The 57,671-nt window shown below is 44.4% G+C and carries 55 protein-coding genes, 2 riboswitches and 1 other annotated feature (2 of these 58 running past the window's edge); of the genes, 3 read left to right on the forward strand and 52 right to left on the reverse strand.

What is annotated here, in order from left to right; genetic code table 11:
* The 48 genes from cysP to ACY3LV_RS08640 form a co-directional block, all read right to left on the reverse strand.
* Positions 1-340, reverse strand: the start of a protein-coding gene (cysP, locus tag ACY3LV_RS08405) for a sulfate permease (protein ID WP_087992111.1). Its footprint begins 725 nt before the window's first position; the window shows 340 of its 1,065 coding nt (coding positions 1-340); it begins with the start codon at positions 338-340; its stop codon lies off the left edge, out of view.
* An 11-nt stretch (positions 341-351) separates the two neighbouring features.
* The gene (locus ACY3LV_RS08410) at positions 352-1,053 is read right to left on the reverse strand and encodes a phosphoadenylyl-sulfate reductase (RefSeq protein ID WP_464863624.1); all 702 of its coding nucleotides are present in this window, start codon (positions 1,051-1,053) and stop codon (positions 352-354) included.
* 154 nt (positions 1,054-1,207) lie between these two features.
* A riboswitch (SAM riboswitch) is annotated at positions 1,208-1,313 on the reverse strand.
* 144 nt (positions 1,314-1,457) lie between these two features.
* Positions 1,458-2,090 carry an orotate phosphoribosyltransferase gene (gene pyrE, locus ACY3LV_RS08415; protein ID WP_289628027.1) on the reverse strand — a complete coding sequence of 211 codons (633 nt, stop codon included), beginning with the start codon at positions 2,088-2,090 and terminating at the stop codon, positions 1,458-1,460.
* Positions 2,087-2,806 carry an orotidine-5'-phosphate decarboxylase gene (gene pyrF, locus ACY3LV_RS08420; RefSeq protein WP_148961868.1) on the reverse strand — a complete coding sequence of 240 codons (720 nt, stop codon included), beginning with the start codon at positions 2,804-2,806 and terminating at the stop codon, positions 2,087-2,089. Before pyrF ends, pyrE begins: the two co-directional genes overlap by 4 nt.
* Positions 2,775-3,710: a dihydroorotate dehydrogenase gene (locus ACY3LV_RS08425; RefSeq protein ID WP_464863625.1), complete on the reverse strand. Its 936-nt coding sequence runs from the start codon at positions 3,708-3,710 to the stop codon at positions 2,775-2,777. Before ACY3LV_RS08425 ends, pyrF begins: the two co-directional genes overlap by 32 nt.
* Positions 3,710-4,480, reverse strand: coding sequence for a dihydroorotate oxidase B electron transfer subunit (pyrK, locus tag ACY3LV_RS08430; protein ID WP_087992116.1), 771 nt, complete (start codon positions 4,478-4,480; stop codon positions 3,710-3,712). Before pyrK ends, ACY3LV_RS08425 begins: the two co-directional genes overlap by 1 nt.
* Entirely contained in the window at positions 4,477-7,692 is a 3,216-nt protein-coding gene (gene carB / locus ACY3LV_RS08435) for a carbamoyl-phosphate synthase (glutamine-hydrolyzing) large subunit (RefSeq protein ID WP_464863626.1), read from the reverse strand. The genes pyrK and carB overlap by 4 nt, the downstream gene beginning before the upstream one ends.
* Positions 7,677-8,771 (reverse strand): carbamoyl phosphate synthase small subunit, encoded by a 1,095-nt coding sequence (locus tag ACY3LV_RS08440; protein WP_148961870.1) that lies wholly within the window; start codon positions 8,769-8,771, stop codon positions 7,677-7,679. Before ACY3LV_RS08440 ends, carB begins: the two co-directional genes overlap by 16 nt.
* Positions 8,768-10,054: a dihydroorotase gene (locus ACY3LV_RS08445; RefSeq protein WP_148961871.1), complete on the reverse strand. Its 1,287-nt coding sequence runs from the start codon at positions 10,052-10,054 to the stop codon at positions 8,768-8,770. Before ACY3LV_RS08445 ends, ACY3LV_RS08440 begins: the two co-directional genes overlap by 4 nt.
* Positions 10,038-10,952 carry an aspartate carbamoyltransferase catalytic subunit gene (locus tag ACY3LV_RS08450; protein ID WP_464863627.1) on the reverse strand — a complete coding sequence of 305 codons (915 nt, stop codon included), beginning with the start codon at positions 10,950-10,952 and terminating at the stop codon, positions 10,038-10,040. Before ACY3LV_RS08450 ends, ACY3LV_RS08445 begins: the two co-directional genes overlap by 17 nt.
* Before the next feature lie 143 nt (positions 10,953-11,095).
* The gene (gene pyrP / locus ACY3LV_RS08455; RefSeq protein WP_333517634.1) at positions 11,096-12,403 is read right to left on the reverse strand and encodes a uracil permease PyrP; all 1,308 of its coding nucleotides are present in this window, start codon (positions 12,401-12,403) and stop codon (positions 11,096-11,098) included.
* A gap of 179 nt (positions 12,404-12,582) precedes the next feature.
* Positions 12,583-13,128, reverse strand: a complete 546-nt coding sequence (pyrR, locus tag ACY3LV_RS08460; protein ID WP_087992122.1) for a bifunctional pyrimidine operon transcriptional regulator/uracil phosphoribosyltransferase — start codon at positions 13,126-13,128, stop codon at positions 12,583-12,585.
* 183 nt (positions 13,129-13,311) lie between these two features.
* Positions 13,312-14,223 carry an RluA family pseudouridine synthase gene (locus ACY3LV_RS08465; RefSeq protein WP_333560460.1) on the reverse strand — a complete coding sequence of 304 codons (912 nt, stop codon included), beginning with the start codon at positions 14,221-14,223 and terminating at the stop codon, positions 13,312-13,314.
* A gap of 1 nt (position 14,224) precedes the next feature.
* The gene (lspA, locus tag ACY3LV_RS08470; protein ID WP_087992124.1) at positions 14,225-14,689 is read right to left on the reverse strand and encodes a signal peptidase II; all 465 of its coding nucleotides are present in this window, start codon (positions 14,687-14,689) and stop codon (positions 14,225-14,227) included.
* A 102-nt stretch (positions 14,690-14,791) separates the two neighbouring features.
* A complete protein-coding gene (locus tag ACY3LV_RS08475) occupies positions 14,792-15,166 on the reverse strand; it encodes a TraR/DksA family transcriptional regulator (protein WP_148961875.1) in 375 nt (124 codons plus the stop codon).
* Positions 15,167-15,310: 144 nt separating this feature from the next.
* Positions 15,311-18,076 (reverse strand): isoleucine--tRNA ligase, encoded by a 2,766-nt coding sequence (gene ileS, locus ACY3LV_RS08480; protein WP_464863628.1) that lies wholly within the window; start codon positions 18,074-18,076, stop codon positions 15,311-15,313.
* A 52-nt stretch (positions 18,077-18,128) separates the two neighbouring features.
* Positions 18,129-18,355, reverse strand: a binding site (T-box leader).
* 62 nt (positions 18,356-18,417) lie between these two features.
* Positions 18,418-18,912 carry a septum site-determining protein DivIVA gene (divIVA, locus tag ACY3LV_RS08485; protein WP_003221468.1) on the reverse strand — a complete coding sequence of 165 codons (495 nt, stop codon included), beginning with the start codon at positions 18,910-18,912 and terminating at the stop codon, positions 18,418-18,420.
* A 93-nt stretch (positions 18,913-19,005) separates the two neighbouring features.
* Positions 19,006-19,779 (reverse strand): RNA-binding protein, encoded by a 774-nt coding sequence (locus ACY3LV_RS08490; protein ID WP_333560462.1) that lies wholly within the window; start codon positions 19,777-19,779, stop codon positions 19,006-19,008.
* A gap of 61 nt (positions 19,780-19,840) precedes the next feature.
* Complete coding sequence (locus ACY3LV_RS08495) at positions 19,841-20,113, reverse strand: YggT family protein (RefSeq protein ID WP_087992128.1); 273 nt, start codon at positions 20,111-20,113, stop codon at positions 19,841-19,843.
* 6 nt (positions 20,114-20,119) lie between these two features.
* Positions 20,120-20,578 (reverse strand): cell division protein SepF, encoded by a 459-nt coding sequence (sepF, locus tag ACY3LV_RS08500; protein ID WP_148961878.1) that lies wholly within the window; start codon positions 20,576-20,578, stop codon positions 20,120-20,122.
* A complete protein-coding gene (locus ACY3LV_RS08505; protein ID WP_148961879.1) occupies positions 20,575-21,267 on the reverse strand; it encodes a YggS family pyridoxal phosphate-dependent enzyme in 693 nt (230 codons plus the stop codon). The genes sepF and ACY3LV_RS08505 overlap by 4 nt, the downstream gene beginning before the upstream one ends.
* Before the next feature lie 6 nt (positions 21,268-21,273).
* Entirely contained in the window at positions 21,274-22,110 is an 837-nt protein-coding gene (gene pgeF, locus ACY3LV_RS08510) for a peptidoglycan editing factor PgeF (RefSeq protein ID WP_464863629.1), read from the reverse strand.
* Positions 22,111-22,272: 162 nt separating this feature from the next.
* Positions 22,273-22,518 (reverse strand): YlmC/YmxH family sporulation protein, encoded by a 246-nt coding sequence (locus ACY3LV_RS08515; protein WP_003232153.1) that lies wholly within the window; start codon positions 22,516-22,518, stop codon positions 22,273-22,275.
* Between the two features lie 82 nt (positions 22,519-22,600).
* Positions 22,601-23,881 carry an acetylornithine deacetylase gene (locus tag ACY3LV_RS08520; RefSeq protein ID WP_333560464.1) on the reverse strand — a complete coding sequence of 427 codons (1,281 nt, stop codon included), beginning with the start codon at positions 23,879-23,881 and terminating at the stop codon, positions 22,601-22,603.
* An 86-nt stretch (positions 23,882-23,967) separates the two neighbouring features.
* Positions 23,968-24,069, reverse strand: a riboswitch (TPP riboswitch).
* 13 nt (positions 24,070-24,082) lie between these two features.
* The gene (locus ACY3LV_RS08525; RefSeq protein WP_333560465.1) at positions 24,083-24,877 is read right to left on the reverse strand and encodes an ABC transporter ATP-binding protein; all 795 of its coding nucleotides are present in this window, start codon (positions 24,875-24,877) and stop codon (positions 24,083-24,085) included.
* 144 nt (positions 24,878-25,021) lie between these two features.
* Positions 25,022-25,804, reverse strand: coding sequence for an RNA polymerase sporulation sigma factor SigG (gene sigG / locus ACY3LV_RS08530; protein ID WP_003221449.1), 783 nt, complete (start codon positions 25,802-25,804; stop codon positions 25,022-25,024).
* Between the two features lie 139 nt (positions 25,805-25,943).
* A complete protein-coding gene (sigE, locus tag ACY3LV_RS08535; RefSeq protein ID WP_003221446.1) occupies positions 25,944-26,663 on the reverse strand; it encodes an RNA polymerase sporulation sigma factor SigE in 720 nt (239 codons plus the stop codon).
* A gap of 62 nt (positions 26,664-26,725) precedes the next feature.
* Complete coding sequence (spoIIGA, locus tag ACY3LV_RS08540; RefSeq protein ID WP_333560691.1) at positions 26,726-27,655, reverse strand: sigma-E processing peptidase SpoIIGA; 930 nt, start codon at positions 27,653-27,655, stop codon at positions 26,726-26,728.
* A gap of 193 nt (positions 27,656-27,848) precedes the next feature.
* Positions 27,849-32,150: a S8 family serine peptidase gene (locus tag ACY3LV_RS08545; RefSeq protein ID WP_333560466.1), complete on the reverse strand. Its 4,302-nt coding sequence runs from the start codon at positions 32,148-32,150 to the stop codon at positions 27,849-27,851.
* Between the two features lie 300 nt (positions 32,151-32,450).
* A complete protein-coding gene (ftsZ, locus tag ACY3LV_RS08550) occupies positions 32,451-33,602 on the reverse strand; it encodes a cell division protein FtsZ (protein WP_148961884.1) in 1,152 nt (383 codons plus the stop codon).
* Between the two features lie 35 nt (positions 33,603-33,637).
* Positions 33,638-34,960 (reverse strand): cell division protein FtsA, encoded by a 1,323-nt coding sequence (gene ftsA, locus ACY3LV_RS08555; RefSeq protein WP_087992135.1) that lies wholly within the window; start codon positions 34,958-34,960, stop codon positions 33,638-33,640.
* 174 nt (positions 34,961-35,134) lie between these two features.
* Positions 35,135-35,500, reverse strand: coding sequence for a small basic family protein (locus ACY3LV_RS08560; RefSeq protein ID WP_087992136.1), 366 nt, complete (start codon positions 35,498-35,500; stop codon positions 35,135-35,137).
* 17 nt (positions 35,501-35,517) lie between these two features.
* Entirely contained in the window at positions 35,518-36,225 is a 708-nt protein-coding gene (locus ACY3LV_RS08565) for a DUF881 domain-containing protein (RefSeq protein WP_333560467.1), read from the reverse strand.
* Between the two features lie 22 nt (positions 36,226-36,247).
* Complete coding sequence (locus ACY3LV_RS08570) at positions 36,248-36,943, reverse strand: DUF881 domain-containing protein (protein WP_148961886.1); 696 nt, start codon at positions 36,941-36,943, stop codon at positions 36,248-36,250.
* On the reverse strand, positions 36,940-37,731 hold the full coding sequence (divIB, locus tag ACY3LV_RS08575; protein WP_333560468.1) for a cell division protein DivIB: 792 nt from the start codon (positions 37,729-37,731) through the stop codon (positions 36,940-36,942). Before divIB ends, ACY3LV_RS08570 begins: the two co-directional genes overlap by 4 nt.
* Before the next feature lie 129 nt (positions 37,732-37,860).
* Complete coding sequence (murB, locus tag ACY3LV_RS08580) at positions 37,861-38,772, reverse strand: UDP-N-acetylmuramate dehydrogenase (RefSeq protein ID WP_333560469.1); 912 nt, start codon at positions 38,770-38,772, stop codon at positions 37,861-37,863.
* Positions 38,773-38,803: 31 nt separating this feature from the next.
* On the reverse strand, positions 38,804-39,895 hold the full coding sequence (gene murG / locus ACY3LV_RS08585) for an undecaprenyldiphospho-muramoylpentapeptide beta-N-acetylglucosaminyltransferase (protein ID WP_087992141.1): 1,092 nt from the start codon (positions 39,893-39,895) through the stop codon (positions 38,804-38,806).
* A gap of 120 nt (positions 39,896-40,015) precedes the next feature.
* On the reverse strand, positions 40,016-41,116 hold the full coding sequence (gene spoVE, locus ACY3LV_RS08590; protein ID WP_014663887.1) for a stage V sporulation protein E: 1,101 nt from the start codon (positions 41,114-41,116) through the stop codon (positions 40,016-40,018).
* Between the two features lie 60 nt (positions 41,117-41,176).
* Positions 41,177-42,532, reverse strand: coding sequence for a UDP-N-acetylmuramoyl-L-alanine--D-glutamate ligase (gene murD, locus ACY3LV_RS08595; protein WP_333517650.1), 1,356 nt, complete (start codon positions 42,530-42,532; stop codon positions 41,177-41,179).
* Positions 42,533-43,507, reverse strand: a complete 975-nt coding sequence (gene mraY, locus ACY3LV_RS08600) for a phospho-N-acetylmuramoyl-pentapeptide-transferase (RefSeq protein ID WP_087992144.1) — start codon at positions 43,505-43,507, stop codon at positions 42,533-42,535.
* Positions 43,508-43,618: 111 nt separating this feature from the next.
* Entirely contained in the window at positions 43,619-45,103 is a 1,485-nt protein-coding gene (locus ACY3LV_RS08605) for a UDP-N-acetylmuramoyl-L-alanyl-D-glutamate--2,6-diaminopimelate ligase (protein WP_464863630.1), read from the reverse strand.
* Positions 45,104-45,276: 173 nt separating this feature from the next.
* A complete protein-coding gene (locus tag ACY3LV_RS08610) occupies positions 45,277-47,217 on the reverse strand; it encodes a stage V sporulation protein D (protein ID WP_148961891.1) in 1,941 nt (646 codons plus the stop codon).
* Positions 47,218-47,350: 133 nt separating this feature from the next.
* Positions 47,351-49,492 carry a penicillin-binding protein 2B gene (pbpB, locus tag ACY3LV_RS08615; protein WP_464863631.1) on the reverse strand — a complete coding sequence of 714 codons (2,142 nt, stop codon included), beginning with the start codon at positions 49,490-49,492 and terminating at the stop codon, positions 47,351-47,353.
* 5 nt (positions 49,493-49,497) lie between these two features.
* The gene (gene ftsL, locus ACY3LV_RS08620; protein ID WP_148961893.1) at positions 49,498-49,851 is read right to left on the reverse strand and encodes a cell division protein FtsL; all 354 of its coding nucleotides are present in this window, start codon (positions 49,849-49,851) and stop codon (positions 49,498-49,500) included.
* Positions 49,852-49,890: 39 nt separating this feature from the next.
* Entirely contained in the window at positions 49,891-50,826 is a 936-nt protein-coding gene (rsmH, locus tag ACY3LV_RS08625; protein WP_148961894.1) for a 16S rRNA (cytosine(1402)-N(4))-methyltransferase RsmH, read from the reverse strand.
* A gap of 69 nt (positions 50,827-50,895) precedes the next feature.
* The gene (gene mraZ, locus ACY3LV_RS08630) at positions 50,896-51,327 is read right to left on the reverse strand and encodes a division/cell wall cluster transcriptional repressor MraZ (RefSeq protein ID WP_003221402.1); all 432 of its coding nucleotides are present in this window, start codon (positions 51,325-51,327) and stop codon (positions 50,896-50,898) included.
* A gap of 125 nt (positions 51,328-51,452) precedes the next feature.
* Positions 51,453-53,072: a bacillithiol biosynthesis cysteine-adding enzyme BshC gene (bshC, locus tag ACY3LV_RS08635; protein WP_464863632.1), complete on the reverse strand. Its 1,620-nt coding sequence runs from the start codon at positions 53,070-53,072 to the stop codon at positions 51,453-51,455.
* 69 nt (positions 53,073-53,141) lie between these two features.
* A complete protein-coding gene (locus ACY3LV_RS08640; protein ID WP_333560475.1) occupies positions 53,142-54,038 on the reverse strand; it encodes a 2-dehydropantoate 2-reductase in 897 nt (298 codons plus the stop codon).
* Positions 54,039-54,195: 157 nt separating this feature from the next.
* Between ACY3LV_RS08640 and ACY3LV_RS08645 the strand changes: the two genes are divergently transcribed.
* A complete protein-coding gene (locus ACY3LV_RS08645) occupies positions 54,196-54,678 on the forward strand; it encodes an N-acetyltransferase (protein ID WP_087992152.1) in 483 nt (160 codons plus the stop codon).
* 55 nt (positions 54,679-54,733) lie between these two features.
* Here the strand turns inward: ACY3LV_RS08645 and gerR are convergent, their stop codons facing one another.
* The 3 genes from gerR to ACY3LV_RS08660 form a co-directional block, all read right to left on the reverse strand.
* Positions 54,734-55,318: a sporulation specific transcriptional regulator GerR gene (gene gerR / locus ACY3LV_RS08650; RefSeq protein ID WP_087992153.1), complete on the reverse strand. Its 585-nt coding sequence runs from the start codon at positions 55,316-55,318 to the stop codon at positions 54,734-54,736.
* A gap of 145 nt (positions 55,319-55,463) precedes the next feature.
* Positions 55,464-55,643, reverse strand: coding sequence for a 50S ribosomal protein L32 (gene rpmF, locus ACY3LV_RS08655; protein ID WP_003154457.1), 180 nt, complete (start codon positions 55,641-55,643; stop codon positions 55,464-55,466).
* Positions 55,644-55,664: 21 nt separating this feature from the next.
* Positions 55,665-56,183, reverse strand: coding sequence for a YceD family protein (locus ACY3LV_RS08660; RefSeq protein ID WP_333560476.1), 519 nt, complete (start codon positions 56,181-56,183; stop codon positions 55,665-55,667).
* Positions 56,184-56,210: 27 nt separating this feature from the next.
* Between ACY3LV_RS08660 and ACY3LV_RS08665 the strand changes: the two genes are divergently transcribed.
* A complete protein-coding gene (locus tag ACY3LV_RS08665; protein ID WP_148961899.1) occupies positions 56,211-56,396 on the forward strand; it encodes a hypothetical protein in 186 nt (61 codons plus the stop codon).
* Positions 56,393-57,640: a nucleotidyltransferase gene (locus tag ACY3LV_RS08670; RefSeq protein WP_333560478.1), complete on the forward strand. Its 1,248-nt coding sequence runs from the start codon at positions 56,393-56,395 to the stop codon at positions 57,638-57,640. Before ACY3LV_RS08665 ends, ACY3LV_RS08670 begins: the two co-directional genes overlap by 4 nt.
* A 16-nt stretch (positions 57,641-57,656) precedes the next feature.
* Here the strand turns inward: ACY3LV_RS08670 and ddcP are convergent, their stop codons facing one another.
* Positions 57,657-57,671: the 3' end of a protease DdcP gene (gene ddcP, locus ACY3LV_RS08675; RefSeq protein WP_333560479.1), read on the reverse strand. 1,011 nt of this gene lie beyond the right edge of the window; 15 of the gene's 1,026 nt are visible here — the last part of the coding sequence; the start codon falls outside the window, past its right edge; the stop codon is at positions 57,657-57,659.

Genomic DNA, 57,671 nt, shown 5'->3' on the forward strand with positions numbered 1-57,671 from the left:
CTCCCACGCCGACAACAGCACCGACTGTTACTTCACTTGTCGACAAAGGAATGCCGAGCAGATTAGCCGTAAAGAGCGACAGCGCAGCGGCTCCAATAATAATGCAAACAATCGTCAGTGTAATCGTCTGCTCGGGGATAATTCCGGAACTGATGGTTTTTACAACCTCCCCCCCGCCAATGACCGCCCCAGCTAGCACACCGACTGCGCATAGGATCAAAGCGTAGGTTTTCTTTCTGATGGCTCCAGAGCCGTAAGCAACTCCCATCGAAGCTGCAGCGCCGCTTGCACCAATATTCATCGCGAAAAACAAGCTAAATAAAATAGCGGCTAGTTCCATTTTGCAGCTCCTTATTCATGCAGTCCGCATTCTGTTTTCGCCATGCCATTCCATCTGCCTGAGCGTAAATCCTCTGCGGTAAAAGCAGGAGCCGTACAAGGCGCGCAGCCAATACTTGGATAACCTTGGTCATGAAGCGGATTGTAGTCCAGCTCATTCCGGGATGTGTATCTCCAAATGTCTTTCCAAGTCCAATGGATAAGCGGGCATACTTTTACTGATTTGAATTTTTCATCTTTGTTTAAGAAATTCGTATGGGCACGGCTTGGCCCTTGATCGCGGCGCAGACCGGAAAGCCAAGCCGGATGTCCCGAAAGCGCCTCTCTTAAAGGAACGATCTTTCTGAGATAGCAGCATTGATTCGGTTCTCTTTCCCACAGTTTGTCACCATATTCACCGGCTTGCTGTTCAAGGGTAAGGTCTGGTTTTTTCAGGATGATATGAAGACCAGGATAACGCTCTTTCACTCGTTCAATCGTTTCATATGTTTCTTTAAAATGAAGCCCTGTATCAAGAAACACAATCTCTGCGTCTTTTTTCACTTTATAAATTAAGTCAATCAAAACGATTCCTTCAATTCCGAAACTGCATGCATAAACAAGCTGATTGCCGTAATGGCCGTATGCCCACTTTAAAACTGACAGCGCTCCTTTATAAGGATCGTCTTCCGGAAATGTAATCGTTGGTTCTTCCCAATTATCGTACGTTAACATTTCTTCTTTCCTCCTTTCGGAGACAACAGTAGCTTTCTGCTGGTTGTCTTTTACCAATTGTATTGCGCGGCTGCGGTTATCGCAGTCAGCCTTTTTTCCTCTTAAAATAAAAAACTTTCAATCCGGCGGAAAGAAAGACAGGAACAGCATGTAGCCCTTATCTTTCAAAATGGAATTCATTTTGCTGGAAGTAGCACCTTACAAACTGTGCAGGTTGCCGGGCTTCATAGGTCCAGTCCCTCAGCCGCTCTTGATAAGTTTTTAGATTTGTAGTAAATTTTAGCACAATTCTAACATAAGTCAACCCGACTTTTTTTATAGGATTAATAAAAAAACAGGCTGCAAGGCCTGTTTTCAAGTACAGAAAGGCTTTGGAGCCCTTGTACATCACCAAAATTTATTTGTTATTTTTTAAACCAATCTTTTGACTCGGGATTTTGTTTCCACGTTTTCAGCTTTTCTAAATCGTCTGAATGAATATTTCCGTTTTCAAGCGCGACCTGTGTGAGCGTATCATAATCAGTTAAAGAGTAGTATGGCAGTTCTGCCTTCGCAAACGCTTCCTGCGCTTTAGGCAGTCCGTACGTAAAGATTGAGACGACACCAAGCACTTCACAGCCTGCCGCTTGTAAAGCCGCCGCAGCTTCAAGCACACTGCCTCCTGTGGAAATTAAGTCTTCGATCAAAACCGTTTTTTGGCTTTTTTGAACAGTTCCCTCAATCTGATTGCCTTTTCCGTGCGTTTTCGGCTTGCTTCTCACATAACACATCGGAAGATTCAAACGGTCAGCCGCCAGAGCAGCATGAGGAATACCGGCTGTTGCTGTTCCCGCAATCATTTCAGCTTCAGGAAAATGCTCTTCGACAAGCTTGCTGATGCCTGAAGCGACATCATTTCTGACCTCCGGGAATGATAGCGTAAGGCGATTGTCACAGTAGATGGGCGATAAAATGCCGCTAGCCCATGTAAATGGCTCGTTCGGGCGTAAAAATACAGCTTGGATGTTTAATAGATGTTTTGCGATGACTTGTTTCATGATTTGATCCCCTCCCATTCGAGTCTGACAGCTTCATAGGCTTTTACCGGGTCTTTCGCTTTTGTAATCGAGCGTCCCACCACAATCGCTGATGAACCTTTCTCTCTTGCAATTGCAGGTGTCGCTACGCGGATTTGGTCATTCGCAGCGTCCTCTGACAGCCTGATCCCCGGAGTAACAGTCAGAAATGAAGGCGATACCGCTTCGTAAATGGCTTTTGCTTCATGAACAGAGCAGACCACTCCATCCAGCCCGCTTTCTTCCGCCAGTTTGCTGTAGTGGACGACCGTGTCGATCAGAGGTTTTTCGATCAGCAGTTCATCTTTCATGAGTTGTTCAGATGTGCTTGTCAGCTGGGTTACCGCGATAAGGGACGGGCGTTTTTGTCCGGCCGGCGTCCCTTCTTCTAAGCCTTCCAGAGCTGCTTGCATCATTTTTTTGCCTCCTGCCGCATGAACATTGACGAGGTCTACTCCGAGACCGGCAAGGCGCTTCATCGCTTTGTTTACAGTGGTCGGGATGTCATGAAGCTTTAAATCTAAAAACAGCTCGCAATTTCTTTCTTTTAGTTGTTTGACGATAGATGGCCCTTCTTGATAAAAAAGCTCCATCCCAACCTTTACAAATAACGGTCCTTGCTGAAAAGGCGCTAAGAATGCAAGTGTTTCTTCAGCTGTTGCAAAATCAAGCGCGATGATGGGCAGGTTGTTTTTCATGGTTCCAGCTCCTTCCGATGCATTCTTCAATTGATTGATAGCCGTATTGGCGCAAAACAGCTGGGAGCTGGTCTATAATATCTGGGCATGCAAAAGGATTTACAAAGTTTACTGTTCCGACAGCGACCGCGCTTGCTCCCGCAAGAAGAAATTCCAGTGCATCTTCGGCCGTCTGCACGCCTCCCATTCCGATAATCGGGATGTTGACCGCCTGGCTGACTTCATACACCATGCGAATAGCAACCGGCCTCACAGCAGGACCAGAAAGCCCCCCTGTTTTATTCGCTAATATCGGCTTTCCTGATTTTAAATCGAGTCTCATCCCGATTAATGTGTTGATCATCGTAAGACCGTCCGCTCCCGCCTCCTCGATCGCTGATGCAATTTCTGTGATATTTGCCACGTTCGGGGAAAGCTTCACATAAACGGGTACATCTGAAACCTCTTTAACCGCTTTCGTCAAATCAGCAGCCATTTTAGGGTTCGTGCCAAAAGCGATTCCGCCTGTTTTCACATTCGGGCAGGAAATGTTCAATTCAAGTGCATGAACGTTGGGCGCTTTACTGATATGCTCTGCGACTTCTACATAATCCTCGATCTGAGAACCTGCGACATTGGCAATGATCGGTGTTGCAAACTGCTCAAGCCACGGCAGCTCATTTTGCAAGACGCTTTCCAGCCCCGGGTTTTGCAGACCGATCGCATTGAGCATTCCAGCGCCAGTCTCAGCTACTCTAGGCGTCGGGTTCCCGAAGCGAGGCTCCTTCGTCGTAGCTTTGATCATGATGGCTCCGAGACAAGATAAATCATAAAAACGCGCAAACTCTTTTCCAAAACCGAAGCAGCCTGATGCAGGAATGATCGGATTTTTCAAATCTAGTCCAGGCAATTTCACCTCTAGCATTACAGCGCCACCTCCTGAGCTTTAAATACAGGCCCGTCGAGACATACTTTTACGTAGGATGTCTCACTTTCGTTTGTATGGCACACACACGCGAAGCATGCGCCGATTCCGCAGCCCATTCGTTCCTCCATCGACAGGTAAACTTCTTTATGGGCATATTCCTGTTTTAACGCCTTCAGCATCGGTGTCGGCCCGCAGCTGAGAAGGATGTCAAACTCTAGGTTTTTCTGTTTTATCACATCTGTGACAAATCCGGTTTCCCCATAGCTTCCGTCAGCTGTTGCCACATACGTGTCTCCGTACTGCCGGCACGCTTCTTCGTAAAAAACATCCTTTGCCGATTGGAATCCTAAAACGTGTATGACTTTGACCCCTTTTTCGTTCAAGCGTTTCGACAGCTCTTGGAGAGGGGGCACACCAACACCGCCTCCCACCAGCAAAGCCGTCTTTCCGGGTTTGACTTCATTGACAGGAAAGCCATTTCCCAAAGGCCCGAGGACATCCACAAGCTCTCCCTGCTGCTTTAGCGACAAGAGTCTTGTTCCTTCCCCATCTACTCGATAAATGATGGTGACTTCATTTTTTTCAAAGTTGACGTCGGCGATGCTGATTGGTCTCCGCAAAAGAGGCGTAACCGCTTCGCTCACTTTAAGATGAAGGAACTGTCCCGGGGTTGTAAACCCTTGGACAAGCTCCCCTTTCAAAACCATTTGATACACCCGGTCCGCAATTTGCTGGTTAGAACATACTGTCAAATACGCTTTTTTCATATAGTGACTGCCGCCTCCTGATTTGTGTTAACTGCCGGCATTTGATCAGCACGGAAGGTCATGCTTTCCAGCACTCGCAATATCGCTTCTGCCGTATCTAAAGATGTTAAGCAGGCAACACCGTTTTCTACTGATTCACGTCTGATTCTAAATCCGTCTCTTGCCGGCTGCTTTCCTTTTGTCAGCGTATTGATGACAAACTGCGCTTCTCCGTTTCTGATCACGTCAAGCAAGTTCGGGCTGTCCTGGCCGATTTTCCCGACCACCTTCGCAGGAATAGAAGCTTCTTTCAGGTAACCTGCCGTTCCTTCCGTCGCTAAAATGTTGTAGCCGATCGCATGGAACCGCTTAGCGATGGCAAGCCCTTCTTCTTTGTCCTTATCAGCCACTGTTAAAAGCACGGAACCGTAGTTAGGGATTTGGATGCCTGAAGCGATCAAGGCTTTATAGAGCGCCTTTTCAAGGGTTGAATCTTTCCCCATGACCTCACCAGTTGATTTCATTTCAGGCCCTAACGTAATGTCCACTCTTCTCAACTTAGCGAAGGAGAAGACCGGCGCTTTTACAAATACACCCTGCTGTTCAGGCTGAAGGCCCTCTGTATAGCCAAACGCTGCCAGCTTTTGCCCGAGAATGACTTTTGTGGCTAGGTTCGCCATTGGGATACCCGTAATTTTGCTTAAGAACGGTACGGTTCTGCTTGATCTCGGATTCACTTCGAGCACGTACACTTCGCCTTGTGACAGTACGAATTGAATGTTGAGCAAACCGACAATGTTCAGCCCTTTAGCAAGTGCGATCGTATATTGTTCAATTTTTTTCTTAATGTCTTCTGTGAGTGACTGAGGCGGATAAACAGCGATTGAGTCTCCGGAGTGAACGCCCGCCCGTTCAATGTGCTCCATAATTCCCGGGATTACAACTGTTTCACCGTCAGATACTGCATCCACTTCAATTTCTTTCCCTGTTAAATATCTGTCAATTAATACTGGGTGCTGCGGATTGATTTTGACTGCGTTTTTCATGTAATGAAGCAGTTCTTCCTCATGATACACAATCTCCATCGCCCGGCCGCCAAGTACATAGGACGGGCGCACCAGTACCGGATAGCCGATGTCACTCGCGATGCTTACCGCCTGATCAACTGATGTCGCTGTTTTGCCAAGCGGCTGCGGAACACCAAGTGCTCCAAGCGCTTGTTCAAATTTATCCCGGTCTTCCGCACGGTCTAAATCCTCTAATGAAGTCCCAAGGATTTTCACTCCGCGTGCAGAAAGCTCATCAGCTAGGTTAATGGCAGTTTGTCCGCCAAACTGTACGACAACGCCCATTGGCTGTTCGAGGTCAATGATGTGCATCACATCTTCAATCGTAAGCGGCTCAAAGTACAGCTTGTCCGAGATACTGAAATCTGTTGAAACGGTTTCCGGGTTGTTATTGACAATAATGGCTTCGTAGCCTGCCTGTTTGATTGCCCACACAGAATGAACAGTGGCGTAATCGAACTCAACCCCCTGACCGATTCGGATCGGACCGGAACCAAGCACGATCACACTTTTCTTATCCGTAACGACTGACTCATTTTCTTCTTCATATGTGCTGTAGAAGTATGGCGTTTCCGATTCAAACTCCGCCGCGCACGTATCTACCATTTTGAATACGGGCGCAATTGCCGCTTGTTTTCTCAAGCTGTAAAGCTCCGATTCTTTCATTTTCCACTCACGGCTGATGTACTTATCAGAGAATCCGAGTTCTTTTGCCCGTCTCAGCACATCCGTATCGCCCACATTTGCCTTCAGTTCTTTTTCAAACTTTACGATTCCCAAAAGCTTATGCAAGAAGAAGACATCGATAGCGGAAAATTCATGGAGGGCTTCTACCGTGTAGCCTCTTCTATACGCTTCAGCTAAGTAGAATAAGCGTTCATCACCGGCCTTTTTAATTCGTTTTTCAAGAAGCTCATCTGAAATGTCGGCAGCGTCTTTCAATTCCAAGTGATACACATCCGCTTCCAGTGAACGCACAGCCTTCAGTAATGACTCTTCAAGCGTGCGGCCGATCGCCATGACCTCTCCTGTCGCTTTCATTTGCGTGCCGAGCTTTCTGTTTGCTGATTCAAACTTATCAAACGGCCAGCGCGGAATTTTGGATACGACATAGTCAAGAGCTGGTTCAAATGCTGCATATGTTTTTCCTGTCACTGGGTTCATCATTTCATCTAATGAAAGGCCGACTGCAATTTTAGCAGCGAGCTTTGCAATCGGATATCCTGTCGCTTTTGATGCAAGGGCAGATGAACGGCTGACACGCGGGTTTACTTCAATAATGTAGTATTGGAAGCTGTCTGGATCTAAAGCGAGCTGGACGTTACATCCGCCTTCAATTCCAAGCGCGCGGATCAGTTTTAATGATACATTCCGCAAGAGCTGATATTCGCGGTCGCTGAGCGTTTGGCTCGGCGCGACAACAATGCTGTCTCCAGTGTGGATTCCGACTGGATCAATGTTCTCCATATTACAAACGACAATGGCGTGGTCCTGACTGTCTCTCATGACTTCATACTCGATTTCTTTATAGCCGGCGATGCTTTTTTCAAGCAGACATTGGTGCACCGGGCTTAATTTTAAGCCGTTCTCAACAATCTCCTTCAGCTCGGTTTCATTCGAGCAGATGCCTCCCCCTGTTCCGCCTAATGTATATGCCGGGCGGACAATGACAGGGAATCCAATTTGGCTGACGAAGGTTTCTGCTTCTTCCAGGGAGTGGATGATTTCACTTTCAGGCACCGGTTCATTCAGTTCATTCATTAGTGTCCTGAACAAGTCGCGGTCTTCAGCCTGCTGAATCGCAGACAGCTTCGTGCCAAGCACTTCGACGCCGCACTCTTCCAGCACGCCTCTTTCAGAAAGCTCAACGGCAAGATTCAAACCGGTTTGGCCGCCGAGAGTAGGAAGAATGGCATCCGGGCGCTCTTTTCTGATGATTCGCGTCAGGAATTCAGGAGTGAGCGGTTCGATGTAAACCCGGTCAGCCATTTCAGTATCTGTCATGATTGTGGCGGGGTTTGAGTTGACAAGAATGACTTCATAGCCTTCTTCTTTCAAAGCAAGGCAGGCTTGCGTTCCCGCATAATCAAATTCTGCTGCTTGGCCGATGATGATCGGTCCAGACCCGATTACTAAAATTTTGTTAATGTCTACGCGTTTTGGCATACCGCTTCCCCTTCTTTCTCTGTTGTGTCGATCATTTCGATGAATCTGTCAAATAGATGGTTGGCATCCTCAGGACCAGGTGAAGCTTCGGGATGATATTGAACCGTAAATGCCGGCTGTGTTTTATGCTTCAGCCCTTCAATCGTATCGTCGTTAATTGCGATATGTGTCACTTCAAGTTCTGTTTCGCTGATGGATGACACTGTATAGCCATGGTTTTGAGATGTTAAGGCGACTTTTCCGGTTGCCAGCTCTTTTACCGGGTGGTTTGAACCCCTGTGGCCGAATTTCATTTTTTCAGTATTCGCTCCGCACGCCAGCGCGAATAATTGGTGGCCGAGACATATTCCGAATAATGGCACTTTACCAAGAATACCTTTGATCATTTCAATCGCTTCAGGCACATCTTTCGGATCTCCAGGTCCGTTAGAAAGCATGATGCCGTCCGGTTTCAGCTGAAGCACTTCTTCCGCTGTAATGTTGTAAGGTACAACGATGACGTCACATTTCCGTTTGTTCAGCTCTCTTAGAATCCCGTGCTTCATGCCGAAGTCAACCAAGACAATGCGTTTGCCTCTTCCCGGGCTCGGATATGCTGTTTTGGCTGATACTTGAGATACTTGATTTCTCGGCAGTTCAGTTTCATCAAGCCTTTTCAGCACTGCTTCGATATCTTCATCAGGTGAAGCGAATGTTCCTTTTAGCGCGCCTGCCGTGCGGATCATTCTTGTTAGCTTTCTTGTATCAATTCCCTGCAGTCCGGGAATGTTTTTCATTTTTAAATATTCGTCTAAGGTGTATGCTGAACGCCAGTTGGAAGGCAGTTCACATAATTCTTTGACGACCAACCCTTTTACAAAAGGGGTAATGGATTCAAAATCATCACGGTTAATACCGTAATTTCCGATAAGCGGATACGTTAATGTTACGATCTGCCCGCAGTAAGAAGGATCAGATAAAATTTCCTGATAGCCTGTCATCCCAGTGTTAAAAACGACTTCTCCCATGCTGTTTTCTAAGCTTCCGAAGGCTTTTCCCTCGAATACCGCCCCGTTTTCCAGTACTAATCGTCTCTTCATTTGACAAGTCTCCCTTCTTCATAAGCAAGCATCCCCGCCGCAATTGTAGCGACTGGCCAGCCGGTGCAGCTGATGCCGTTGAATGGTGTATTTTTTCCTTTTGACAAAAATGTCTCTTTGTCTATCACTGCTTCTTTTTCCAAATCAATTAACGTAATATCAGCAACTTGCCCCGTTTGTAATATTCCGTATGGGAGACCGAACGCTTCGCATGGTTTAATTGTCATATAGTCAATCAGCTGTTTCAGCGACCAGCTGCCATTTTTGACAAAGTGTGTGTATAGAAGCGGGAACGCTGTTTCTAAGCCGACAATTCCGAATGGCGCAAGCTTCATTTCTGTATTTTTCTCTTCTTCTGTATGCGGCGCATGGTCTGTTGCGATAAAATCAATCGTTCCGTCTAATAGACCTTCGATTAAAGCAGCTCTGTCTTCTGCGCTGCGGAGCGGAGGATTCATTTTATAATTTGTGTCCAGCCCCGGAATGTTCTCATCACAAAGCAGCAAATGGTGTGGTGACACTTCTGCCGTCACTCTGATTCCTGCTTTTTTCGCATCACGTACGACCCTGACAGACTCTTTTGTGCTGATATGGCATACATGGTAATGGCAGCCTGCCGCCTCAGCCAGCAATACATCGCGGGCAATATGAACCGATTCACACACAGAAGGAATGCCGTTGAGCCCGTTTGCTTTTGAGAATGTCCCCTCATGCACACTTCCTCCGTAAATTAAGGAGTTGTCTTCGCAATGTGCAACAATCGCTTTGTCAATTGCGGCTGCCCGCTTCATCGCTTCATACATCATTCCTGCTGTCTGTATACCGACGCCGTCATCTGTAAAAGCAAATGCTCCGGCTTCTTTTAAAGCTTCAAAGTTTGTCATCTCATCACCGATTTGTCTGATCGTAATGGACGCATATGGAAGAACTCTCACGCATGAGGTTTCTTTAATTCTGTTTTGCACCCATTCCATCTGCTCCTTCGTATCAGGAACCGGCCGCGTATTCGGCATTGCCGCCACAGTTGTATAACCGCCGCGCGCCGCTGCTTTTGCGCCGGTTTCAATGGTTTCTTTCTTCTCACCGCCTGGCTCTCTGAAGTGTACGTGGAGATCAACAAACCCAGGTGAAACGAGCAATCCTTTTGCATCAATTACCGTTTCTTTATCCGCTGCATCAAGCTTTCCGATTTCGGAGATGATTTCTCCTGTCACTCGAATATCCGCTTCTGTTTTTTCACCATTTTCGTTAAGTATCCAGCCGTTTTTAATGAGATATGACATACGCTGCTTCTCCTCTTTTCACATTGGTTTGTAAGGCACGCTGTATCACTGCCATTCTGATAAATACACCATTTTGCATTTGCTTGAATATTCTTGATTTATTACTTTCTACTAAGCTGTCATCAATCTCCACTCCTCTGTTTACCGGAGCCGGATGCATAATGATCGCATGCTGCTTCATACGCTCAGCCCGTTCTACTGTCAAGCCGTATTTGTTTAAATAACCTTTCTGGCTGACAGCGGACTGATGTCTTTCATTTTGAATGCGCAGCAGCATCACGACATCGGAAGATTCAACTGCTTCATCCATTGAAGCAAACGTACCGAATGTGTTTTCTTCATCCTGCCATTCCGAAGGACCGGAAAACAGGACGCGGGCACCCAGTCTTGTCAAAACTTCCGCATTTGACCTTGCCACTCTGCTGTGCTTAATATCGCCGTGAATGGAGACGGTAAGCCCTTTGAACGTATTGAACTCTTCATAAATCGTCATGACATCAAGCAGTGATTGTGTCGGATGCTGGCCGCATCCGTCACCCGCATTCAGAATCGGGATATTCACCTGGCTGACAAGCTCTTTATAGTACTCATCCTCACTGTGCCTGATGACGCACACGTCTACACCGATTGATTCGAGCGTCCGGATGGTGTCATATAGGGTTTCGCCTTTTTGCACGCTTGTGCTTGTTCCATCAAGATTCAGGACATTCATGCCCAGCTTTTTTTCCGCGACTTCAAAGCTGAACCGCGTCCTCGTGCTCGGTTCAAAAAACAGGTTCGCTGCAAATTTCCCCGCAAGCCCATTGTCTGTGTTTCCGCTTTTGAGGTCGCGTGCTGTTTGAAGCATATCTTTGATTTCCTCAGTGCTGAGTTCACTCATCGTCGTTAAATGCTTCATGTTTTTTCCCCTCTCATTTCAACTTTAAGGCTGAAAAACCCCGGTCTAAGATAGACTCGGGGTATGGTTAAATAGAGGGCAGCATTGAAGCTTCCTTCTCTTTATAACCCTTCCAAGCCTCTCTGGACTTTCATTAAAAGGTTTTAGATATGATGTTGTTCAGATGTGTCAACCTGCTCTTCCTTCGCCTGCGGAAGAATCAGGTTTAAGATGACACCGACAATTGCGGCAAGCGCCATTCCCGACACTTGGAATCCTCCTTGAGACACTTGGATAAACGCGCCTCCTACACCGATCACAAGGATCACCGATGTGATAATGAGGTTTCTGTTGTTTTCATAATCAATTTTGTTATCAATCAGCATTCTCAGACCGCTCGAAGCGATGATTCCGAACAGCAGGAAGGAGACGCCCCCCATGACCGCTGACGGCACTGAACTGATCAGCGCTGAGATTTTGCCGATAAAACCGAAGCATAAGGCAATCACTGCCGCGCCGCCGATGACAAAGACGCTGAATACTCTTGTGATGGCCAGCACGCCAATGTTTTCCCCGTAAGTCGTTGTCGGCGGACCGCCGATCAGGGAAGCAAGGATTGTCGCCACGCTGTCACCCATAATAGAGCGATGAAGCCCCGGCTTTTTAATGAAATCTTGTCCGACAACTTTGCTCAGCACCATTTGGTGGCCGATATGCTCTGACATTGTCACAAACGCGACGGGAACCATTGCCGCTGCGATGCCAAGTGTGACTGACGGTGAATAGTCTTTGAACGGGATGATAAACTCAGGCACTGCAAACCATTTCGCGTCAAGCACAGGCTGGAAGTTGACAATCCCTTGAGTAAGGGCAAACAAGTATCCGCCGATGATGCCGATCAGAACCGGAATCAGGCTTAAAAATCCTCGTAAGAAAGTCGCGCAAATAATCGTAATCGCCAACGTAACGCCTGCGACACTGAAGTGCTTTAAGCTGTAAACCAATTCACTCGCGTTCGGATCAGCGTACATCGCCATGTTTACCGCAGTGCTGGCCAGTCCGAGCCCAATGACGATAATAACAGGTCCTACGACCACAGGAGGGAGAACCTTCATCAGCCATCCTGTTCCAAGCTGTCTGATCAATAAGGCAATAAGCCCGTACACTAACCCTGCAAGAAACGCTCCGACCATTGCCGCTCCCGGCCCGCCGGTCGCTTTGACCAGTATGATCGGAGAAATAAAGGCGAAGGATGAACCGAGATACGCCGGAATTTGCCCTTTCGTAATAAGCAGATAAGCGAGTGTCCCGATGCCGCTTGTCACCAATGCCACAGCAGGACTCATTCCAACCAGCTTCGGAACCAAAATTGTTGCGCCAAACATGGCAAATAAATGCTGCAGACTGAATGAAACCCACGAGAAAGGTGTCGGGACATCCCTGACTCCTAAATTCACTTTTTTCTTACTCATGATGATTTTCCCCCTGATAGTTGACTTTCATTTTAGGATGACTCAATGACTGTATAAAAAAACCTCTTTGCTATTTTTTACGCAAAGAGGCATACAAAGATCCGCCGTATACTTTCGGGGCTTTGTTGTGCACCTCTTTGCAACCTCTCTGGATTGCCTTTAAAAAGGTGATCTATTATTCATTCATTTTGATAAATGGCCACGAGATCGTTTTGATCTACCTCATGAAGCTGAACCATAACCTTTTCAGCCTTTGATGTCGGGATGTTTTTCCCGATATAATCCGCTCGGATTGGCAGCTCCCGGTGTCCTCTGTCAACAAGCACAGCAAGCTGAATGGAGGAAGGCCTGCCTACATCAACAAGCGCATCCATACCGGCTCTGACCGTTCTTCCGGTGTACAGGACATCGTCAACAAGAATGACTTTTTGATCGTTGATGTCTACCGGAATATCTGCACCTTTCACTAGCGGTTCTTCGTTGCTCGTTTTTTTGGAAAGATCGTCTCTGTAAAGGGTAATATCAATCTCACCGACTGTTACAGGACTTCCTTCAATCTGCTCAATTCGTTCCGCAAGGCGTTTCGCCAAGTAAATCCCTCTTGTCTTAATGCCGACAAGGATGCAGTTATTCATTCCTTTATTGCGTTCGATCATTTCGTGAGCAATTCTGGTCAGCGCCCGTCTGATTGCTTGTTCGTCGAGAATGACAGCTTTTTGATTCAATGTGTGACACCTCACAGTTCATATAGAAGAAAAAACCCCTCCTGCCAGAGCATAGAGGGGTTTTGGGACAAGGTGCGCGCATATACACGCATCCCAGTCTATCCGTTATCCTTCTCAGCCTCTCTGGACTGTTTTAAAGAATCTATTCAGCTTCGTTTATTATTTCAGAAAAGAAATAGTCTGTCAACCATTTCTTCTAAGGTTTTCGATTAATTGTGCCATATCCTCCGGAAGCGGCGCTTCAAATTCGATATATTCGCCAGTGCGGGGATGATCGAAACCTAAAATTCCGGCGTGAAGGGCCTGACCGTTAAAATCGATCGTTTTTCTCGGCCCGTACTTTGGATCGCCCGCCAATGGAAATCCAATATATTTCATATGCACACGAATTTGGTGCGTTCTCCCAGTTTCAAGCTGGCATTCCACCAATGTAAAATCCTGAAAACGCTCAAGCACATGAAAATGGGTGACGGCGTTTTTGCCATCACGCGCCACAGTCATGCTTTGACGGTCTTTCTTGTCCCGTCCGATCGGAGCATCAATTGTGCCGTCATCGTGAGAAATAAGCCCGTGGACAACTGCCGTATATTTGCGTGTGACCGTTTTGTGGACCAATTGATTTACGAGTGACTCATGCGCCATATCATTTTTCGCCACCATTAGTAAGCCGGACGTGTCCTTATCGATTCTATGAACAATTCCCGGACGCATCACGCCATTGATTCCGGAAAGATCCGTGCAATGAGCCATAAGGCCGTTTACAAGTGTGCCCGTAAGATGCCCTGGGGCTGGGTGGACAACCATTCCACGAGGTTTATTGACAACCAGCACATCCTGATCTTCATAGTAAATATCCAAATCCATAGGTTCTGCCAGTACGTCGAGCGCTTCCGGCTCAGGTACAGTGACGGTCACCTGATCACCCGGCTGAATTTTATAATTTGATTTTACGGGGCTTCCGTTCACGACAACTTGTCCGTCTTTCACCCATTGCTGAACCTGGGTTCTCGACCAATCATTCTCAGTCGAGGCCAGAAATTTATCAATCCGCTCACTTTTTTGTTCTTCTGAAGCGGTTATATCAATTTGATTCATGCTATTGCTCCTTTTTCTTTTTCCCGCTGTCCAACATCATTTGTATAAATAAAAGCATGACGCCGACACATAGTGAAGAGTCCGCGATATTAAAAATCGGGTAATTGTAATCCACAATAATGACATGGATAAAATCCACAACTTCCTGTCTGAAAGCCCTGTCGATGAAGTTGCCGATGGCACCGCCGAGCATAAGTCCGAGAGCTACGCCAAGAAGCCTTTGTCCTTTAGTATAACGCTGTATGTAATAAACAATGCCAATAATAACCGCGGTTGTAATGAGGTAGAAAAACCACATCTGACCGGCCAATATCCCCCATGCAGCACCCGTATTGCGATGGGAGGTGATATAGAATACCTGATCAATGACCGGAATACTTTGTCCAAGTTCCATATTCTTAACGACAAGCCATTTTGTCAATTGATCGGCTGCAATAATAAGAAGTGCAATGATATAATACAGCACAAACGTTCCTCCAGTTTACGGTTACTTTAGTCCATTATGCATTTTATCAATAAAAAGCACTGGAGTAAAGAAATATCAGGCATATTAACCGGCCAGACACTGTTATTCATACAGCGCCTGACCATATTCGATATCCGTTGATTTCCATAGCGGAAGCGTTTTCTTTTCAAATTGGACAGAGTAAAGAAAATCGTCTGTAGTGCGGGCAGTCGGCAGCACAGCAAGCTTTGAAATCGGAATGGACGCTCCTGTTTCTTCGCAGTATCCAAATGTGCCGTTTTCGATTTTGGACAATGCGAGGAGAACGTCTTGAAGCTCTTCTTTAATGTGATAGATCAGAGTTGCTTTTTGTTTATGATTGATTGCTGCTTGCGGACTTGTTGAAGCCTGAAAGCAAGAATACTCAAATAATCTCGACTGTAGTTCTTCTTTCATCAGAAGAAGTTCCGTATAAATTGCGGTCAGTTGATCATTCATTCATCACAACTCCTGCTCTTAACGTAGTACCTATATTGTTGCCTGTGAATGATGATCTAAAGCCCATAAGATTTTTCCTGCTGTTCTAATCGATGTCACTCTTGGCACAAAAAAAGCCCGGCTTTTACGCCGGGCTCTTTTCCATTATTTTTGATAGTATTTTTCAACGATTTCAGCGTTTCGCAATGAAAGGGTAGGATAGTTCGGATTTGCACCCACATCTTTTGAAATCACACGAGATCTCTCACACATTTCGCCCTCGGCTTTCTCTACAGCAATTTTGCCTGTCGTAAAGCTTTGCGCATCGTTCGGCGCTTCATTTTCTTCGCTGATTGTCAGTTCAGAAACAATAAACAGCTGAGAAAGATTTTCTTTTATGGAAGCTAAGAGCTCTTTGTTTTCTTTGTTTGGATACAATTTCAAGTTTGCTTCCAATGATTTGCCGATAATTTTTTCGTTCCGCGCGGTTTCTAACGCTTTTAGCACATCGTCACGGAAAGTCAAAAAGCGGTCAAATTTATCTTCTGTCGCTTCGCTGTTTGGAACCGTGATTGTTTCCGGCATATCTGTCAGCTGAACGCTTTGCTCTTCAACGAATGTTAAATGAGACCATAATTCGTCAGCCGTATGAGGAAGGATAGGAGCCGAAAGCTTCACTAATGCAAGCAGCGTCTCATAGAATACTGTCTGCATGCTGCGTCTGTCCGGATGATCCGCATGCTCGATGTACACAATATCTTTTGCGAAATCAAGATAGAATGAGCTTAATTCGATTGTGCAGAAATTATGGATACTGTGATACACAACCGCAAATTCGTACTCGTCATACGCTTTTTTCACTTTGTCAATCAGTTTATTCAGCTTAATCAGCATATACTGATCCACTTCGCGAAGATTTTCGACAGCCACCGCATTCGTTTTTGGATCAAAATCGAATAGGTTTCCGTGAAGAAAACGGAACGTATTCCGGATTTTACGGTATACTTCAGCAACCTGCTTCAAAATGGCGTCAGACACGCGAACATCCGCCTGATAATCAACTGAAGACACCCATAATCTCAAAATATCGGCACCAAGCTGTTTCATGACTTTGGCTGGAACAACGACGTTACCGATTGATTTACTCATCTTACGTCCTTCTCCATCCAGTGCAAACCCATGGCTGAGCACACCTTTATATGGCGCTTTTCCTGTTACGGCTACCGCTGTAGAAAGAGACGAGTTAAACCAGCCGCGATATTGGTCAGATCCTTCTAGATATAAATCAGCCGGGCGAACGAGGTCTTCACGCTCTTCAAGCACCGCTTGATGGGAAGAGCCTGAATCAAACCAAACATCCATGATGTCCTGTTCTTTTGTAAATGTGCCATTCGGGCTGCCAGGATGCGCAAAACCTTCCGGAAGAAGATCCTTCGCTTCTTTTTCAAACCAAATGTTTGATCCGTGCTGCCTGAACAATTCAGAAACATGTTCGATGGTTTCATCTGTAATAATCGGTTCTCCGTTTTCAGCGTAAAATACCGGAATCGGCACACCCCACGCACGCTGTCTGGAAATACACCAGTCTCCGCGGTCACGAACCATGTTGTGCAAACGCTGCTCGCCCCATTCAGGAACCCATTTGGTTTCTTTAACGGCATCCAGCAGGTCTGATCTGAAATCTTTAATTGAAGCAAACCATTGCGCTGTCGCTCTGAAAATAGTTGGTTTTTTTGTTCTCCAATCGTGCGGATAAGAGTGAGTAATAAATTCTAGCTTCACAAGCGCGCCTTTATCATCAAGCTGCTGTGTGATCACTTTGTTCGCATCATCATAGAACATGCCTTCAAAGCCTGGAGCTTCACTTGTCATGACACCTTTTGCATCAACCGGGCATAGCACATCTAAACCGTATTTTTGGCCAATGATAAAATCATCTTCCCCGTGTCCCGGCGCTGTATGAACACAGCCTGTTCCGGCATCAGTTGTCACGTGTTCGCCAAGCATAACGAGAGAGTCTCTGCCATACAGCGGGTGTTCAGCAATAATGTTCTCAAGGTCTTTCCCTTTGATCGTTCTTGTCACTTCATATTGCTCAAACCCGCATGCAGACGCAACATTTTCGACTAAATCACTGGCTACGACAAAGCGGTCTTCACCTACTGCAATCACGCTGTACTCAAGGTCAGGGTGCACTGAAATTCCGAGGTTCGCCGGAATTGTCCAAGGCGTTGTTGTCCAGATAATAATACGCTCGCCGTTTTCAAGAACGCCTTTGCCGTCTTTTACACCAAAAGCCACATAAATAGATGCTGAACGTTTATCTTGATATTCGATCTCTGCTTCAGCCAACGCAGACTCACTTGAAGGTGACCAGTTAACCGGTTTAAGGCCTTTATAAATGTAGCCTCGTTTTGCCATCTCACCAAATACGCGAATTTGCTGCGCTTCGTATTCCGGTTTTAATGTCACATATGGGTTTTCCCAGTCACCGCGGACACCAAGGCGTTTGAACTGCTCACGCTGTCCCTCGATTTGCTTCCAAGCGTACTCTTCGCACAGTTTGCGGAATTCCGCTACTGACATTTCTTTACGGTTGACTTTTTTGTTTTTTGTGAGAGCCGTTTCAATCGGCAACCCGTGTGTATCCCAGCCAGGTACATACGGCGCGTTGAAGCCGCTCATTGATTTATAGCGGACAATGAAGTCCTTCAAAATTTTGTTAAGCGCATGCCCCATATGGATGTCTCCATTTGCATACGGAGGTCCGTCATGTAAAACAAATTTCGGGCGGTCTTTCGTCCGTTCCTGCACAAGATGGTAAATATCCTCTTCTTCCCATTCCTTTTGAATGTCAGGCTCACGGTTTGGCAAATTTCCTCGCATCGGGAAATCTGTTTTCGGCATTAAGAGCGTGTCTTTAAAATCCATTTTCATTCCTCCACTGCATTTTTTCAGAAAATAAAAAAAGCCCTCTCATCCCATAAGGGACGAGAAAGCTTATCTCGCGGTACCACCCTTTTAGAAAAAGCCAGCATACGCTTTTTCCTCTCGAGCATCGTAACGTGATGAACGTCCTAACCTACTGTGAGTTCAGAAAGGAAACTTAAGGGCTGATCTACATGATTCCGGCCATCCCGGACTCTCACCATCTCCGGGTCGCTATGAAGGCCTGAAGGAAACATGACTGTCCCTTTCAACCGTCTTTTCATCTGAATTTATGAACGTATTATATTCGACAAGCTAAGAAAATGTCAAGATGATCAGAAAATTTATTCCTTTTCCTCAAATACTGCGTCGACTTCATACTCAAGCAGATGGTCCCAATCGTCATTTTTCAAAAGATCGAGCTGTGCTTCAATCAGCATTTGGAAACGTGTTCTGAAAACTTTAGACTGTTTTTTCAGCTCTTCAATTTCCATTGCAATTTTTCTTGATTTTGATAAAGATTCGTTGATAATGCGATCAGCATTTTTCTCCGCTTCCCGAACGATCAGCTTTGCTTCTTTTTGAGAATTGCGTTTTACGTCTTCAGCCGCTTCTTGAGCAACTAAAATCGATTTATTCAGCGTTTCTTCAATATTGGCAAAGTGTCCGATTCTTTCATCAAGTTCATTGACTTTCGCTTCAAGCTCAGTTTTCTTACGGAGAACAATTTCGTAATCTTTTCTGACTTGCGCTAGGAATTCATTTACTTCATCTTCATCATATCCGCGAAAACTTTTTGTAAACGTCTTGTTGTGAATATCATTTGGCGTTAATGGCATGATGCCACCTCCATTTTTACATTTCAGTACGGTTATCTAGTTCACATTATAAAACAAATTTCGCACAGATGGAGAAAAAAACTGAAAAACCGACTATTTTTGTCGTTCAAACGTAACTCTCCATTTGTCTTTTTTGGTTTTTCCTTCGATTTTTGTCAAGCTGCACCGGCCAAAGCCTCTGATAGACAGCATGTCCCCTTCTGCCACCATGTATGAAGGATCTTCAACTACCTTCCAGTTCACTTTCACGAGGCCGTTTTTCACAAGCGTCTGTGATTTCTGGCGGGGTTGCCTACTCATAGAGGCGCAGACGGCGTCAAGCCTTAAAGAAGAAACCGTGTCATCTCTTATTTCGACATCAACTGCGGGAATGTTAAGGTCTGACAAGTCAATTTTCTCTAAGTTGACCGCAGCTTTGCCTGCTTGGGTCAGCTGTGCAGCCACAAAATCTGCGGTATCGGCTGAGACAATCAATTGCACTGATGTCTCAGAAAACACGATGTCACCAAACTTTTGCCGCTTTAAGCCTATGCCCATTAATGCACCAAGCAGAGAACGGTGATCTACTGAGACAAATTTTTCAGCATAACGGACGTTAAACGCCTGCAGTTCAAAATCCGACTCTTCCGGCGTGATGTACTCTGGATACAGAATCGCCCGTTTTCGCTCAGCTCTGCCATAGCCGCCGGAAAAAGCAAGCCCGACGTCTGCCTGTCCCGTAACAGCAGAGAGGATGACCTGCTCTCGGGGGTCTAAAAAGTCGGTCAGCTTCATCCTGTACTGTTCCTGGACAATGCTTTTCCATTCGAGCGCCTGATCAATAAAGGCCCGCTCGTCTTTTCTGAAGTGCTGATATATATCGCTCATCGTCTTTCCCTTCTATGTAAAGAGGCTTGGCTGCTGCCAAGCCCCCTATCAAACTGTCACTTTAAAACGCAATCATGCGATAAAGCCCCCACAAGCCGGTTGTCGCAAACCGAAGCACAAGAATAGCCACGATCGGTGAAATATCCAGCATTCCGATTGGCGGGATGATTTTTCTGAATGGTTCGAGATATGGTTCACAAATCGAAGCTAAAAAACGCCCGACAGCTGTTTCCCTCGTACTCGGCACCCATGACATAAAAATATATATGATCAGGGCAAATGAGTATATTGTGATTAATAAGCTTAAAACCGAAAAAACTTGATAAAGGATCATCTGGCTTTACCACCTCTGATGTTCGTCTTCAGATATGAGCTCAGAAATTGTGCCTGATACATCTACGTTATCAGGCGTGCAGAGGAAAATATCCGAGCCGATTCTTTGAATGTCGCCGCCGATGGCATAAACGGTTCCGCTTAAAAAGTCAACAATCCGCTTAGCCTGGTCATGCTGGATCCGCTGAAGATTGACGACAACTGCCCGCCGGTTCTTCAAATGGTCGGCTATTTCCTGTGCCTCCGCATAAACGCGCGGCTCACTCAACACCACTTTAGAGGATTTCTGAACACTTTGCAAGCTCACTACATTCTGTTTGCCCGCAGGTTTATGAGCTGCGTAAGCCGGCTTTTCTTTGTGCTCCTGCTGCTCCTCGTCAGATTCCCGCTCTGTCTCAATATATTCATATTCGTATTCTTCATCTTCCATTGAGAAAAAGTTTTTCAGTTTATTTTTCATACTCATTGCTGTACACCCCCTGTTTCATTTCCGACTAACGATGAGCCGATTCTAATATAAGTAGCCCCTTCTTCAATTGCAATTTCAAAATCATTTGACATGCCCATCGACAGTTCTGTACACGGAGCGTTCGGCTGTTTCAGCTCCTGAACCTGATGACGGAGTTCTCTCAGCGACCGGAAACAGCTTCTGACCTGATCTTGCTCATCAGTCAGTGGAGCCATTGTCATCAGTCCGGCCACAACGATATGTTCGAAACCGGAAAGCTCCTGTATGAATGGTATGACTTCTTCTTTTTTCATGCCGTGTTTAGAAGGCTCAAGAGAGGTATTGACCTGCACAAAGCACTTGACAGTACCTTCAGCCCGTTTTTCAATTTCTTTCGCTAATGAGAGCCGGTCTAAGGAATGGATATAGGAAACCGCATTGACAACGGCTTTTGCTTTTCTTGATTGCAGACTGCCGATAAAATGCCATTCCGGATTCCCTTTTATGATTTCCTGTTTGCGGAGCAGTTCCGCATCCCGATTCTCTCCGAGGCAGGTGATGCCCGCATCCACTGCCTCCTGTGCTCTTTCAGGCGATACATATTTTGTGACTGCAATAACCGTAACTTCATCGGAGCTGCGGCCCGATCTGTTACATGCTTCGTTTATTCGTTCGTTTATATGTCGTAAATGATCAACAACACGCAAGATCTTTTATGCCTCCTTCATTCCGATAAAGGACATCATTCGTCCAGTTTCCCCCTGATCGCGGCGGTGAGAATAGAAAAGTGACGGCTCACTTTCCGTGCATAAACCGCTGACAGAAATCTGTTCAGTTGCCAAACCGCTGTCGATCAGTATGAAGCGGTTCAGCTCTTTCAGATCAAGCTGATATTGTGCCTTTTCCGTCTGATTAACGGCACGTCCTGCCGAAACCGGCAATGCCCGGACAGCATCCATGACACGGTCGTCTACCGTATAGCATGCTCCGCTGATAGACGGTCCAATAACAGCATAAATGTCTGAGAGATTTGACCCTTCCTGCTCGGTCCATTGCTTCACCATTTCTCTGCCAATCTGTTTGACAGTGCCTTTCCACCCGGCATGGGCGACCCCGACAAGCGATTTAACCGGATCATAGAAGAAAAGAGGCACACAATCAGCAAAGCATAATGCCAAAAACACATTCTTTTCATTTGTGTAGAGCCCGTCCGTTGCTTTCAGAGCCGTGTGATACTCACGGGCGCCTTTTCCCCTATCTCTCTGCGTCACTTTTTGAACGCGATTATCGTGTGTCTGATCAGCAAATACCCAAGACTGCAAATCAATATTAAACATATCGGCAATATATTCGCGATTTTTAACTACATCTGCATCTTTGTCATGAACGTGCAATCCTGTATTTAACGATTCAAAAGGCTTTTGGCTGACACCGCCGTTTTTCGTCGTGAACCCGGCAATGACTTCTCTGTTGTTTTGATTCGTTTGTGTCCAGTCTTGTATCATGAGTGTCGAGGGTGTGGTAAGACTGAATGGGTGATATGTATTCATGATGATCCAACCTTTCGACAAACATTTAAAAAAGCGGAATTTCCCACTTATTTTACCACATCTTTCTGCATTCGTTGAGCGCCGATTTGCATATTTCTAAATGAAATGTGCCGGAAGAAACTGGACTTCCGGCATTTTCCAATCAGCAGCAGACAAGCAGGTTTATGCATGCGGTTCACTTAATCGGACCAAGATCACATCTTCCCCGATTTTTACTATATTTCGCCATGGAATGACTAATTCCTCTTCTTTTCCAAAAAATCCGAGAACCTTCCCATTCCCCCCTAATATGATCGCCTGAATTTTACCAGTAGTCACATTGATATCGATATCGCCAATGCTCCCCAGCTTTTTCCCGTTTGAGACATTGACAACATCCTTCACCTGAAATTCTGAAATGCTGATCATTCCATCACGTCCTTTTTCCGTCCTTTTTTCAAGTATATGAATGGGCGGGCTGAACCTTGTCAGCAAGAAGAAATTTTCATGGTTACTGTTCTTTTTTACCGCTGCACCATCTAATGATAAAATCGAGCATGATTTTTGTGTAATCCACCAGCTGCTCAATCGATACCTCCTCGTTCACAGAGTGTGCATTGTGCAGATCGCCAGGACCGTAGATCACGCTTGGAATCCCGGCATTAAACAGCCATCCCCCGTCTGTAACGGATTGAGAAACGTCAATAACCGGATGCTCCCGTTTCACTTCCTCATGAGACGCTGTAAGCGCTAAGACGCCTGGGTGGCTGGGGTCAACTTCCAGTGCCGGAAAAATTTCTCCTTTGTCTTCAATCATAGATGAGCCTCCCCACTTAAAAACAGGGCGGTTTTCCCTAAGCCAAATATCACTGTCGCTCAGCCGGTTGATGTAATCTTCTATTTCCGCTGCCACTTGTTCATGGGTTTCATTCGGGTAAAAATGGACCGTGATCCACAGGCGGCACTCGTCGGCTATAAAAGCCGCATGTCTGCCGCCTTCAATAACAGCCGGATTAATGGTATTTGTGCCGGGTTTAAAGCCGGGATAACTTTTCAAGATGGACCAGTGGCGCTCCAGTTCACCGAGTCCCGCAATGATTTTAGCCATTTTTTCAATTGCACTTGCCCCGAAGGTTCCTCCTCCAGCATGAATCATATTCCGTCTCGTTCCATCATGAAACGTTTGACTGCTTTTGATTTCGATCCAGCCAGTAATGACACCGCCTTGGCCTTGAATATGCATGTCGCTCGTATCGGCGACAATTGCAAAATCAGCGTGGTAGCCTCTCTTACAGCATTCAAGTGTGCCGGCTTCGCCGACTTCCTCCCCGATCACTGATTGCAAAATCAAATCACCTGGAAGTTCAATGCCGGCTTCATGAATCAATTTGACCGCAAACAGCACACACGCCAACCCGCCTTTCATATCTGAAGCGCCTCGTCCGATTAAGAAACCGTTTTTCTCAATTGGGTGAAACGGATTATGCTCCCACCCCTCATCCTCTTTTACCTCTGCCACATCTACATGGCCATTGATGATTAAGCTATGATAACCGGCTGAATCTGTCCCTTTTAGAAGACCCACTACATTTGGATCTCCCGGGTACACGTCCCATTTATCGATCGAGAATCCCATGTCATGTAAAAACCCTGCAATCCATGACTGGACGCCGTCTGTATTCCTTGCAGGCGGAGCAGGTGTCTGATAAGAGATCAGCGTTTTTGCAAGCTCAATCAGGTCCCCCTTTTGATCTTCCGCTTTTTTTAACAGAGAGTCTATTTGTTGATTCAATGTGATCCGCTCCTTTTCTTAAAAATCAAAAAGCCGTTTCATATGTTATGAAACGGCTCAATCAAAACAGACAGAGTCCTATGTACTCCGCTTTTTCACCGCTTCCCTCCGCTGGCATGATCCAGATCAGGTCAAAAGGGTTGAGACAATGTCTCTCTCAGCTTCGAAAAGCACCCCTAGGATGAATCTATGTGTTGTTTGTCAGGCATTCGTGATCGGCTCGGCTCTTGTTAAAAACGGCCGATCCTGATTCCATAATACATGGATTGGCGTATCAAAAAAAGCCGAAAGTATGTGATCAGTAAGCATTTCCTTTATTTCTCCGGATTTAAAGACCTCTCCCTGTTTTAACAAAAGGGCTTTGTTAAAGACCGGCAAAATTTCTTCCGCATGATGAGTCACATAAAGGATCGATGGCGCATTTTCTTTGTTTGCAATGTATGTAATCGTGTCTAACAATTTTTCCCGGGCAATAAAATCCAGCCCTGTGACCGGTTCGTCCAGTATCAGCAGCTCCGGATCCGCCATTAGCGCTCTTGCAATCAAGGCTCTTTGTTTTTCTCCTTGAGAAAGGGTTTCATAACGGCGGTCGGCATATTCAATTGCTCCCAAATCCTCTAACAAACCAATCGCTTTTTCCCTGATTTCCGCACTTGGCGTTTCATACAATCCAATTGAAGCGTAAGCTCCGCTCAAAGCAATTTCAAACGCTGAATCTGCCGGGTGCAATTTTTGCTGAAGAGCCGCTGAGACGAGGCCGATTTTCTGCCTGAGCTTCTCCCCAAGCTCGGTTTTGCCAAATTCATGGCCAAGCACCTGCATCTCGCCTGATGTTGGAAAATAATATGAACAAAGCATATTTAACAGTGCGGTCTTTCCCGCGCCATTCAGTCCGTACAGCACCCAATTTTCCTTTTCTTCCACCCTCCAATGGATATCCCTCAGTATCCACTTTCCATTTCGTTTTAATGAGACATTGTCAAGCTGCAAAATCATCGTGTTCCTCCTCTTTACTGCCTTCTATAATTGTTTAAATTTTCATAAAACTTTGTACGAACTAGGATACCTTATTTTTTCCAAAACGTAAACCGCCCGCAATAGAAAAGCCTTTAAAACAAAAATTGTTTTAAAGGCTTTTCATTATTGATGGATATTCTTATTCATTTGTTTGATAGCCGCTTTTTCAAGCCTGGACACCTGCGCTTGGGAAATCCCGATTTCCTCCGCTACTTCCATTTGTGTTTTCCCTTGGAAGAACCTCTTTCTCAAAATCATTTTTTCCCTATCATTCAGTCTTCTCATGCCCTCTTTTAAAGCCAGCTCTTCAATCCATTGTGAATCTTTATTGCGCTCATCACTAATTTGGTCCATCACATAGATAGGGTCTCCGCCGTCGTTATAGATCGGTTCAAATAGAGAAACCGGATCCTGAATGGCATCAAGCGCAAATACAATTTCTTCATGCGGTACTTCAAGAACTTTTGCGATGTCTTCTGCAGTCGGCTCCTTGCTTGTCTCACTGATTAACCGCTCTCTTACCTGAAGTGCCTTGTAAGCGATGTCCCGGAGTGATCTTGAGACACGAATCGGGTTATTATCGCGTAAATACCTGCGGATCTCTCCGATTATCATAGGTACAGCGTATGTTGAAAACTTAACATTGTGGCTTAGGTCAAAATTATCAATGGATTTCATTAGTCCGATGCAGCCGACCTGAAATAAGTCATCAACATACTCTCCTCTGTTATTAAATCTTTGAATGACACTTAAGACAAGACGCAAGTTCCCGTTTACAAGCTTTTCTCTCGCTGAATCATCGCCTTCATCCTGCAGCTGCCTAAACAGCTTTCTCATCTCTTCATTCTTGAGTACTGGTAATTTGGAGGTATCCACCCCGCAGATTTCGACTTTATTTCTCGACACTTTTTTCCCTCCCTACAGGAGCTGCTGTACAACGTTAAGTATCTCCTTGGGTGGGAAAAATATGCACTGCACTCAGATCGAAAAACAGTCGAATTCAGGAAATCCCTGTAAAATCAAGGGTTCTATACTATAAAAAATTTTACACCATTTTGTTGAATTCTTTTCTCAATCTTTTTATTATTCTTTTCTCCAGACGTGAAATATAAGACTGGGAAATTCCCATCATATCCGCTACATCCTTTTGGGTCTTTTCTTCTTCGCCGACAAGCCCAAACCGCAGCTCCATGATTTGCTTTTCCCTCTCATTAAGCTGTTCAAGCGCTTTTTTCAAAAGCTTTTTATCTACGTTAGCTTCTATGTCTTTTGTGATAATGTCATCGTCCGTGCCGAGCACATCAGAAAGCAAAAGCTCATTGCCGTCCCAATCAATATTAAGCGGCTCATCAAAGGAAACCTCTGACCGGATTTTGTTGTTTCTTCTTAAATACATCAGGATTTCATTTTCTATACAGCGTGAGGCATAGGTCGCCAGCTTGATTTTCTTTTCTGGATTAAACGTATTCACAGCTTTGATTAATCCGATGGTGCCAATGCTGATTAAATCCTCTATATTAATTCCTGTATTTTCGAATTTACGGGCGATATAGACGACCAGACGCAAATTGCGTTCAATCAAAATGGCGCGAGCCGCCTGATCGCCGTTTGGAAGCTTCATTAACAGAACCTGCTCCTCATCTTTAGATAATGGAGGAGGCAGAGCTTCACTCCCGCCTATGTAATAGACTTCATCACTTTTCAGCCCAAGTTTCATCAGCAGCTTATACCAGAGGTGCGTCAATCGCAATTTCAGTTTTTTCATCTTCCTCTCCCTTCTAAATGTCACGTCGTTTGAGTATGATAAGTAACGGACATTTGCGAACATTATGAGACGTGTTTGATGGTCTTGCCCGAAAGCATTTTCGGATGAATAATGGCGTCAAACTCGCCATCTGCAGATAGCTTTGTTGTGCTGATGCCGATTAAGCATTTATCCGCAGAAATCATTTCTTGTTTTGTCATAATCGTTACGTGATCCGGTTTAACGCATAGTAAAAATTGATTTTGCTGACCTACTCCCCTGTATGGAATCAGCCTCATTTTATCCAAAAAGCGAAATGAATCATCGAGCTGCTGAGTGGCTTCCAATGGATCTGTGTTTCGAATAATCATCGTTTCGGCTGCTCCGAAAATCGGTTCCAGTTTATCAAGGTGAATAATCATGACAGGCGTTTTAGTAAGCGGATCGTACAGCTGATTACCGGAATCAACCAGCCCTCTGACATGAAGCGTTTGGCCGCCCAAATCAGCCTGTACGCTGACTCGTTCCTCATATTGAATGTTCTTTGTTTCAATCTCTTCAATTCTTCTCTTAGAAAAAAAACATAACACTGGAAAGCCAGCAACAATAAACAACCAGCTGATCGGGTCTCCAAACCCTGTTTGATTCGTCATCATGACACCGTTTCGAACAACGGAATTGGTCTGCAGCAAAGAATGGGCTCCGATCATTCCTCCCCCCATTAAAAAAGTCGCAAAATAAAAGGAAAACAAATTTTGAAAGAAATAACGAAATCTTTTAAAGCCAAATGTCACCATCACAATAACAACTGAAAAAGCCAGCTTACCGGCCGGATGTTCAACGATCGGCGAAAAAGGAGTAAACATCAATAGAACAATACTTGAACCGATGAACGCTCCGCCTAGCAGTCTTCTTTTTTTCACATGCCGTTTTAAAATAAATGCCGTGAGCAAAAGCAAAAGTGCGTCAAAGCAAAAGTTCAATAGCCAAATGACATCCAAATAGATTTTCACATCTGACTCCTTTCTTTCTTGCATCACGCTGTTCCCCTTCTTGTTTCATAAGTATAAATCAAGCTCTGTGGGAAAGTCTGTCAATTAATGTTGAGAGGAAAATACAATTTTTCAGGGATAACTGCTTAATTTGTCGAGGGAATAAATGAGAGTATACATAAAAAAGCTGCCCTTGACGGCAGCTTTTTTACACTTAATTTCCAGTGTTGATATAGAGTTTCCCGTTCGCTGTTTTTCTTGTTTCATTTCCATAATCATCACGTACAATCACTTCTACTTTTGCTCCGTTTGCTTTAATAGAAGAAGTGGCTGTCCAATAGCCTTCATATCGCCCCGGAGAAATTTCTCTTAACGGGAGCTCGGTGGCGTTTTGCACACTCGCTCTTGCATTTGTCAGCGGCATACGAATGACGAACGTTGCATCCAAATCTTTAGCGCTTGAGAAAGCGACTTTCACAGATTCACCGGCTTTTAAGATTTTGTCCTCTCCCGGGATCAATCCGGAGATGACAGGCTGGTCATAGTTGACATCAATGACAGCCTTTTTCTTCGTTTTGTTACCTGCTAAGTCTGTTGCCGTCACCTTGATTTCATTGCTTCCGTTCTCCAAAAGAATACGGGCTGAGTATGAACCATCAGTGACCGTTGCTTTTTTGCCATTCACTTTGACTTCTTTCAGATTGTCATCGGATACAGACCCTTTGACAGTCAGCGCTTCTTTATTTATTTTCTCGCCATCCTTTGGATTGTCCAGCGTCAATTCTGGCTTGTCTTGATCAAGCGTGACCATGACAGGGCTGGAAGCATCCGTAGTCCCGTTGTCTGTTGATGCCGTGGCCGTCAGCTCATTTTCACCCTCGCTGAGTGATACGCCTGCCTGAAACGCGCCATCCGCCGCAGCTTTCGTCTCTCCTGCTTCTTTCTTTCCATTATAAATGTGTACCGTTGTTCCCGGAGAAGCTTTTCCTTTTACGGTGACGTTCTCCTTATTTGTGTATGATTTGTCTGCCGGTGAAGTGATCTCAGGTACAGCCGCTTCATAATCAACTAATGCGCGGATCATATAGTTGCCGTCAGCTTCGTCACCCGGCTGCCATTCTCCGTCTATATACTGCCAGTTGCGGCCGGAATTCTGACCGGTTTCATCCATTGCCAGTCCTGGTGAATATGGATCTGGTTTCGACTGGATATATACGAGATAAAAATCTTTATCGACCATAATCCCTTTCGAACTGAGATCTACCTTGGTCCATTCGCCATTGCGAAGGGCTTCAGCGTTAAATGGCCCGGCAATTTTCTTGCCCGGTGCGCCATCTTCTCCTGTAGCATCGTATACCTCAACCTTAAACTCTGTGCCGCCAGGATCAGGGAACTCTGTATCCCAGAATCTAAACAGTCCTCCTGTAAGCATGCCTTTGTCTTTGCCGTCAGCCAATGTCATTTTGACAGCCCATCCGTTACCGGCTGCAAAATAGGAATTGGCATTCTCCGCCGTTCCATCATCATATGCAATCTCACCCGGATAACCGACGAAAGGCTTCAGTACAGTTTCCTTCGTAACATTACCTTTTAAATTAACGGAAAATTCATCGCTGTAATAACCTGGTGCAGCGACTTTAATCGTATAGGCGCCTTCATAGGCCTCAAGCGTATATTCACCTTTGTCATTTGTTGTAGCCGGTTCAACCGCGGCATCCTCCACGACATAAACAGAGGCTCCTTTTACCGGCTCTCCTGTCGTTTTATTGATGACCGTGCCTTTTAATGTGCCCTTCTTTATTTCTTCTAACGTAAAATTAGCTGGTGTCGTCTGATCTGCCTGCAGAGAAACCTTTTGTGTTTTCGATTGATAGCCGTATGCTTCTGCCATAAGCGTATAGTCTCCCGCTTTGTGCGTCAGCGTGTACTGCCCTGTGGATTGATCTGAATATGTTGATTTTCCTGTTTCCACAACACTGACTTGCGCCCTGAGCGGCAAAACTTGAGGCTGTATCTCTTTACTCTGGTTTTTTACCGCTATGTTTGCAGATGGCTTAGCTTTTTTCGGATTCACTGGCTTTTTCTTTTGCTTTCCAGACGGCTTTTCAACACCCAGCTTATTCTTTTTGGCTGTTTTTCCGGCCGATTTGTCAGAAAGCACTACATCATCAATGTACCAGCCCTCTTTTGCAATGCTATCATCGGATTGAAGATTAAACATGACTTGAATGTTTTGACCTTTATAAGCGGATAAATCAATTTCTTCGTCCATCCAGCTTGATGTCTTTCCATTATAGACGCCAGCCTGCTCCCAATTCTTCTCACCTTCAGGCAAAACAAAAACATAGCCATAATCAAAATCATTCTCTAAATTGTGCCAGCTTTTAAATTGGAGAAACAGGTTTCCTGAATCCGGCACTTTAACAGGAGGCATCACGAGATTCATATTTGCTGAGTTGCCATAGTTTCCTGCCAGGTCTGTTCCGTATACTTTTTCTCCGGAAGCTGCTGTATTTGGGCCTGCTGACGGAACTCCCCACTCCCAGCTATTATTTGTGCCGCTCGCAATCCAGCCGCCGGGTTCAGTTTCAAAGTCCTGCTTATAGCCCGCCGTGATGCTTGGTTTCACTGTTACATCATATGTGTCAGACTCAACGACATGGCCGCCAAAATCCTGAATCATCCACTTATAGCTTAGTGCAGCTCCTTTTACGTTTGGGATCTCCGCCTGATACGTTCCTTTCAGGTGATCTCCGCTGATTCGTTTAGCCGTTACTTCTGTCCACTCGCCTTGATCCAGCTTATAGGACAGTTTGACAGATGTCACACTTACATTGTCTTCAGCTGTCAAAGTCAGCGGCAGGTTCGCGCCTTCATAGGCTTCTGTTACTTTCTCATGCTGATAGACAGGAGGCTCTTGATCATCTCCCTCTACAGAAACCTGTCCTTCTGCTTTTCCTAAACCATCTGTAACAGCTGATACAGCGTCAAAAGCGTTCACCAAACCATGGCCGTATCCGTTATTCGGAGAATCGGGAAATGTTGAATCCGTCAGCGGTTCAGCCGTGCTGGTTAAAATATCCTCCATCTCATCAACAGAAAGTGAGGCATCCGCCTGTTTCAACAATGCGGCAACAGCGGACACATGCGGCCCTGCCATTGATGTGCCATTCCATCCGTCCTCGTATGTCTGGCCGGGAACGGAAGAGCGAATATTAACGCCAGGTGCAGAAATTTCCGGCTTTATTTCATCATATGGAGATGGCCCTTGGAGAGAAAAGTCAGCAAGCTTTTTGTTAATATCAGTCGCTCCAGTTGCAAACGATTCCGGATAGTTTGCTGGGTTTGCGATAGAACCAGGCCCGCCCGGAATAAAGATATCTGTATTTCCCGCTGAAAACTCAGGGAAAATATCGGCCGCACGCCAGGCATTGACCATGTCCCTGTACCATTCATCAAGTCCTGAGCCCCCGCCCCATGAATTATTGACAATATCAGGAGCCATTTCCGGGTGAGGATTTCCATCTGCGTCCTTTGGAGCTAAAACCCATTCACCGGCCTCCAAAATGTCAGCATCAGTGCCGCCATCTTCCGAGAACGCTTTAACAGCAATCCATTTTGCGCCTGGCGCTACACCGATTTGATTTGTTCCATCGGGTTCAGATCCCACCATCGTACCTGTCACGTGGGTTCCATGAGCCAAATCATCATAAGGACTTGCTTCGCCTGCTACGGCATCATACCAGTTCATTTCATTATCAGGCTCATCAGGATTTTCCGGATTATATCCGCGATATTTCTCTTTTAATGCCGGATGGTTCCATTCCACACCTGTATCAATGGACGCGACAACCGTGCCAGTGCCGTCATATCCAAGTGCCCAAGCTTTCGGAGCGTCGATTTGGTCTACATTCCATTCCACACCGTCAGTTGCTTTGACAGATTTTTGCGCTTTTTTCATATTAAATGGAGAGGATGATTTAAACAGCTGCCGTTTCTCATTTGGAAGCACTTTTTCCACTTCGGGAAACTGCGCCACCTTTTCCATCACTTCTTTTGAGGCATGAACAGCGATCCCATTCACTACATAATAAGAGTGAATCTGATCTGCATTTCCTTTATTTTTCTGACTCTTCAAGTATGTTAAAACCTCTCTCTGAGATTCATTGGCTGTGACTTTTAGAGATGACACAACGGCGGAACGCTTTTGATATTCCGTCTTAGCGGACGTCAGCTTCTTTGATTTCGCTTTTTTAACAGCCGCTTTTGCCGCTTTTTTTGTGTCAGCTTGATCTTTAAATTTAATCAGAAAGGTCGTTTTTTCTTTCTTTTTAAAGCTTTTCTTTAATGAACTAGAGATCTTGTTCTGAATGGATTCAGCAGATTGAAGCTCCTGTTTAACAAAAGTTGAGGCGCTTTTGCTGCTTGCTCCGGCTACACCCGGAAAAAGCATTGAACCGATGACAACCGTACTTAAAACAGAGCTGATGAGTCTGTTTTTCGTTTTTTTCCTCATTTTTATCCCCCTTTTTCAACATGCTTTGAAAAAAATGTCGTCCCTCCTTATAAAAATGAATGGTTTGTCAGAACATCGCTGTACGTTAACTGTAGACAATCTCTATTACAGATATTGTCGTTTTATGTCACCTTATTTCCATAAATATGAAAACAATAAAATTGTCATGGGATTTAAATGAGTCTAATGGCCTGATTTATTTTTATGTGAAGGAAGGCATAAGGAAAAAGACATTATATAGAAGAAAGGTTTTGGAGAAAAACAAAAAGGACAAAATCGAAAACGATTTTGTCCTTTACATTAGCCGCGTTTATTTCGGTTTCTTAAGAATGTCGGGATGTCAAGCGTATCATCAGCCGGCTGTGAGGTATGACGGCTTACTGTATTTTGTTGCTGCTGAGGCTCCTCACGTTTTGGCTCACGTTTTGGAGCACTTTGATTATTTGTTTTGATGCTTTGGTTTAAGCTTGGACGCTGAGATTTCGTCACGTCTTTCTCTTGTTCAATGAAACCAGTCGCAATCACTGTCACCACAATCTCGTCTTTTAGATTTTCATTGATAACAGAACCGAAAATCATATTTACGTCTTGGTCAGACGCAGAAGCGACAATGTCTGCTGCTTCCTGAACTTCATATAGGCTGAGATTTGTACCCCCAGTGATGTTCATGAGAACGCCTTGCGCACCGTCAATGGCCGCTTCAAGAAGCGGGCTGGAGATTGCCTTTTTCGCTGCCTCTGCCGCGCGGTTTTCTCCAGTCGCTATACCGATACCCATCAAAGCAGATCCTTTGTTTGACATGATTGTTTTCACATCAGCAAAGTCAAGGTTGATAAGACCAGGTGTCGCAATCAAGTCTGAAATACCTTGAACCCCTTGGCGGAGTACGTTATCCGCTTCACGGAATGCTTCAAGCATCGGCGTGTTTTTATCAACAATTTCAAGGATTCGGTCGTTCGGGATCACGATCAGTGTATCCACCGCTTCTTTCATTGCTGTGATTCCGCCTGCAGCCTGAAGCTGTCTTTTACGTCCTTCAAATGTAAACGGTCTTGTAACGACTCCGACTGTTAATGCGCCTAAGTCTTTCGCGATTTGTGCGATAACCGGTGCGGCACCTGTTCCTGTTCCGCCCCCCATACCAGCTGTCACGAACACCATGTCAGCGCCTTTTAATGCTTCTTCAATCTGCTCTTTGCTTTCTTCAGCGGCTTTTTTTCCGACTTCAGGATTCGCACCTGCTCCCAATCCTCTAGTCAGTTTTGCGCCGATTTGCATTTTCACTTCTGCTTTTGACAGGTTAAGAGCTTGTGCGTCCGTATTTACCGCGATGTACTCTACTCCTTGCACTTCATTTTCAATCATTCGGTTAACGGCGTTGTTACCGCCGCCTCCTACTCCGATTACTTTAATTGATGCTAAGCCGTCTATGTTTGTTTCGAACTCCAACATGCTAAATCCTCCTAATCTGCCGAATGACTTTCTATCTATTCCCAAAACATGCTTAATAGTTTTTTCATTTTGCTCTGTTTATGATGTTCGGCTTGTGTTTTTTGTTTTCCTTTTGGCCGCTGCTGCACCTCATTTTGGTAATGATGCTGCTCTTGTTCCTCTGATGATGAGACTGCGATTTCCTGTATCGCTTCTTCAGGCATCTTGAAGCCTATTTTTCTGCCTTGGATTCTTGCATTTCGGCAGGCGAATTGGATCATGCCCACTCCCGTCATATATTGAGGATCTCTTACACCGATATAATTCGGGCTTGCCACTCTAACATTGTTTTGCAGCACATCCTGTGCCAATGACATGACACCCGGCATTGCTGCTTGTCCCCCTGTCAGCACGAAGCCTCCCGGCAGATCGGTAATTCCCATACTGCTAATCTCTTCTGAAACAATTTCAAGAATTTCTTCTACTCTTGCTTCAATGATATTCGCTGCTTCCTGCTGTGTAAATGTTTGTTTTTGATTGGTGCCGATAACGGTTACCTCAAATACTTCATCTTCCGAGGCTTCGTCATAGTAGGCATGTCCAAATTGCTTTTTCACGCGTTCTGCTTCTTCTGTTGACGTTCTCAATCCGATGGAGATATCTTTGGTGATATTTTCGCCTCCGAGTGGAATAACACGGGTAGAAGTCAGATGTCCGTTCTCGAATACGGCAATGGTCGTTGACCCTCCCCCTATATCAATGAGAGCCACTCCAAGGTTTTTCTCGTCCTTTGACAATGCAGCAGAACCGGCTGCCAGCGGCTGAAGACAAATATCAGTTATTTCAATACCGGCTCTTTCAACACAGCGAAGCAAGTTATGTAAAATTGTTTTTGAACCGGTGATCAAGGTGCCCTCTACTTCTAAACGCACACCAAGCATTTTTTTCGGGTCGGTGATTTCATCTCTTCCATCTACGATAAACTGTTTAGGAATGACATCCACAATCAGCTGTTCGTGCGGTACTGACACAACCTGTGCTGCCTCCATGACTCGGCGCACATCTTCAACCTGAATTTCTTTATTTTCACTGGAAACTGCTACAACACCGTTTGTATCTTGAATATTGATATAATTTCCATTAACGCCGACAATAGCTTTTCTAAGCGGAAAACCTACCATTCTTTCAGCTTGGTCAAACGCTTTTCTTATAGAATGAACAGTTTCATCTATATCAACGATTGAGCCTTTTTTCAACCCTTCAGACGGTACATTTCCCACACCGATAATATTTAGGGAATCATCTGTCATTTCTCCGACGATCACTTTTGTATTGGACGTACCGATGTCAAGACTGACGTAAAGTTCATTGTTGTTCATTCTATGGCACCTCCTCACATTTCAATCATTTCTATTCTATTATTTGCGGAACAACAATACAATGAATGTGGCTTTACAAGTGTGTAACAAAAAATAACAACGGAATATTCCTTATGTGCTCTTCACATTTTATGTTTATTGAAAATATTCGTTATATCCTATGTATATCCTCTTTTATATCACATTTTTTTTATTTTTTTTAGAAAGAGTCCACTTTGTTAGTAGATTTCTTCTGATCACGGCAATATTCTGAAATAATCTGACTCCAAATGCGAATATACCTGCTAAATACAAGTCTACACCAAGATGGACTCCCAGAAAAGCTAAACTTATTGCCAATATAATATTAAAAAAGAAACCGGAAACAAATACCATTTCATCATATGTACCTTGTAAATGCGCCCTGATTCCGCCGATTAATGTATCAAGTGCGGCAAGCACCGCAAGCGATAAATAGTTTGAGTATTCACTCGGTATCGTTAAGTTTGTCATCAGTCCAAGCGCAATTCCGAGCACCAGCCCCAATACGGGCAGCCACATGACGGTTCTCCTCCTTTTCAGTCTTTAAGCGGTTTTAGCCGTTGTACATCCAATGGCCTGTCATATGCTTTTAATGTCAGTTCGCTTTCAGATTTACCGGCTTTTAATGCTAAATTTTCAGATGCAAAGAGATCCTCAAGGCCTGATCCCTTCACTCTGCTGTACAGCATGTCCGGATCTTTGGCAAGCACATTTACTGTTAAAGGATAATCGTCAAGGCCGTATCCGTCTATTTTCGTTGTGCCGTTTATATCCCTTATGACTGTATGATTCACAACTCTTCGCTCATTAATAGAGATTTGTTCTGCACCGAAGGAGTTGAGTTCATTGATCAGCTTCTTCAGCAAATCCGGAGGCGGATTTTTGATCGGCTCTCCTGTTAAACTTTCAGAAAAAAGCGAGGATATGGTGATGACAATTCCGCTACCTGTTATATCGGTCATACCGGCTGTTTTTTTTAAGGTTTGCAAGGTATTATTGAGCGCGGTTTCTTTTGTCATTTCTTTCGTTTGCGAATAGCTATTCAGCAATTTATCATATTTGTTTATTTCATCCAGCAGCTTTTCCTGCTTCTTCTGCTCTGAAGTCAGCTCTTCCCTTATATCCCACATATCTCTTGTGTCTCGGACTTTAGGGTGCTTTAATGAGTTAAACTGAACAGCTGTCATGATGCCGAAGATGATCATAAGCACACTGATGCTTATGAAGGCACGCTTTATTTTCAATCTGTTTCACCCGCTTTTTCAGTCATTCCTTCGTTTTCAGAATCGGTTTCATTTGAACGTTTTTCTCTTTTTCTGCGGAAACAGAAATATGATCCATTGACAGCTGATCGATCAGGCCTCCTGCTATATTTAACGAAGGCAGCAGAACATCAGGATCTCCAATAGCTGATATCGTAAACGGAGCGGGATGCTGCACTCCGTCTACCGTTACAACGGGACCGTTGCACTTGATATAGGAATCATGTGTCAAACGCTGGCCATTAACGGCAACAGCCGCCGCACCCGAAATATACAGTTCGTTTACCACTTGAAAGATATGGCTTTCGTGAACGATGTAACTGTTCACATTCTCCCCTTCCGGTATGTACGACGCATCTTCCAAGGTCACCTCAACGCCCTCTCCCTGCACACCGACTTCCCCAATATACATTCTGTATTTTTCTGTATCTTCAAGGACGTTATAGTATTCCGTCTTTTCTTTTTTCAGCTTATTTTCTGCCTGACGGACTTTATTTTGCTTTTGATACAATTCTTTTTCAAGAGTCTTATTTTCTTTCTCCTGTTTCAACAGTTCATCTCTCAGCGCATATTCTTTTTTCCACTCTTCTGACTCAGCCGCTCCTTTTTCATTTTCTTTAGTCATTTGAAAAGAAAATGAAATCAAAAAGCCTGCGATAAGCATGATCAAAGAAAGAAGGACTGCTGATTTGCCCCTCAATTTTCATCTTCCTTTTTAGCAGATTTATCGTTTTTTCCAAACTCTTCAAAATAGGTGGCAACTTCTAAATGAATAATTCCCTTTTTACTGCTGCTAAGCTGTGAAATGATAGAAGGATACGTTTTCATTCGGTCTGCAAAGGTTTTTATAGACGCAGTGACAACATAACCGTCGTTCATGTACAATTTAATACGGTTTTCATCCATTTTTACAGGTGTATAGTAGATTTCTGATATTGACTGTTTTAACGAATTTGACAAAGCATTAAGCTGCTTAGCCATTTGAGACCGTTTTTTTGCGTTAGTCCAATTCACCAAAATCGGCCCGGCATCATCCGGCGTTACTTCGTTTGGCAGAACGGAACCATTTTCAAGCACTTCATAGTACACATTGTCTTTTTCTAAATAAGCAATCGCTTTATATTCTTCGATCGCAATGTTGATTTTATTAGGAAGCGATTTGCTGATCTCCGCTTTTTTCACTAATTTATTTTGCTGAATCTTCTTTTCTGTTTTTTTCTTGTCCAAACTCCAAAACTCGGTATCTCCGCTGTTGATATCGGAAAGGTAAATAATTTCCTTTTTGGATACATTCTCATTCCCTGTTACAGAGATTGTCGAAACTTTACTGATTGGCGTCTGAAGATACACAATGATCAACACCATCATAAAAAAGAGCATAATAAATGAAATGAGACGGCGGTTTGCCTTCTGTTTCCGCTGCTCTTTAATTTTAGGAATCCGTTCTTCAATGTTTACGATTTTTTCTCGGTCATGCCCCGGGTTCATTGCCTGTTCACCTCATTCAAATGAAACAGCTGTTAAAAGTCTGTCTATTCCAAAACAAACGGCATACTATGATGCCGTTTGTCGTTTGCTTACAGTATATCATATGAACAGCTTCAGTCAGAACTTGAATCAGCGATTTTCGCCGATGATTTCAACCTCTGTATGCATATCAATCTCGTATTTTTCACGAATTGTCTTTTTCACATGGTCAATAAGATCAAGCACATCTTTTGCTGATGCTCCGCCCGCATTAACGATGAAGTTTCCGTGCATCTCCGAAATCTTTGCACCGCCGATTTGATATCCTTTCAAGCCTGCTTTTTCTACAAGGTTTCCGGCATGATTCGGAAGCGGATTTCTGAATATGCTTCCAGCACACGGGCTTGAATACGGCTGTGTATTTTTTCTGTAGTCTTTATTGCTTTGCATTTGCTGAACGATTGATTCCTTATCCTTCTGCTCCAGCTGCAGAACAGCTTCAAGGCAAACGCCCGGACGTTTCTGTTGCAATACAGACGTTCTGTAGCTGAAATCCATCTGCTCATTTGTCAGCCACTCAATTGTGCCGTCTTCAAATAAAATATGGGCTTTAACGAGGATTTCGCTCATATCAGAACCGTGAGCGCCGGCATTCATATAAACCGCTCCACCGATTGATCCTGGAATACCCGCAGCAAATTCCAAACCGGACAAGCCTTTTTTACTCAATGATGTAGCAAGACGGACCACTGAATAACCGCCTCCGACCGTTACTTGTTCCCCGTCAAGCTCCAAATGGTCAAGGCCTGCCCCCAGCTTAATTACTATGCCTCTGATTCCCTCATCTAAAACAAGAAGGTTTGACCCGCGGCCGATGACTGTCCACTCCACATCATATTTTTTAATAACGTCCATGATATTTTTGACAGCATCTACACTGCTTGGAATCACCAATACATCCGCAGGGCCGCCGATTTTCATCGTTGTATGATTCGCGAGCGGTTCATTTGCAAGAACCTTGCCGACTTCGCGTTCTTTTAATTCCTGTATCACTTTCTCCATCGTAAACCTCCGCATTCCATTTGCTTTTCTATTATTTTTTCAATTCTTCGAGTACGCTGTATAAACGGGCAGCCGCGTCAGGAACACCGAGTGACTTTGTCCGTTCGCTCATTTCCTTTAACGTTTGCTCATTCAGTACAATCCGGTCAAGCGCAGCAATCAGCTTTTCCCCGCTGAGCTCTGTTTCTTTCAGAACAATCGCCGCATCATGCTGGCCGAGAGATCTCGCATTGACCTCCTGGTGATTCGCTGTTACATATGGGCTTGGGATCAGAACACTTGGGATTCCGAGAGCCGTAATTTCGGCAATCGTTGTCGCCCCGGCTCTGGCCACAATGACATCTATGGCCTTTAAATACTCCGGCATTTGATGAAGAAATGGCTTGGTGACCATATTATCAGCGGCACCCTTGCTTTTCAGCTCATTCATCACTTTTTCATAGTGAACTTCACCGGTGATATACAGCACTTGGTAGTCTCTAGTTTTCAGCGCATTCTGCATGTCAATAACAGCACGGTTAATCGGTGCGGCGCCTCGGCTTCCGCCGAAGATTAAGACCGTTTTTTTCTCTTCAGAAAGCCCAAATTCCGCCATCGATCGGCCCGTCTTTATTGAGACGACTTCAGAGGCTCTCGGGTTTCCCGTAAATACAACTTTTTCACTAGGAAAATGTGATTTTGCTTCTTCAAAACAGATCGCTACTTTATTAACATATTTTGAAAGAAACTTATTCGTGATGCCCGGCAGGCTGTTTTGTTCATGGACAATAGTCGGAATTCCCATTTTCGCAGCGGCATAGACAACCGGCCCGCATACGTAACCGCCCGTTCCGATCACGGCATCAGGCTTAAATTCCGCTAAATACGATTTGCTCTTTTTTACGCCCTTCAGAAAACGCATCACAGTTTTGACGTTTTCAAATGACAGCTTTCTTTTAAAGCCTGTAATTTCAATTGAACGAAACGGTATATTCTCCCGTTCAACAATTTTTTTCTCCAGCCCGTTTTCTGTTCCGATATATAAAAATTCCACTTCAGGATGACGGCGCTGCACTTCTTTAATAAAGGCAAGAGCAGGATAAATGTGTCCTCCTGTACCGCCTCCGCTTATTGCAATTCGCATATCTCTTCCCCCAGTCTAAGTTTCTCTATAACATAGCGATAACCCTGTTTTGTTGGACAGGGTTATCGCATCAATTGTTTCTCAGGCTTCCTGTTCACAGGACGCTCGGCAATACATTCATTAATACCTCGAGTATCGGCTCACGTTCAGCAGAACGCCGACGGCCATCAGCATCAAGGTCAATGAAGAGCCTCCGTAGCTCAAAAACGGCAGCGTGATGCCTGTTACCGGAATAAGGCCCGTTACTACACCAATATTAATCATGACTTGAATGGCAATCATTGAAATAATGCCGACTGCGACAAAGCTTCCGTACAGATCAGGTGCGCCGAGGGCAATTCTGATCCCTCTCCACAGCAGGACGCTGAAGAGGAGCAAAATAAGGGTCCCCCCGATAAAGCCAAGTTCCTCTGACAATATGGCGAAAATAAAGTCTGTTTGCGGCTCAGGCAGATAAAAGAACTTCTGTCTGCTTTGTCCTAGCCCCATTCCGAACAATCCGCCGGGCCCCACCGCATAAAGCGATTGAATGATTTGAAAACCGCTGCCGAGCGGATCTTCCCACGGATTTAAGTAGGAGGTAATCCGCTTAATTCGGTATGGAGCCGATAGTACCAGTCCAACAAATCCGCTGAGTCCGATCAGCCCGAGAAAAACGAAATGGGCGATGCGCGCGCCGGCTACAAAAATCATGACAATACAAGTCCCAACCATTACTGTCCCTGTTCCAAGGTCAGGCTGGCACATGATAATCAAAAACGCTGAAAACACGATGCCAAGTGCCGGGATAAATCCCCGTCTGAATGATGTTATGTTTTTTTGCTTTTCAGAGAGAAATTTAGCAAGGAATGCAATCATCGCAAGCTTCATAAACTCTGAAGGCTGTATGCTGAATGCCCCGACCCCGATCCAGCTTCTTGAGCCGTTCCGCACCATGCCGACGCCTGGTATCAAAACAAGCACCAGGAGGAAAAAGCAAATAACCATCAATAATTTGGACCATGTCCTCCACGTCCAATAATCAACATTCATAATAAAAAACATGGCAATAACGCCGATTCCCGCAAACAGCAACTGCCGTTTCGCGAAAAAGAAAGAGTCGTCAAATTTATAATCCGCCCATACGGCACTCGCACTGTACACCATAATTAATCCGATTGTTAATAATAATAGCGTAATGATGACCAATAACAAATCAGGCGATGTTTTTTTAGTAGTCAAAGCAACCGACACCCCAAGCTTAAAGTCATTAGGGCTGCCGATTTACTTCAAGACAAGCCCTTACTTAAGCATATGCACGGCATCTATAAACATGTCACCGCGTTCTTCAAATGTTTTGAATTGATCCCAGCTCGCACACGCAGGTGACAGCAGGATGACATCGCCTTCATTTGAGAGCGCAAACGCCGCAGATACTGCTTGTTCAACATTATCGACACGTTTGACATGTTGTATTCCCATCTCATTGCCGAGCTTCTCGAGTTTCGGCGCTGTCTGGCCAAATGTAAGCACTGCTTTGACATGCTTCATATACGGTTTCAAATCGTCAAAACCATTTCCGCGATCCAGTCCGCCCGCAAGCAGAATGACCGGTTTGTCAAAAGCTGAAAGCGCCTTGGTTGTCGCCAAAATGTTTGTTGCTTTACTATCATTATAAAACTTGCGGCCTTGCACTGTTGTGACATATTGGAGACGGTGCTTGACGCCAGTAAAGCTTGTCAGCACCTTTTTGACTGCTTCGTTGGACACTCCTGCCGTTTTCACAACTGCAATGGCAGCTAAAATGTTCTCCATGTTATGTGCGCCGGGCAGCACAACCTCTTCCAGAGGAAGAATGGCTTCGCCGTTGAACATCATCATACCGTCTTTTACATAAGCGCCCTTTTCAAGCGTTTTGCTGACTGAGAATGGGATGACTTCGGCTTTTCCGTCTTCAGCCAGACGCACGACAGTTTCATCATTCTGATTAACAATGGCTTTATCTGAAGCTTTCTGATGAAGATACACTTTCTGTTTCGCTTTTTCATAGTTTTCTCGTGTATGGTGATAATCCAAATGAGCGTCAAATATGTTTAAAATCAAGCTGATTTCCGGCCTGAAAGCGTGTGTTCCCATCAGCTGAAACGATGAAAGTTCAGTAACGATCCATTCATCCCCATCAGCATGATAAGCAACTTCGCTTGCGACAGTGCCGATGTTTCCGGCAATCAGCGCTTTTTGCGAGTCAGCTTTAAGCATTTCATAAATCAGCGTTGTCGTGGTTGTTTTTCCATTCGATCCGGTAATCCCAATAAACTTGGCGTTTGTCAGGTAGTAAGCGAGCTCAATTTCCGTCCAAACCGGGATGCCTCTTTTTTCCGCTTCCTGAACCATGATATTTTCATAAGGAATGCCGGGGTTTTTGATCAGAACCGTGATTTGATGCTGATCGAACAGAGAAACAGGATGCTCTCCGCAAACAACCTCAATGCCTGCTTCAGAAAGCTTTTGCGCTGGTTCGTTTTCTACAAAAGGTTTTTGGTCATTGACTGCAACATACATGCCTTTTTCATGAAGAATAGATGCCGCCGCATACCCGCTTTTCGCGAGCCCAAGGATTAAAAAATGCTGATTCTGTAAAAATTGATCGTTTTCCACTTATAACCACACCTCGATGTAAATTCCTAAAACGGCAAGCAAAAGTCCCGCAGTCCAAAACGTCACGACGACTCTCCATTCAGACCAGCCGACAAGCTCATAATGGTGATGAAGCGGACTCATTTTAAAGATTCGTTTACCTGTCGTTTTAAAGCTGATGACCTGCAGAATAACGGATAATGTCTCAATAACGAATACACCGCCGATGATAACAAGCAGAATCTCTAATTTCGTTAAAATAGCAATGGTAACGATGGCTCCTCCCAATGCCAGTGATCCCGTATCTCCCATAAAGACTTTGGCCGGATGAGCATTAAATACAAGGAAACCCAGCACCGCACCGACAACGGCAACTGAGAAAATCGCTACGTCATATTGAGACTGATTCCATGCCAGGATGGCAAAGGCGCCAAAAGCAATCGCAGCCGTACCGGATAATAAACCGTCAAGACCGTCAGTCAGGTTAACCGCATTTGATCCGCCGACAAGCATAAAGAGCACCAGGATAAAGTAAGCCCAGCCAAGATCAAATGATAAATCAGTTCCAGGCACGCGAATATCCGTCGCGAAATTGTAGTAATGGTAAACGGCATAAAATACAACCGCAATGATAATTTGTCCGATCAGCTTTTGCTTTGACGTCAATCCAAGGTTGCGCTTCATGACGACCTTGATGTAATCATCTAAAAAGCCAAGCAAACCGTAGCCGAGCGTAACAAACAGAAGCAGCACCATTTCCGGGCTTATTTCTGAAAACTTCTGTGTCATCACAATTGTTGTCACAATGATAGAAAGTATGATCATGACCCCGCCCATTGTCGGCGTCCCTGATTTTTTCTGATGTGATTTCGGTCCTTCTTCTCTAATACTTTGGCCGAATTTTAATCTTCTTAAAAACGGAATAAGAATTGGAGAGAGCAGAACACTAATTAAAAACCCCATTAAAATTGTAAACAGAATGACTTGCTCAAGCATTGTCCTTTTCTCCTCCTGTTTCTTTCAAACGACATACGTAGTTATCATATTCATGATCTTTTTCCATATGAAAAATCTTTTCAAGCTCCATTATGCAATAACATCTCTTTCCTATGAATTTGTCTTATTCTTATTGAGTTCGACAATCGCTCTCGCCGCCACTTCAGCATCGTCAAAATCGAAGGTTTCGTTTCCGATCTGCTGATAGGTTTCATGCCCTTTTCCTGCAATGAGAACAACATCGCCTTTTTTGGCATTGGCAATCGCGAAAAAGATCGCTTGCTCGCGGTTTGCAATGCTATGGTAGTATGCATTCTCTACTCCAGCTTCCATATCTCTTAAAATCGCGCGGGGATCTTCGCTTCTCGGGTTATCTGAAGTGAAAATCGGTTCGTCAGCCAGCTCCGCAGCGATTTTAGCCATTTTCGGGCGTTTCGTCTTATCTCTGTCTCCCCCGCAGCCGACAACGACAAAAAGCTTACCTTCTGTCATGTCTTTGCATGTCTTCAGTACATTTTCAAGGCTGTCCGGCGTATGCGCGTAATCAACAATGACTGGAAACTCCTGCTGCTGATTAACCAATTCAAAACGGCCTCTTACGCCATGTAATTCTTCAACCGCTTCAGTGATCGTTTCAAACGGTATGCCTGCTGCAATACATGTTGCAACAGCCGCCAGCACGTTATACACGTTAAACTGTCCGACGAGCGACATTGTGATATGTTTAGTGCCTTTGTTTGTCACAAGATCAAATCTTGTGCCCTGTGCCGTGATATTGATGTTCTTCGCCATCACATCAGCGTTGTTTTTTATTCCGTATGTACAAATATGCGCTGCGGTCACCTTTTCAAAATAAGCGCTCGCCTCATCGTCAGCGTTCAGTACGGCACGCTTTGGATGTTTATGGTCGAAAGCCCCGCCAAGCTGAGAAAAGAGCAGGCTTTTCGCCTGTCTGTACTCATCCATCGTTTTATGATAGTCCAGATGGTCCTGCGTTAAATTCGTAAACACGGCAATATCATAATCACAGCCATGAACACGACCTAAAGACAATGCGTGAGAAGAAACCTCCATGATGGCAGTGTCAACTTGCTTGTCATTCATTTTCTTAAACGTTTTCTGCAGCGTGACGCTTTCAGGTGTCGTGTTTTTAACGGGAAGTGTTTCTTCGCCGATTTTCATGTACATTGTGCCGATTAAGCCTGTGCGTTTTCCCGCTTTTTTCAGAATCTCATCGACCATGTGGGTCGTTGATGTTTTTCCATTTGTGCCTGTGATCCCGATCAGCTGAAGCTTCTTTGTCGGCTGTCCGTAAAACGCATCAGACAAAACGCTGAGCGCTCGCAGTGACTGCCGGACAATAATGACAGGCACATCCACATCAAGCTCTCTTTCTGCCACAATAGCCGCTGCGCCGCTTTCTGCTGCTTTTTGCGCAAAATCATGGCCATCCACCGTATACCCTTTTACACATACAAAAAGACTCCCTTTCTTTACTTCCCTGGAGTCCATCTCAATTGAAGTTATTTCAGGGTCTTGTGAGTCGTTTACAGAAGGTTCGGTTGTTAAGTATGTAAGCAGCTTTGTCAGTTTCATCGTATCAAACCTCTCAACATTCTAATTCGTTCTTTTTATCATTGAAGTCACGTCAATTGATGTGATAATGATTTTAAGCATACAGTTCATATTTTAGCGTAAATAAAAGGATACATCCAGCTAATCTTGAAAGATCATAGCATTTTTCTGCAATAAAATATAGGCAGCCCGAATCAATCGGCTGCCTCCTTTTCATCCTCTTCAGTCAAATAAACGCGTATCTTTGAGCCCTCTTTTACTTTCGTTCCGGCAGCTGGCGATTGTTTCACGATTTTGCTTCCTTTCCCGGAAGCATCGACATTGAGATTCACCAAAAGTGACTCAAGTTCTGAGACAGACATCCCTACAACATTCGGAACTTCTACTGTTTTTGTGTCGTTCCATTTGTATTTTTTCTCGATTTGATTTTTCCGAGGCTTGACACCAATCTCAGGCAGGCTGTCTCTCATAATATTCCCAACAATAGGCGCTGCAACCGTTCCGCCAAACTGAATCGTGCCTTTTGGGTTATCCACCGCGACATAGACGACAAGACTCGGATCGTCAGCCGGCGCGAAACCGATAAATGATACAACATGGTTGTTTTCAAGGTATTTTCCATCTTTAACCTTTTGTGCAGTTCCCGTTTTTCCGCCGACACGGTATCCTTCTACAAATGCGTTGCGGCCGGTGCCTTCTGCGACGACACTTTCTAAAGCATAGCGGATTTGTTTGGAGGTTCCCTCTGAAATGACTTGTTTCTTGGCGATTGGCGATTGTTTTTTAACCGTTTTTTTCGTTACAGGGTCGATCCATTCCTTTGCAATATAAGGTGTGTAAAGCGTTCCTCCGTTTACAGCGGCAGATACGGCTGCAACCTGCTGAATCGGCGTGACAGATACCCCCTGCCCGAAAGCCGTAGTTGCTTGTTCGACCGGACCTACTCTGTCAAGCGGGAATAAGATTCCTGTTCCCTCACCTTGCAGATCAATTCCTGTTTTTTGGCCGAAACCAAAGTCTTTGATATATTTGAAAAGCTTATCCTTGCCTAGGCGCTCGCCCAATTCAACAAACCCCGGGTTGCAGGAATTCTGTACAACTTCTAGAAACGTCTGCAGCCCGTGCCCGCCTCTTTTCCAGCACCGCAGTCTCGCTCCATCCACTTCCACATGCCCTTTATCATAAAATTGATCACGTTTCAAATTTACTTTTTGCTCTTCAAGAGCTGCTGCAAGTGTAATAATTTTAAAGGTAGATCCCGGCTCATACGTGCTCCACACCGGCAGATTCCGATTGTAGACGGACGGATCGACTGATTGATAATCAGCAGGGTCAAAGTCAGGCCTGCTGGACATTCCCAATATTTCTCCGTTTTTCGGATTGATGGCCACGGCAATCATACCGTCTGGATGATATTTAGCCTCAGCGTTATCAAGCTCTCTTTCCATTATCGTTTGAACCTTTGAATCAACTGTCAGCTTCATATCAAGCCCGTCCTTAGGCGGAGTATAGTCGTCCGCTTCATCAGGCATCTTCTTCCCTTTGGCATCTGTATAAAACTTAACAGAGCCCTTTTCCCCTTTTAAATCATCATCGTAATAAGCTTCTAGACCAAGAAGACCTTGGTTGTCAATTCCGGCAAATCCAAGCACATGAGATAAAAAGCTGCCGAACGGGTAATGGCGGATACTGTCCTCCGCAACATACACACCTTTTAAATCGAGCGCTTTGATTTCTTTCGCCTTTTCATTTGAAATCTTTCTCCCTTCAGGAGTGATCTTTTCGATTGACGTTTTTTTGGTCACGTGCTTATATACTTTTTCTTCTGACATGTTTAAAACCGCCGCAAGCTGCTTGCTCGTTTTCATCGGATTCTGAACTTGGCGCGGCACGACGAATACGGTCGGCGCACTTTTGTTTGTTGCGAGCTTCACACCGTTGCGATCAAGGATCTCGCCTCTTTCCGGCTCGAACGGCAAATTCCTGCTCCAAGAATCCTTTGCCAGCGAAGTCAGTTTCTCACCCATCACAAACTGAACATACCCCAGCCTTGTATCAATGATCAGAAACACGATCACGCCAAAAAGCAAAACAAATAATAAACGTTTTCTAACCGTTACATTCGAGACGCGCAAGAGACCGTTCACTCCTTATTTAAGCTTGTTTCATTTTATGCCTGAACTTGGACAAGTAGAACGATGCTCCTCTGAAGGTATAAAAAAAGAAAGCCTGCATAGTAGGGAAATCCCCGGCAAGCTTTCTATCTTTTTAATCAGGGTTTTTAAACGTCACCTTGATTACGGTTTTGTCTTTTATTTCTTTGTCTTTCTTAACGCTTTGGCTGACAGCATAGCCCTGTCCGCTTACTTCAATGTGAATTCCCGCCAGCTCGGCGTACTGAAGAACCTCTCTTCTCGACCAGCCTGTCATATCAGGCATTTTGATTTTACCGCCCGTTTTCAGGAAGACCTTCTGATTGGTCAGAACCTCCTCATCCGCTTTCGGATACTGTTCTTTTACAGCAACATCACTGCCAATGACAACCGGTGTAAGATTCTCTTCTTTTGCTTTCTTTTGAGCACCGGCTACCGTTTGGTCTGTTAAATCAGGCATCGTCTGCGCTTTTGTTTCTTCATTTTCCGAGTCAGATTTTTCAGTTGGTTCGATGTTCAGGTAGTGCAGGCTGTTTTTCATTGTTGGGTTGAAGATTTCTGATACTGGATCTGAACTGCTTTGCCCTGCTTTTAACTGCGGCTGCTGTACAGCAACATAGATTAAAAGCTCAGGGTCATCTTTTGGCGCCATACCCATAAACGAAAAGATATAATTATCTGATCCGCCTAAATATCCGCCTTTACCTGCTATTTGTGCAGTACCTGTTTTTCCGGCAACATCAAACCCTTCGATTTTATAGGGCTTCCCTGTTCCGATTTTCGATGTAACGACTTCTCCCAAAATATCTCGCACCTTTTTCGCAGTGCTTGCAGAAATTGGAGTTCCAGCTGATTCAGGCTTATTTTGATAAACGGTTTTATCTGTATCTGGATCAACAATATGGTCAATGACATACGGTTTCATCATTTTGCCTTCATTCGCAATTGCTGTTGCGGCCTGAAGCTGCTGAATCGGTGTAACAGCAGAAGCTTGTCCATATGCGGTTGATGCTTTATCAAATTCATACTTAAAGTTGATTTTACTGGAGACTTCTCCAGACAAATCAATACCTGTTTTTTGATAAAAGTTGAATTTGTGTAAGTACTGATTGAGGCGGTCGTAACCCAGCTTTTCTTTCGCCAGTTTCGCAAATGCAACATTCGACGATCTTAGGACGCCGTCATGATACGTTGTCGGCCCCCAGCCTACACCCTGATTATGATCCTTCACAGGTTCCCCGCCAACTTCAAACGTACCAGATTTGTATTTTTCATTCGCATTAAACACATTTTCCTGCATCGCAGCAGCAAGTGTGAAAATCTTCATCGTTGATCCGGGTTCATATGCATATGAAATCAAATCATTATAGTAGTTTGTCACATCGCGGGTGTTCGGATCAAAGCTTGGGCGCTGTCCCATGGCAAGCACTTTGCCCGTTTTCGGATCGACGACTGCTGCCATGATTTTTTTCGGATTGTATTTTTTCGCCACTTTTGTCATGCTGTCTTCCAAAAAGGTTTGGATTTTCTGGTCAATGGTTAAATAAACATTGTCACCATTTTTTGGTGCTGTAATTTTATTTTTGCTGTTCGGGAGCTCCCAGCCGGATTTGTCGCTTTCATAGGTCACATATCCGTCCCGCTCCTTCAAATACTTATCCAGCACTTTTTCTAGTCCCATCGCGCCGGAAATTTCATTTGTGTCTTCATCAACCTCGGCATATCCTACTAGATTGGATGCAAAAACACCATTTGGATAGTAGCGTTTGGTATCCCGTAAAAATGAAATGCCCGGGAGTTTCAACTTTTCGATTTCTTTCTTTTGCGAATACGTAATATCCCGGCCCGCTGAACCGAACTCCACTTGCTTTAAATCCTTGTTTAAGATATCAAGGATATCAGCCTTGTCCATCTTAATCTCTTTAGAGAGCGCTTCCGCCGTTTTTTCTTTGTTTTGAACATGCTGAGGATGCTTTTTATCAGTGGTCATTTTTTTATCAAGAACGGCAATCAGCTTATACGTCGCTGTATCTTCCGCAATCACTTTACCGTTTCGGTCTAAAATCGAGCCGCGGCTTGCTTCGATGGGCCGTTTCTTTTCATGCTGCTCCGTCGCTTTTGTCGCAAGCACCTCGCCATTCGCTTTTCCGGTTATTTGAATATATACCATTCTCCCAAGGATAACAAAGAAAAAGAGAGCGAAACAAATACTTAGAATCGCTGCTCCTCTATTCATAAATTTATTCTTTTTCGGCATTTGAATCATTCCTGTATGTTTTTCACTTTTTTATCTTTTAAATTCAAGCCGTTCTTTTCCGCAATGTCCATAATGCGCTGCGGTTTGCTTAAATCAGCAACGTTTTTTTCGAGGTCACCAATTTGCTTATTTTCGGATGAAATTTGCTCCTCAAGCTTTTGCACCTCAATATTGGTTTGATATGCCGCATACGCCTTTGATACGATTAAAAGCGATACGCTGAGCACCACCGCAGCAAAGAGGACAAGAAGCACTTTTTCTCCGAGAGTAATGGAAGCCCTTTTCTTGACAATCACTTTTTTCTCAGGACTGATCGCATGCCGCTGCTGTTTCTCTGGTTGGTAAGCTAAATTGCTCATAGGCTGATGACCTCCTTTTTATTTTGCGTTTGTGTTTCGTTATTTTCTTTTTTCGGCAATCCGAAGCTTCGCAGAACGTGCCCGGTTGTTTTCTTCAAGCTCTTCCTGAGATGCCGTAATCGGTTTTCGCGTGATGAGTTTAAGTTCTGGTTCAAACTCTTCCGGTATGACAGGAAGACCCGGAGGAAGTTCCGGAAGTGACGACTTTTCTTTAAAAGTGGATTTACAAATTCTGTCTTCGAGCGAGTGGAAGGTGATGACTGATACCCTTCCCCCTGGTTTCAGAACCTCTATTGCCTGCTCCAAAGCCTCTTCAAACACCTTAAGTTCATCGTTCACGGCAATTCTGATTGCCTGAAACACGCGTTTAGCGGGATGTCCTCCGCTCCTTCTCGCTGGAGCGGGAATCGCGTCTTTTATTAGATCGACCAGTTGGCCCGTAGTTTGAATAGGAGATTTGATTCTTGCCTCTTCAATTTTTCTGGCGATCTGTTTGCTGAACTTCTCTTCGCCGTATTTAAAGAAGATACGGACGAGATCCTCATAGCGCCACTCATTAACGACTTCTTTCGCCGTAAGCGTGGCCGACTGGTCCATCCTCATGTCCAACGGTGCGTCATGATGGTAACTGAATCCGCGTTCCGGTGTATCCAGCTGCGGGGAGGACACCCCTAAATCAAATAAAATACCGTCTACTTCAGTAATACCTTGTTCATTCAAACATTCTTTTAAATACCTGAAATTGCTTTTCATCAGAATGAGCTGTCCTTTATAATCGGACAACGCTTCTTTGGCATGCTCTAATGCCGTATCGTCTTGGTCAAAAGCGATTAAACGCCCCTTCTCGGATAATTGCTGCAATAAGTATGTACTGTGCCCAGCTCCGCCGAGTGTGCAGTCTACATATGTACCGTCCGGTTTAATATTAAGCCCGTCTACGGTTTCACGAAGAAGTACTGTTTTGTGTTGAAACATATTGTGTTGGTCCCACCTTTTATCAGGATGAATTGAAATTGTTTTTAGAGTGTTATACACGAAGAATCATTATATATCAAACCCAATCATGTTTTCAGCAATTTCAGCAAATGAATCTTCTTGCTCTTCTGTGTATTGTTCCCAAATTACTTTACTCCACAATTCAATTCGATTAGAAACCCCGATAACAACACATTCTTTTTCCAGTTTGGCGTAATTCAATAGAGATGATGCGATATTTACCCTGCCTTGCTTGTCCAGTTCGCATTCGGTCGCCCCTGAAAAGAAGAAACGGGTAAACGCGCGGGCATCTTTTTTAGTGAGAGGAAGTGCCTTTAGTTTTTCTTCAATTTGTTTCCATTCGTGCATAGGGTAGCCGAAGAGACATTGGTCAAGCCCTCTGGTCAGCACAAACTGCTCGCCAAGGCCTTCTCTAAATTTAGCGGGTACGATCATGCGGCCCTTCGCATCGATGGTATGCTGATATTCACCCATAAACATGATCTCTGGCCCCACTTTCTCTCCTAAACTCACCACTATCCACCACTTCTCTCCACAACTTCATTTTACACTGTTTACCCATAAAAAAAAACCCTGAACTAGTCAGGGTTCTTTAAAACTTTATTTCAAAGTTTGACAACTTGATGTTGATTTTGAAAAGAAAATGGCAGATTCTTGAATGATGTGAAGAATTTTGGACCGTACCTGTTCAAATAATACATGATATTCCAAATTCGCTCTTGCGGCGCAAGCAACGGCTTAATGCTATTTTGGATTCTCTCATAATCCTTCAAGACGCAGCCTTCTTTTTCTTCAATTCGTTTCGTCACTGTCCGCTCTAAAAATTGAAGCTGATCCTGAATAAAAGCGGCGTTCTTCAGGAGTAAAGGTTCCATGCTTTGATCAACCTTTAACGCCTCGTTCCTTACCGTTTTGTGAACCGCTTCAATTTGGCTTTTCGCCTGATCCATCACCGCGGTAAACTCTTCCGGAATCTGATGCTCAAAGTATATCTCTCTTTGATTCTCCGTACCGCGTTCAATCGCATCTTGTAATGAGATATCCCGTTCAAGCAATTTTTTCTCAATATGCCGTTCAAGTATCGTAATATTCAGCCTCGGCATAACCGGAGGCATTTTAAAGCCCATCACCGTAAAGGCCTGTTTAAGCTCACCCCAGTAGTTAATTTCTCCAGGCCCTGCAATAAAGGCTAAAGTCGGAATGAGGTATTCCTGCATTAACGGTCTCGTTACAACATTATTGCTGAAGCGCTCAGGATGTTCTTCTATATGTGTATAAAGTTCATCCATCGTCCATCCCATATCAAGCTCATTGATGACAAAACGGCCGTTGTCTTTTCCAATTAAAAAACGCTCTTCTTCATATTCATAAAACAGATTCGCCTGCTCTTTTCCGGACTCGATAATCGGCTTGTAGCCTGCTTCACGCATGAAGTCCTGTTGGTCTGAAACCGCGCGGGCGAGTTCATCATTTTCCCGGAGAATCTTTTGGAACATGGCCGTTTCAAGCTTTTTAATCCCCGGATCTCCAGAATTTAATAAAACTAACCCCTCCTCTTGGAACAGATCCGCGATCAGCAGTTCAAAGAAATCAGTGAATGTAACAGATTCACTTAAACATCGCTTCACATTGTCGAGAAGTGTATTCGTATGGTCTGTTTCTTCAAAAGCGGCAAATACACCATCTATCCATGCGGCGCATTTTTCCTGATCAAGAGTTGTGCTCGCTGCCGAAGATTTCTTCCAATAAGACTGGGGCAGCTTTGTTTTCACAGGACCATTCTCTTCAGATGTATGGACAAAATTAATCTCGTCCAAATCGTGGTCTTCTCCGGCCACCCAAAAAATCGGTATGACAGGCACTTGCAGCTGCTTTTCTTGTTCCTTTGCTAACACAATGATTGAAATGATTTTATGTATAGTATAAAGCGGTCCTGTTAAAAGTCCTGCCTGCTGTCCGCCGACAACAGCGGCGCTTGACGGATCCTTCAGCTTCTCAATAGCAGACTGCATGGCACTTGAACCGAATTTATGATGGTAAGAGGATAAGTATGCCGCCAACTCCTCTCTTGCGAAAAACCGGGAGGATAAGTCCTTCAGTCTGTCGCGCCACATGTCCTTATGATGAATGCTGTAATCAAAAAAAGAAGACATTTCTTCTTTGCCATCTATATAGTGCTGTACAAACACATTCTGATTTTTGATGGAAAGTTCAGTTAGCTGCATCTTCTAGAACTTCCTTTCTAAATAAATAGTTAGTTATCCGAAATGAGTATAGCATGTTACAGAAAAAGCTCAAAAGACTTTGTTTGTATTTCGCTCCAAAGCTTTAATGCTCCCGTATAAAAACTCGAGGTGGACAGCATCAAGGCCGCGAATGCTAGCTTCCTTCAATAAATATCCGATAATGGCGTCAGCTTCCGTCTGCCGGCCTTCGATAACGTCAACCAGCATAGAAGAGCGGTTTTCTTTCGTTTGCCCGCAAACGGCCCGAACCCTCTCCCAAGCCTCTTCTTCGTTTTCAAGCCTTAAAATGCGGGACGCCTCCTGAAAAACCAGCTTCATAAAAGCGAGATAAGCCGGCGTTGTCAGCAGTTCTCCATTTTTCACCTGCAATAACGCGGTTAACGGATTGATACAAGCGTTAACAATCAGCTTGCCCGTCAACAAGCGGTACCAATCCGCCTCATAACGAATCGGAAAATCCGAATGGTTATGCTGAAACAAAATGTTGAGCCGATCTGGTTCAGCGTCATCGAACGCGCTCCATTTTATCGCACCCAAACCCGTATGATCAACAGCTGTATCTGATTTCCTAACAGCTCCGTGCTCAACAATTCCAACATAAATGGAATGGCCAACGCGCCATTCTTTCAAGTCGTGGATATGCCCCATACCGTTTTGCAAAAATAATATATTCGTTTTCCTGATCCGTTCAAGCGACGGAAAAACAGACTGGAGCTGATGCTGCTTTACTGTCACGACAATCAGATCAAAATCCGAATTGATACTCGTGTCCGCACTGCAATCAGCGCTGAATTCTTCTCCGTCTTTATCCAGCTGGATCCCTTCAGACTGAATGGCCGCAGCCTGCTCTTCCCGCCTCGTCACAACAGTCACCTCGTGATACAGTGACAAATAATAGGCGCATAAAAGACCGACAGAGCCTCCGCCGATAATCCCAATTTTCATGTTGTCACACCCAATTAACATTTACGTATTATCATAGCAGAAGTACGAACAAATTACTTCTCAAAGGTTCCGTGTGCTTAAAATTAAAGTTTTAATATTTGGATTTTTTAAATAAAGCGTTTACAATATATGTAGAAACAACAAAGGGGGAGATTGCATGGTAAAGGTAGAACGTCTGCTCGTCAACTATAAAACGCTTGAAGAATTCAAGAAGTTCAAAGAATACGGCATTCAGGAGCTTTCAATGCTTGAAGATCTTCAGGATAATATTATTGAAAATGACAGCACTTCGCCTTTTTACGGGATTTATTTTGGGGATAAACTTGTAGCTCGAATGAGTTTATATCAAGTTAATGGCAAATCGAATCCTTATTTCGACAATCATCAGGATTATTTGGAGCTTTGGAAGCTTGAGGTTCTTCCGGGCTACCAAAACAGGGGATACGGGAAAGCGTTGGTTGAATTTGCTAAATCATTCAAAATGCCGATTCGGACAAATCCGCGAATGAAATCAGCGGAATTTTGGAATAAAATGAACTTTGAAACTGTTAAATATGATATGGCGCGGGACAAAGGGGAAAACCCGCTCATCTGGCACCCTGATATGGATCAAGAAATGACACCGGGAGAATCTGCATAGAAATAAAAACAACCGGCCTATTCACACTCTACGGCCGGTTCATTTCAGGCGTTTATTACGTTTCTTGAGCCTTTTTTTTCATTCTTCCGTCTTCCTTAGAAACAACCATTTTTCTGGCCCGGTCCATAATATCGATCAGCGCCTTGTAATCCTCTTCTGTCATCTCTAGCTGGTTCCTCAATGTTTGATTTTCACTCCGTAAATCCTCAAGCTCCTTTTGCAGCGATTGGATTTGCCTCTTCAATTTTTCCCTTTCGAGCTGAAATTCATGTGCAGACGGCGTTTCTTTGAATTGTTCGAGAAATTGAATGACATCCTGAATGGACAAATCTCGTTTTCCTTCTGTTGACGCTGCCGCGGCGGTCTGCTTTACGGAATTCGGCAAATTGACCGAATGAACGCCGATTTGTTTTCTAAGTTCTTTCCTCTGCTTTTTCGCAAGCTCTATGCCTGATTGGTATTGTTTTCTCACATACGAGTTCCACCTGAACCCACAGGCTGCTGCGGTTCTGGTCAGCGCTCTTCCAACCTCCTCAAAGGCTGATAGCTGTGTTCCTCCCTCTCGAATATGGCGAAGCACCACTTCTGCCAGCAGCAAATCCTCATCCTGAGTCCAAGCATCTTGTCTTGTAATGGTCAAATTTAATCTCCCTCCATGTCAGCTTATTTATCTCATACATATGCCGGTAATAGATTAGATAGACTATTTGCACTTACAAATTTTCCGCAAGCTGACAGGAAGAGAAAAAGAAAAAGCGCAGGGCTTTCACCCTGCGCTTTTCTTATTAGTTACTTTTTACATTTATGTCTTTGCCGTTGTATGATCCGCATGCTTTGCATACACGGTGAGACAATTTCATCTCTCCGCATGACGGACATTCTGTCATACCAGGTACATTAAGTTTGAAATGTGTACGGCGCAATCTTTTCTTCATTTTAGAAGTTCTTCTAAAAGGTACAGCCATTATTCCCACCTCCTTAAAGAGTTAAGATTCATCATCTTGTTTTAAGAGCTTTTCGAGGGCTGCAAGTCTCGGATCAACTTGATTCTTCTTGTCTTCCTCTGAAATGACTTGCCAGTCCTTTCCTTCTTGAGGAGCAGCTCCTTTTTCTTGTTCAGATTCACAAAAGATTTGCATAGGGATTTCTAAAAGAATTTCTTCTTTCACGATCGGAGTTAAGTCGATAGTATCGTCCTCAACAATGTGAACGTCATCATCTTCTATATCATCCGTCTGATGAAATATAAACAGTTCTTTTGTTGAAATTTCAAATGGATACGCAACATCAACGAGTGTTCTTGAGCATGGCAAAACCATTTCGCCTGAAATCGCAAAATCAAACGAAACCTGTTTCGATTTAATATCCGCTCTGCCCTTCACCCGAACGGGAGAAATGCGGCGGATGTCAGAATTCAACTTTGTCAGCTCATTTAACTCAACTGTTTCATCAAACTCAAAACTTTGGTTTGGCATTTGATGCAGCTGATAAATCGTCCATTTCATTTGTATCACCTCATGAAAGCAACAAACATGATTATAGCTTTTAAGATTGTTTTTGTCAATATTTTTTCTTTACAGCATAATGCTGCCATTCAAGTATCGTTGACAGCGGTATATGCGATGCATACACTTAGAATAAAAATAAGACGTAAGAGTTTCCATTTGCAAATGTACCATACGTTTTTAAACATAGCAAGAAAGGCGGAAAAAATATGAAAGCTGTCGGATTGGTGGTTGAATATAATCCCTTTCATAACGGTCACCTTTATCATGCCCAAACAGCAAAGCGGCAAACCGGATGTGACACGGCTGTTGCTGTAATGAGCGGACATTTTTTACAGCGCGGAGAACCGGCTGTAGTGTCAAAATGGGCCCGAACAAAAATGGCGCTGCAAAGCGGAGTCGATCTTGTCATTGAACTGCCTTATCTTTATGCGGTGCAAAAAGCGGAGATTTTCGCACGCGGCAGTGTTTCCATCCTGAACAAACTTGGATGCGAGGCGCTTTTTTTCGGGAGTGAAAATGGTGATATTAAGCCGTTTATAGAAACAGCAAAGCTTATTGATGAGCATAAGCATACATTTGATCAGTGTATCAAAGAAGAACTTAAAAAGGGGGCCAGTTACCCAGCCGCGGCAGCTATCGCCTTCAGATCCATTTTACATACAGAAAATGCGCTTGATTTATCAAAGCCAAACAACATTCTGGGATATCATTATGTGACTTCCATTCTTTCCGGGGGATATCCAACGAAACCTTATACCACAGCGCGCATTTCCTCGGACTATCATGATGCCGACCTTCCTGAAGGCGAAAACCATATCGCAAGCGCCACAAGTATCAGAAAAGCGATGTTTGAACAGAATCTTGAAGCCTGCCTTCGTTTTCTTCCTGGTACATCCGCAAGTGAATTAGCACATTACCGAAAATCTTTCGGATTGTGGCATACACCTGAAAGCTATTTTTCTTACTTAAAATACAGTCTGTCGACTGTCACCGCACAGGAATTACAGCACGTATACGAGGTGGAGGAAGGCTTAGAACACAGAATTCTTCGTTCGATCAGAAAAGCCAGCTCCTATCAGGAATTTATGGAGCTGCTGAAAACAAAACGTTATACGTGGACAAGGCTCCAGCGGATGAACACGCACATTCTAACCAGAACGAATAAACAAGATATGCACAAGCTGCTTAACGACGAAAAGGTGCCTTATATCAGGCTTCTCGGCATGACGAAAAAAGGACAGGCTTATTTATCGGAAAAGAAAAAAGTGCTGTCTGTTCCGCTTGTAAGCAAATTGTCCTCTTTCTCCCATCCAGCTCTCGATCTGGATATAAAAGCAAGCAGAATCTACAGCCTGCCGATAGAAGAACCGCTGAGAACTGAGTTTGACCTGCAGGAATACGGACATGCACCAATTCGATATGACGAAGATGAACAACGTTTTTTAAATATATAGAAAAAGCACCTGAGTATCAGGTGCTTTTCGC

Source organism: Bacillus sp. 11C (assembly GCF_055486375.1).

Bases quoted from the DNA above. Each gene is read 5' to 3' on its own strand.
- ACY3LV_RS08410 (WP_464863624.1), bottom strand. From the start codon at position 1,053: ATGTTAACGTACGATAATTGGGAAGAACCAACGATTACATTTCCGGAA.
- pyrE (WP_289628027.1), bottom strand. From the start codon at position 2,090: ATGAAACAAGTCATCGCAAAACATCTATTAAACATCCAAGCTGTATTT.
- pyrF (WP_148961868.1), bottom strand. From the start codon at position 2,806: ATGAAAAACAACCTGCCCATCATCGCGCTTGATTTTGCAACAGCTGAA.
- ACY3LV_RS08425 (WP_464863625.1), bottom strand. From the start codon at position 3,710: ATGCTAGAGGTGAAATTGCCTGGACTAGATTTGAAAAATCCGATCATT.
- pyrK (WP_087992116.1), bottom strand. From the start codon at position 4,480: ATGAAAAAAGCGTATTTGACAGTATGTTCTAACCAGCAAATTGCGGAC.
- carB (WP_464863626.1), bottom strand. From the start codon at position 7,692: ATGCCAAAACGCGTAGACATTAACAAAATTTTAGTAATCGGGTCTGGA.
- ACY3LV_RS08440 (WP_148961870.1), bottom strand. From the start codon at position 8,771: ATGAAGAGACGATTAGTACTGGAAAACGGGGCGGTATTCGAGGGAAAA.
- ACY3LV_RS08445 (WP_148961871.1), bottom strand. From the start codon at position 10,054: ATGTCATATCTCATTAAAAACGGCTGGATACTTAACGAAAATGGTGAA.
- ACY3LV_RS08450 (WP_464863627.1), bottom strand. From the start codon at position 10,952: ATGAAGCATTTAACGACGATGAGTGAACTCAGCACTGAGGAAATCAAA.
- pyrP (WP_333517634.1), bottom strand. From the start codon at position 12,403: ATGAGTAAGAAAAAAGTGAATTTAGGAGTCAGGGATGTCCCGACACCT.
- ACY3LV_RS08465 (WP_333560460.1), bottom strand. From the start codon at position 14,223: ATGAATCAAATTGATATAACCGCTTCAGAAGAACAAAAAAGTGAGCGG.
- ACY3LV_RS08475 (WP_148961875.1), bottom strand. From the start codon at position 15,166: ATGAATGATCAACTGACCGCAATTTATACGGAACTTCTTCTGATGAAA.
- ileS (WP_464863628.1), bottom strand. From the start codon at position 18,076: ATGGATTTTAAAGACACGCTCTTAATGCCGAAAACAGATTTCCCGATG.
- divIVA (WP_003221468.1), bottom strand. From the start codon at position 18,912: ATGCCATTAACGCCAAATGATATTCACAACAAGACGTTTACAAAAAGT.
- ACY3LV_RS08490 (WP_333560462.1), bottom strand. From the start codon at position 19,779: ATGAGCGATATATATCAGCACTTCAGAAAAGACGAGCGGGCCTTTATT.
- ACY3LV_RS08495 (WP_087992128.1), bottom strand. From the start codon at position 20,113: ATGATCCTTTATCAAGTTTTTTCGGTTTTAAGCTTATTAATCACAATA.
- sepF (WP_148961878.1), bottom strand. From the start codon at position 20,578: ATGAGTATGAAAAATAAACTGAAAAACTTTTTCTCAATGGAAGATGAA.
- pgeF (WP_464863629.1), bottom strand. From the start codon at position 22,110: ATGAATACATATCACCCATTCAGTCTTACCACACCCTCGACACTCATG.
- ACY3LV_RS08515 (WP_003232153.1), bottom strand. From the start codon at position 22,518: ATGATCAGCATTTCAGAATTTCAGGTGAAGGATGTTGTCAATGTCTCA.
- ACY3LV_RS08525 (WP_333560465.1), bottom strand. From the start codon at position 24,877: ATGATTTTGCAGCTTGACAATGTCTCATTAAAACGAAATGGAAAGTGG.
- sigE (WP_003221446.1), bottom strand. From the start codon at position 26,663: ATGAAAAAACTGAAATTGCGATTGACGCACCTCTGGTATAAGCTGCTG.
- ACY3LV_RS08545 (WP_333560466.1), bottom strand. From the start codon at position 32,150: ATGAGGAAAAAAACGAAAAACAGACTCATCAGCTCTGTTTTAAGTACG.
- ftsZ (WP_148961884.1), bottom strand. From the start codon at position 33,602: ATGTTGGAGTTCGAAACAAACATAGACGGCTTAGCATCAATTAAAGTA.
- ftsA (WP_087992135.1), bottom strand. From the start codon at position 34,960: ATGAACAACAATGAACTTTACGTCAGTCTTGACATCGGTACGTCCAAT.
- ACY3LV_RS08560 (WP_087992136.1), bottom strand. From the start codon at position 35,500: ATGTGGCTGCCCGTATTGGGGCTGGTGCTCGGAATTGCGCTTGGACTG.
- divIB (WP_333560468.1), bottom strand. From the start codon at position 37,731: ATGAACCCGGGGCATGACCGAGAAAAAATCGTAAACATTGAAGAACGG.
- murB (WP_333560469.1), bottom strand. From the start codon at position 38,772: ATGGAGAAAGTGATACAGGAATTAAAAGAACGCGAAGTCGGCAAGGTT.
- murG (WP_087992141.1), bottom strand. From the start codon at position 39,895: ATGCGAATTGCAATAAGCGGAGGCGGTACAGGAGGACACATTTATCCT.
- mraY (WP_087992144.1), bottom strand. From the start codon at position 43,507: ATGCTTGAGCAAGTCATTCTGTTTACAATTTTAATGGGGTTTTTAATT.
- ACY3LV_RS08605 (WP_464863630.1), bottom strand. From the start codon at position 45,103: ATGAAACTGACAAAGCTGCTTACATACTTAACAACCGAACCTTCTGTA.
- pbpB (WP_464863631.1), bottom strand. From the start codon at position 49,492: ATGCCGAAAAAGAATAAATTTATGAATAGAGGAGCAGCGATTCTAAGT.
- ftsL (WP_148961893.1), bottom strand. From the start codon at position 49,851: ATGAGCAATTTAGCTTACCAACCAGAGAAACAGCAGCGGCATGCGATC.
- rsmH (WP_148961894.1), bottom strand. From the start codon at position 50,826: ATGTTTCAACACAAAACAGTACTTCTTCGTGAAACCGTAGACGGGCTT.
- mraZ (WP_003221402.1), bottom strand. From the start codon at position 51,327: ATGTTTATGGGTGAATATCAGCATACCATCGATGCGAAGGGCCGCATG.
- bshC (WP_464863632.1), bottom strand. From the start codon at position 53,072: ATGCAGCTAACTGAACTTTCCATCAAAAATCAGAATGTGTTTGTACAG.
- ACY3LV_RS08640 (WP_333560475.1), bottom strand. From the start codon at position 54,038: ATGAAAATTGGGATTATCGGCGGAGGCTCTGTCGGTCTTTTATGCGCC.
- ACY3LV_RS08645 (WP_087992152.1), top strand. From the start codon at position 54,196: ATGGTAAAGGTAGAACGTCTGCTCGTCAACTATAAAACGCTTGAAGAA.
- rpmF (WP_003154457.1), bottom strand. From the start codon at position 55,643: ATGGCTGTACCTTTTAGAAGAACTTCTAAAATGAAGAAAAGATTGCGC.
- ACY3LV_RS08660 (WP_333560476.1), bottom strand. From the start codon at position 56,183: ATGAAATGGACGATTTATCAGCTGCATCAAATGCCAAACCAAAGTTTT.
- ACY3LV_RS08665 (WP_148961899.1), top strand. From the start codon at position 56,211: ATGATTATAGCTTTTAAGATTGTTTTTGTCAATATTTTTTCTTTACAG.
- ACY3LV_RS08670 (WP_333560478.1), top strand. From the start codon at position 56,393: ATGAAAGCTGTCGGATTGGTGGTTGAATATAATCCCTTTCATAACGGT.